The organism is Peptococcus simiae, from assembly GCF_046569735.1.
Taxonomy (GTDB): domain Bacteria; phylum Bacillota; class Peptococcia; order Peptococcales; family Peptococcaceae; genus Peptococcus; species Peptococcus simiae_A.
Map to the genome: position 1 here is coordinate 1 of NZ_JBKICG010000002.1, position 57,671 is coordinate 57,671.

Below are 57,671 nucleotides of genomic sequence, written 5' to 3' on the forward strand. Positions count from 1 at the left end.
AAGTCCCTTGTCCAAAACCCTGATACTCGCTGAAAAGCCCTCTGTCGGCCGGGACCTGGCCCGCCACCTGGGCGCTAAAAACCGCCGGGAAGGCTACATCGAAGGCGACAAGTACATCATCACCTGGGCCCTGGGCCACCTGGTCGGCCTGGCTGACCCGGAAAAGTACGATGAAAAATACAGCAAATGGCGGCTCAACACCCTGCCCATGATGCCCGAAAAAATGAAAACGGTCATCCTCCCCGGGGCCCGCAAACAGTTTTCCGCCGTCAAAAAGCAGCTCCTGCGCAAGGATGTCGATAAGATCATCATCGCCACCGATGCCGGCCGGGAAGGGGAACTGGTCGCCCGCTGGATCATTGACAAGGCCGGGGCTAAAAAGCCCATGTACCGGCTCTGGATTTCCGCCCAAACGGACAAGGCCATCCGGGACGGCATGGCCCAGCTCCAGCCGGCGGCCAAGTACGACAACCTCGCCGCCTCTGCCCTGGCCCGGGCCGAAGCCGACTGGCTGGTGGGCTTAAACATCACCCGGGCCCTGACCACCCGCTTTAACGCCCAACTCTCCGCCGGCCGGGTCCAAACCCCCACCCTGGCCATGATTGTGGCCCGGGAGGAGGCCATTGCCCGCTTTAAGGCTACCCCCTACTACGTCATTACCGCCAACGGCGCCGGCGTCCGCTGGGAGTGGCAGGGCAAGGACGGCAATCGGATTTACAGTGAAGAAGCCGCCCAGGCCCTCATCAATAAACTTCGGGACCAGACCGGCCGGATCACCGGCATAAAGGAGAAAAAGCGGAAGGTCAACCCGCCCCTCCTCTATGACCTGACCACCCTCCAACGGGACGCCAATGCCCGCCAGGGCATGAGCCCCAAGGACACCCTCCACCAGCTCCAACGGCTCTACGAGGTCCACAAGCTGGTCACCTATCCCCGGACCGACAGCCGTCACCTAACCGAGGACCTGGCCGCCAGCATGCCCGACCGCCTGGCCGCCTTACGGAGCGGCCCCTACGGGGCTGTCGTCAAGGAAATTATCAGCCAAAAGGCCCAGCTCCCGGCCGGCTTTTACAACAATGCCAAGGTCAGCGACCACCACGCCCTCCTGCCTACAGAAGTCCGGCCCGGGTCGGCAGACCTCAACCAGCACGAGCACTTTATCTACAAGCTCATCGTCGAACGCTTTTTAGGGGCCTTCCTGGGCCCGGCTGAAGTCCAGGACACCAGCTTTGAAGCAGAGGTCGCCGGCGAACGCTTTACCGCCAAGGGCGAAGTGACCCTCAACTCCGGCTGGCGGGCGGTGGCCCAGGCCGAAGCGGCCACCGTGGAAAGCGACGAAGACGAATCCCCGGTCCAAGCCCTTCCCCGGCTGGACAAGGGCCAGGCCCTAAAGGGCCTGGCCTTCAGCAAGAACGAACGTCGGACCCGGCCCCCCCACCGCTTTAGCGAGGGGACCCTCCTGGCCGCCATGGAAAACCCCCAAGCCTTTGTCGACGATGCCCATGCCAATAAAATCCTCAAGGAAAGCGGCGGTATCGGGACCCCGGCCACCCGGGCAGACATCATTGAAAAGCTCTTCAAGAACTTCTACATCACGAAAGAGGGCAAGAGCATCCTCCCCACCGCCAAGGGCCGCCAGCTCATTGACCTGGTCCCGGCCGACCTCCGGTCCCCCCTCCTGACCGCCCAGTGGGAAGAACGCCTGGCCGCCATCGCCAAGGGCCAGGAAGACCCGGCCGCCTTTGACACCGATATGCGCCACTTCGCCAGCGACTTAGTCCAGGCCGTCAAAAAGAGTGAGGCCATCTTCAAGCACGATAATGAAACTTCCACCCCCTGTCCGGACTGTGGCAAGCTCCTCTTAGCTGTAGAGGGCAAACGGGGTAAGCTCCGGGTCTGCCCGGACCCGGCCTGCGGCTACCGGGAAACCGTCAGCCAAAAAACCGGGGCCCGGTGTCCCCAGTGCCGCAAGCCCCTGGTTATCATCCAAAAAGATGGCCACAAGCTCTACGCCTGTAACAGCTGCGGTTTCCGGGACCGCTTTGACCGCTTTAACGACAAGCACAAGGGCGGACAAAAGTCCACCCGCCGGGACGTGGCCGCCTACCAGAAAAAACAGGCCAAGGAAAAAGACATCGGCGCCAATGCCTTCGCCGACGCTTGGGCCGCAGCCCTAAAAAATAAAGATAATTAAAGTGGCAATGAACCGGCACGTGTTGATAAAACAACTTTTGCCGGCTTATTTGACTTTCTTATAGACATTTATGCTCGAGAATGATATTATATGCTCAACAAGTGGCTGTTTGAACGCCAAAGGAGGATATCTTATGCTCCGTTTTTTCCGCTTAACCCCCCTGTGGACCCTACTGGCCCTTGCTTACACCTATATCTACATCAGCCACCTATATACGAACCCTCTTTTTTGGCCCCTCCTTCCTATATTCGATTTTTTCTTAAAGTTTTGTGCCTTACCGGTCCTTTGCATGGCCCCTATCATTGCCCAGCTTATCGTGCTTGACCTAAAAATAGCCGCCCCTAGACTGGTACCTGCCTGCCGGCTTTTCTTAGTCGGCCTGGTCCTCCTCTATGCTATTTTCTTCTTAAAAGACCTCTATACCACTGTCATCTTATCTTCCTTTATCGACATGCCAGTGCGTCTATCCCCCATTCATGTCCTCTATTTTCTGGCCGGGCCCATCAGCTATATTGCCCTTTATCCACCCAGCCGTAACCAGCACTACCATAAATAAAGCAAGCCCGGTGGCTGTTGAACTTTTCAACAGCCACCGGGCTTGCTTTTACTTAAAGAGGCTTTGAACAACCGATATTTTCATGGGCTGGCCATTTAAGGCCGCCTGAACTAGGATATCATCCTTATAGACCAGTTTCATGGAAAAGGCCGGCCCCTCTTCATCCAGGGCCAGGGGCAGGAAGAGCCGGTCGCCGGGCCAGAGGGCCAGGTCCGGTACCTCCTCTTCGGGCACCCAACGGAGGGTCCCCTCATCACAGGGGGTCAAGTCCCGGCTGTCAACCATGCCCAGGTAGACGTGCATATACTCGGGCGGGGCCTCATCATAGCAGAAGGTGACGATGCCCCGGTAGGCCAGGGTCTCCGGCACCAGGCCGGTTTCTTCCCGGATTTCCCGCCGGGCACACTCATCGGGGCTTTCGCCGGGAAGGAACTTCCCCCCTACCCCAATCCACTTGCCCCGGTTGACATCATGGTCTTTTTTATTCCGGTAGAGCATGAGGATATCTCCTTCATGCCTGAGGTAACACAAGGTCGTCAGTCCCATAATAATCCTTTCTAAAACCGAACCGCCTGCCGCCGCACCCGGGCCATCAGGGCCAGGCCTAGGGCCAGGAGGATGATAAAGGTCAGGGTCAAGGCCAGGCCCAGGAGGGGCCCCTTAAAGAAGGCCAGGGCCCCCAGACCAATGACCACCGCCGACACCAGGCCCATGCCCAGGAAGATACCGAGGACCATCAGGGCCCGGGGGACCCGGTTCAGGAGGTCTGTGGCGCTCTGCCAGGTCAGGTGGAGGTTGCGCAGGTCAAAAATGATCCAATTGGCCGATATGATGGCATGGAGGAGCCAGTAGACCAGGAGGGCCGGCAATATACCCACCCATAGCCGGAGGGCCAGGCTACCCAGGAGGATGACTAGGGAGGCCAAGAGGCCGGAAACAACCGTGGCGAAGAGCCACTTTTCCCGGATATAGGCCCCCATATCCAGAGGCAGGGCGCAGATATAGCTAAAGTCTTCCCGGTCCATGGAAACGATGTTCCCGGCCAAGGGCACCCCTGTGGCATTGGTGACCAGGGCCATGCCAAGGCCAAAGAGGAGGCCGGCTAAAATCCCCATAAGGGGGTCCTCATAAAAGGGGGCCGGCAGCTGGTTACCCAGGAAGACCTGGGGCAGGATCAGACAGGCCGGTAGGAGGATTGGCGACAGGAGGGTTTGGCTGACGAGGGTCACGTCATCCAGCCGGCGCCAGTTGTATTGCCAGAGGATCTTCCGCAGGCTCCCGTCGGCTGTCTGCCGGACCTTGTCTGACCGGACAGCCTGTTTTTTCCCATGCCGGGCAGTTTCAACGGTGAAGACCGTATCGTAGTAGTGGACCGCCAGCCCCCGGTAGACCAGGACCGCCAGGCCGGCAAAGACAAGCAAGATGCCAATGAGGACCGGCCAGTGCCAGCGGGACAGGATGAGGCCGGACAGGGGGCCGGGGGAGGATACCAGACCGTTTGCCCCGATGTCGATGACCCCCTGGACCGTCCAAATGGCAAAGACCAGGACCACCACCGCCAGCAGCTGGCCCAGGATATTGACCACCGTCAGGACCTGGCTATTCATCCGGCTGAAGGCCGCGGTCTTGGCCAAGAGCTGGAGGATGAGGATATTCAGGTAGGTGTAGACGAAGAAGACCACCAGAGACCACAGGATTGTCCCCAGGATAAGGGTCGGCCAGCCAAAGTCATTCCGCCAAAAGAAGAGGGCAAAAAAGCTGACCACCGGGGCCATAAAGGCACAGCCGGCCAGGCCGACCACAGCCAACCGGGCCAGGAAAAGCTCCTGGGGGTAGACCGGCAGGGGCATATAGGCGGTGGTATCGGCACTTTCATAGAAGATGTTGTAAAAGGCCGTAAAGCTCTGCATGATCGGGACCAGGGTCATCATAAGAACCAGGAAGTCCAGGTACATGGGCAGGGCGGCAAAGTCGACCGCTGCAAAGAGCAGGGAATAAATCAGGAAAACCGTAATCCCCGGCCAAAGGTAGTTCTTGCGTAAGATCAGGTCGGACAGGGCCTCAGGCCGCTCTTTGAGCTTGGCGGCATGTTTTTGTCGGAGCTTATCGGTCACCGCGGTATTGGTAAAGATCAGATTAAAGCGGAGGAGTTCTTTGAAGAGGGCCGGTCGGAAGGTCATGGGGCATCGGTCCCTTCTTCTGCCGAGGCCACCAGGCGGAGGTAGATATCCTCCAGGCTGTCACCGGGGTGGGCCGCCCGCAGGTCATCCATGGTGCCGACAAAAATCAGCCGGCCATGGCGTAAGATCCCAATCCGGTCGCAGAGCTCTTCAGCCACCGACAGGACGTGGGTGGAAAAAAGGACGGTATGGCCTTCGGCTGTATGCCGGCGCATCATTTCCTTTAAGTTGTAGGCGCTCTGGGGGTCCAGACCCGTTAAGGGCTCGTCCAGGACCCAGAGGGCCGGTTCCGGCAGGAGGGCCCCGATGACAAAGACCTTCTGCCGCATCCCATGGGAAAAGCCTTCAATGGTCTGGTAGCGGGCTTCACCCAGCTCAAAGAGCCGGCAAAGGTCCTCAATCCGCCGGTCCCTGAGGTCATCCGGGACGCCGAAAACCTTGGCGATAAAGGCCCAGTAGACCATGGCGGTCGACTTTAAAAACATATCCGGCGAATCGGGCACATAGCCGATCATCTGCTTGACTTCGTTGCGGTGGCTGGCCAGGTCCAGGCCGCCAACGGTAATCTTGCCCTCGTCCGGGGCAATAATGCTGGTCAGGCACTTAATGGTCGTCGACTTCCCGGCCCCATTGTGGCCGATCAGGCCGAAGATTTCCCCATCGTGGATATCCAGGGACAGCCGGTCCAGGGCCACGGTGGACCCGTAGCGCTTGGTTACTTGATCGAATTGAACCATAAGGTAAGCCTCCCTCCTTAAATCACCTAGCTGAGTTTTACGGCCGTCCCACAGGCCGCCACGGCCAGCATGCTCCCGGTGCCCAGGGTGGTCAGAGAAAAGTCCAGGCCGATGACGGCATCGGCCCCCAGGGCTTCAGCCCGTTTTTCGATTTCTGCTAAAACATCCTCATAGGCACCCTTGAGTTCCTTCTCGTAGCTGGCCGACCGGCCACCGAAAATATCCCGGATACCGGCGGTAATATCCTTACCGATGTGCATCCCGACGACGGCTTCACCGATGACGGGGCCGAGGACTTCTGTCACATCCCGGCCAAGACCGGCCGGTAGGGGGGTAGTTAAGATAAGCATGGTACTTCCTCCTTCAAATGGCGTTGATCAGGTACTTTTCTACCTCTATTGTATCACTTACCCAATACAACCACAACACTAAACGCCCTGCCGCTAAAAAGCGACAGGGCGTTGACTTGGATGGCTATCAGAGCGTCAGGCCACCTTAACGGCTTTTGATTTATCGTCTTCGGTCTTTTTATCGACCTTTTTGTCGGTCTTTTCAACTGTTTCATCTTCAGGGATAAGGCCCCTTTCCAGGCTGGTGACCCGGAGGGCCTGGCCATCGCCGGCTACCTTCAAGGTGACTTCATCACCGGGATGGATAAAGGCCAGTTGTTCAGAAATGGTGGCCTGGGCCATGTAGACGGTGTCATCCCCTTCCAGGAGCATGTAGAAGACACTGTTGCCTTCAATGACCACGCTCTGGATATCTGCCAGCTTGCCGGCCACCGGCTTGCTCTTGCCGGCACTGCCGGGATCAAGCTGGACATTCTGCTGGCTGGCATAGGTCTTGTAGGCCTCCGCCACATTACTGGAGGTGACCACGTGCTGGTAGTTCTCCGCATCGATAAAGGCGTACATCTTGATGAGCCCGGCCTCGTCCTTGAGGGAGAGGAAGTAGGTCGGCCGGTCCCCCATGTTGATCAGGAGGGGGAAGGTGGCCTTGTACTGTTTCTCCTGGACGGCCCCTTCAGCCGACCCCATGGCAGAAAATTCTTCTGCCGAGGCCACACTGTAAAAGACACATTCCTTGGTCCGCATATTGACCAGGACAAAGCCGATGTTGGAATCATCGGCACTGACCGAGGTAATCCCGGTGTATAAAAAGACGTCATCCTTCAGGGCCAGGTAGTTGTAGCCGTCGGTGGCCCGGAGGACCCCCTTTTGACCGATAATCGAGTTGATAAAGCCCCGTTGGTACTTCCCATTCCAGTTGATTTGGTTCAGGATCAGGGGGGCCTCGTAGACACAGTCAATCCAGGTAGGGGCATCTTCCACCTTGTAGAGCTTGGAGCTCCCGTCCTGGGCATTGGTCACGATGACTTCCTTCACGTCCGGCCCGCCAAAGAGGCCCACGCTCATCCGGTAGACCGGGGTGATCCAGTAGGGGACCCCCTTCTCATCCACTTCAAAGTTGGAATTATAGAAGAGCTTCAAGGGGTATTGGAGACGGAGGTGGCGGGTGATGTGCCGGTTAAAGTGCTCACTCTTGCTATAGCGCAGGGGCTTTTCACTTTTGACCAGGTCGGTTTTCCCGTCAATCATATTGACCCGCATATAGTAGGGGATCCCTTCCCCGGTATTCATCAGCCACTTGACCAGGCTGGCATAGCGCAGGGGGGAGACCCGGACCGGGTCATCCTGGTAGTTGATCTGGGTGTACTGGTCACTGACCGTAAACTGGCTGACCAATTCCACCACCTCCCCCATCTTCCGGTTGCCCAGGCGGATAGCCGTATCCCGGTCAACGGTCGGCAGCCGGTCCGGCGGTAACTGCTGGACCTTTTCCGTAAATTCTTCATTTTCCTTGTCCAGGATATGGGCATACTTGCCGGCGTGGAGGATCTGGGTCGAGCTGACAAAGCCCAGGACCACCACCAGGGCCACCCCCATACCAATCACCAGGAGGACCTGGAAAAGTCGCTTAGAGGGCACCCGGGACTTGATGGTCCGTTCAAAGCCCATATAGTGGACGGTTTTTTCCACCACCCTGGTGCCCCCGACAAAGAGCAGGGCCCCAATGGCAGCCAAGGCAAAGAGGTAAATCCAAAACTGGGTGGACTGGAGGTGGAGGGGCGGCAGCCAAACATACCAGCTTACCCCAACCAGGGCAATAAAAAGCAGAATTTTAATCGGCAAAGAAAAGTTTTTCATAAATCATCCTCATTTCATTTGTCGGTCGTCCCTTGGACAGAGGCCACCAGCCGGTCCCGACCACCCAGGTAACCGGTGAGGGCTACGACCAGGGCAGCAAAGGTCAGGAAGGCCAGGGGCCAACGCCAATCGCCAAAACTATCATAGGCCCGGCCAATGGCCACCGGCCCAACCCCGGCCATTAGGTAGCCGGCCGACTGGGCCAGGCCCGATAAGCGGGCGGCCGTCGACACATCCGGCGTCCGGACATTAAAGAGCAGCATAGCGATGGAAATCGTGGTCCCGCTGCCAAAGCCCATGGAAATCATCACGGCAACCAGGAGGGGCATGGGAGCCTGGGAAAAAAGGAACATGACCCCAAAGCCAAAGGCATAGAAAAGGCCGGAGAACATGCCCAAAATACGCTGGTCAGGCAAGCGTTCGGCAATCATCGGTGTCACAAAAGAGGTGGGAATGCTAAAAAATTGGAATAGGAAGACCAGGAGACCCACCTGTTCAGAGCTGAGCCCCCGGTCCAGGAGCAGGGTCGGCATCCAGGTGATGTAGGAATAAAAAATCATCGACTGGAAGCCCATAAAGGCCATAATGGCCCAAACAATGGGCTCTTTCACCAGGCTGCCTCCCCCCTTGCCCTGCTTGCTTGCCGCCAGGTCGGTTGAAGGCCGTCTGGCAGCCATGGGCTTTTTGGCCAAGAGCAACCAAATAACCAGGGCCACCAGGCCAAAGGAGACCCAGACCAGCATAGCCGGCCGCCAGGACCAACCCGGCCGGTTGGCCAAAGGCAGGGTTAGGCCCGCTGCAATACTATTGGCAAAGTTCATCAGGGACAGATAGGCACTAGTCCACAGGCCTACCGCCCGGGGAAAGGCATAGCGGACCAGGGGCGGCATGAGGACATTGGCCGCTGTAATCCCCAGGGCTAAAATCCCAGTGCCCAAAAAGAGCATCTGCCAGGCGCCACTGACCCGGACCAGCTGGCCGGTCACGATAAAGGCCAGGCCCACTAAGAGGACCCGGTTCATGCCAAAGCGGTCGCTAATGCCCCCGATAAAGGGCGAGGCCACCGCAAAGACCAGGACCACCAGAGTAGTTAAAAAACCGGCCTGGGCCCCAGTCAGGTCTAGGTCTGCCCGGACAATCCCGGTCAGGGCTCCGGAGGCCGTAATCGGCATCCGCATGGACAGGGCAGTGATTAAAATCCCCAGGCCCAATAATACTTTTCTTTTCTTACTCAAATGATCCCTCTTCACTTACTAAGTTTCCTGACCAGCCAAGTGGTCATCACTTTATTATACCATAAGATCGCTCAAATAAAAAAAGCCCCACAGGGGGCTTGGCAGCTGCCGGCTTATAGGTCATCTACCAGGGCAGAAGACTTGGCATAGGCCGTAGACCGGGCTTCAAAGAAGTCCGTTTTAATGAGATTGGCATTGGAATACTGGCTGACCCAGCTCATGGAAGGCGGCTCGACGTCATAGCCCTCATAGAGCCGGGGCAGGCCCAGGTTGTCGGCCCGCTGGTTGCCCAGGAAACGGATGTAGTCGGTGACCATTTCCCCGGTCAGGCCTTCCACTTCGTCCCCGATGACGTATTGCCCCCAGGCGATTTCCTGCTCACAGCCTTCCTTGAGCATATCATGGTAGAGGGCCTCCTTCTCTTCGGTGAAGAGCTGGGGCTCTTCTTCCCGCAGGGCCTTGATGATATTACGGAAGAGCCAGAGGTGGGTGTTCTCATCCCGGTTGATGTAGCGGATTTCCTGGACAGACCCGGGCATCCGGTTGTTCCGGCCCAGGTTGTAGAAGAACATAAAGCCGCTGTAGAAATAAATCCCTTCCAGGATATAGTTGCCCATAACGGCCCGCATGAAGTTGAGGTCATTGGGGTTTTCCTGGAAGTCATTGTAGATATCCCCGATAAACTTATTCCGCCGCAGGAGGTGTTCGTCATCCTTCCACTGGTAGAGGATGTCGTTTCTTTCCTGGGGCTCACAGATGGTATCCAGCATATAGGAATAGCTCTGGCTGTGGAGGGCCTCCTGGAAGATCTGGATAGACAGGCAGAGGTTGACCTCATTGGCGGTGATGTAGGCGGTGATATTGGGCAGGTTGGAGGTCTGGACCGAGTCCAGGAAAATCAGGAAGGACAGGATCTTGTCATAGGCCCGCCGTTCTGCCGCCGGCAGGTGGGGGTAGTCCTTGACGTCCTGGGCCAGGTTGATTTCCTCCGGCACCCAGAAGTTATTCATGGCCTGGCGGTACCAGCCGCTGACCCAGTCATACCGCATATTGTTGAAGTCGTTGATATTGGTGGTGCTGCCCCCGATGATCCGTCGGTTGGCCACATTGGTATCCCCGGCCGGGTTAAAGATGGGGCGTTTTTCGATTCTCATAAGAGCCTCCTTAAATCATACACACTCGCTTACGAGGAACAGGCCTCGCACTCTTCCACTTCCAGACTCTTGGACCGGATGTAGTAAATGGTTTTAACCCCGCATTCCCAAGCCAGAATATAGAGGTTCAGGACCTTGCGGAAGGTGTAGTCATTGGTGATGTAGAGGTTCATGCTCTGGGCCTGGTCGATGTGCCGCTGGCGGATACCCGAGGCCTTGACACTGTAGGTCTGGTCCAGCAGGTGGGCACTCTTGTAAAACCAGAAGGTCGCATCCGAAAGTTCCGGGGCCACCCGGGGCATGAGCCCGTCTTTTTTCTCTTCCAGGAAGAACCGGTTCATAATCGGGTCGACCCCCGGAGAGGTGGCGGCAATAATCGAGGTGCTGGAGGTAGGCGCAATGGCCATGAGGTAACCATTCCGCATACCGGTTTGGGCGACCTTGGCCGCCAGGGCCTGCCAGCGGTCGCTGGTGTAGCCCCTCTGGCTAAAATAGTCACCAGTCTGCCAGTCGCTGCCTTCAAAGTAGCTGTAGGCCCCTTTTTCTTCGGCAATTTTGGCACTGGCGGCCACAGCTGCGTAGTTGATCCGCTCAAAGACATCATCCACGAAGGACAGGTGGGCGTCACTTTCCCAGGCAATCTGGTGCTTGGCCAGCATATGGTGGTAGCCGCTGACCCCCAGGCCCACCGGCCGGTACTTCCGGTTATTGAGCTTGGCATAGGGCAGGGGGAAGAAGTTCAGGTCAATAATATTGTCTAAGGCCCGGACGGCGCTTTCGGTGACGGTCTGCAGAGCGGCGTCATCGTCGACATTGATATGACCTAGGGACAGGCTGGCCAGGTTACAGACGACAAATTCCCCGGGCCGGGTCACGGTCACCACCACGTCTTCCCCGTCGATGGTCTCAATCCGCTGGTCCTGGAGGGAGATGGCGCTCATATTCTGGGCGATTTCCGTACAAAGGTTGGAACAGTAAATCATTCCCTTATGCTTGTTGGGGTTGGCGGCGTTGACCGTATCCCGGTTAAAGGCAAAGGGAGTCCCGGTTTCGACACTGCTCTTGATAATCAGGCGGATGATTTCCTTAATGGGCAGGACCCGCTTGGAAATCCGGTGGTCTGCCACACAGTCCAGGTATTTTTCCCGCCACTCGTCCCCATAGCAGTCTTCCAGGGCATAGCCCTTGACCGATTGGATTTCATGGGGGCACATGAGGTACCAGTCCCCTTCGATGTTGTCCCGGGCCTGCTGCCAGAAGTAGTCCGGGTAGCAGACCGCCGGAAAGACATCATGGGCCTTGAGCCGGTCGTCCCCGTTATTGGTCCGGAGGCCGAGGAACTCAGGCAGGTCCTTATGCCAAACGTCCAGGTAAACGGCCACCGCCCCCTGGCGGACCCCCAGCTGGTCCACAGCCACAGCGGTGTCATTGGCTAAGCGGATCCAGCGGATAACCCCGCCGGCAGCCCCTTCAAAGCCCCGGATGGAAGACCCCCGGGCCCGAACCTTACCGAAGTAGAGGCCCATGCCGCCGCCAAACTTGGACACCTTGGCGAAGTTGTCAATGGACCGGTAGATCCCGTCCAGGGAGTCCGGCACCGTATCAATAAAGCAGCTGGACAGCTGGTGGTGGGGCTTGCGGGCATTGGCCATGGTCGGCGTGGCCATGGTCACCTGGAGCTGGGACAGCATATCGTAGAACCGACGGACCCAGTCCAGGCGGACGGCCGGCGCTTCATTCATGGCCAAGTGGAGGGCAATCCCTAAGAACATTTCCTGGACGCTTTCCACCGGGTCCCCGCTATGGGTCCGGATGACATACCGTTTAATGAGCAGGTCCAACCCGGAGTAGTTGATGTACTTGTTCCGGCTATTATCGATAAAGCTGTAGGCCTTTTCAATTTCCTCCCGGCTGTACTGCTGGAGGATGTAGCTGCCATAAAGGCCCTGGTCTGTCAGGTACTCCAGCTTTTCATAAAAGGAGTCCACCCCGAAACCCTTCATCCGCTGGACCAACTGGCGGTCAAAGTCAATGAAGTAAATCCGGGCAGCAATAAACTCCCAGCGGGGGGCCTCACTGGTGGCCAGTTCCACAGCGGCCTTGGTGAGGAAGTGGAGCCGGTCTGCCAGGGTCATCCCCTCTTTATAAAAGGACCGGAACTTCATATCCAGGTAGTCCAGGCCATAGGGCGGGTCCGGAAAGTCCCGTTGGATTTCCTTTAAGGCCTGTTCAAAGCCTTCGATTTCAACAAAATCTCCTGCAATCCTGTTCCGGACCCGGCGCTTCTGCTTCCGGTCCTCCCGGTAGAGGATAAAGCTCTTAACTTCCTTATAATAATTGCGTTCAATTAAAGTCTTTTCGACTAAATCTTGAATATCTTCCACATGTAAGGACTGGCCGGCCCCTTTTTCCTTGAGGAGTTCTTCCTCAATGGCCTGGGTCATGGCGTCCCGGTCTTCATTAGTCAGGGGACTATCCACACTGGCAAAGGCCAGTTCAATCACCCGGGAAATCTTCTCCCGGCGATAAGGCTCTACATGGCCCGTTCGTTTCGTTATATTCAAAGTAACCCTCCCACAATATGTATCATACAAATAAGCCGCCAACCAGACTGCCTTAGCGACTCATATTAACTATATACCCCAGCCGCTCATTTTGCACCTTGTTTTTACCACCTTCATCCGATCCAACATAAAAAAGCCTTCGCTAAACCGCCATATTAAGCGATTTAGCGAAGGGAAAAATCTATTTTTATTTTTTATATGTGCCTATCCTTATAGCTACCTGTCACTTCCCGATCTAAGCTTGATTGGCCATAATATCAGCATAGGCCCAATGGCTAGAAGGAAGGTCCGTGAAAGAGGATACCCTCTTTGCCCCATCCTTAACAGAAATGTTCAAGGCATGGTTGAGGATAACAACAGCTTGCGCTCTCGTCAACGGTGCCTCCGGTGAGAAAGTATGGCCAGAAGTGCCCTTAGCCCAACCGGCCTTAACAGCAGCACCGATGGACGAAGCTGCCCAGTGGTCTGTGGGCACATCCGTGTATCCGCTAAGGCCAGCCGGACTTAACTTCTGCCATCTGGCTAACAGAGAAATAAATTCTGCACGTGTAATTGTCTTGTCAGCTCGGAAGGTCCCGTCCGGATAGCCCCCTAAAAGACCGGCCTTTTGCAAGCTACCCACCGCTGTAGCATACCAGGCATCCGGCGCAACATCAGAAAAGGTGACTTTATCACCGGCAGGGAGAAGTCTGGCCAATAAGGCGGCGACTTCAGCCCGGTTCATGGCCACATCTGGTCGGAAGCTGCCATCTGGATACCCGGCCAGTTTCAGTGTTTTTTTAGCCGGTTGACTCGGCTTATCCGGATCTTTTTTCGGCTTTTCAGGTGCCGGTTTTACCGGTAGCGTAGGTTTAACTGGTGCAGGGTTCCAACTACTGCCACCACCGCTATGGCCACTACCGGTTGACTTGCGAACCAAGCCGTCTTTGGCCTTATTTAGAGCAGCCAGGGCCTCTTGAACCTCCTGAGCGGTCGCTCTCGGATTTTCCAAAACAGCTTCTGCTGCTTTTAAGGCCTCGATAAAGGTTACCTTTGTCTTATTCGTATACTTATCCGTCTGTACCTTTCTCGCTTCTGTAACAGCCTTAGTTAAGGCACCCTTGTTCACTTTCTCCGGTGCCGATTTTTTTACTAAAGCTGCCTTAGCCTCGTTTAACCGGTCTAAAACTTGATTCACCTTGGTCTGATCAGCATCCGTCTGATTATAGACTGCCTTGGCTTGTTTATAGGCCTCGGTGTAGGCAGCAAAACTTTTCTCCGTATAAGAAGTTTCTTCCGTCTTTTCATAAGCCTCTAAAGCTGCTTTTAAGGCGACTTTATTAACCACCGGCTTGGTCGGTTTTTTTACTAAAGCGGCCTGGGCGGCATTTAAAGCTTCTGCAGCCTGATCAACTGCCACTTGATCAGCCTCCTCCTCTTCATACGCTGCTTTAGCTTTAAGATAAGCCTCTGTATAAGCAGCAAGGCTCTCTTCAGTGTAACCCTCTTTTTCCAAGTCTTCATAAGCCGTTAAGGCTACCTTAAGGGCCGCTTTATCAGCCTTCGGGGCTTCTGGTTTTTTCTGTAGAGCATCTTTGGCTGCATTCAGGTCTTCTAGGGCCAGGTTGACAGATGCTTGGTCTGCATCTGCTTGGTCGTAAACGGCCTTGGCCTGGCTATAGGCTGCGGTATAGCCTGCAAAACTTTCAGATGTGTAATCTTGGGCCTTGGTGGCTTCATAGGTGTCCAGGGCCTTTTTCAAGTCTGCCTTATTGACTTGGACTTTTTCCACCAGGGCTTCCTTGGCAGCCTTTAATCCTTCGAGGACGCTATCCACTGCCGGTTGGTCGGCGTCTTTTTGTAGGTAAACGGCTTTTGCTTGGTCATAGGCTTCCTTATAAGCTGCAAGGCTTGCCTCTGTGTAGCCGCTCTTATCTAAAGCTTCATACTGGTCCATGGCTTCTTTCAAGGCCTCTTTATGGACTGCCGGCTTCTTCTGAAGCTTATCTTTGGCGGCATTCAACTTAGCCAAGGCCTGGTTGACAGCCGCCTGGTCAGCGTCTTTTTGGTCGTAAACAGCCTTAGCCTGATTATAGGCTTCAGTATAGGCTGCAAAGCTTTCGTCAGTGTAGTCTTGGGCCTTGGTTGCTTTGTAAGCCTCCAGGGCTTGCCTGAGGTCTGCCTTATCAACTTTGGCCAGTTCGGACTTCAAGGCTAAAATGGCCTTATCAAGTGCCTTGAGGTGGTCTTCTCTTTTATCGCCGGTCCGTTTGCCCTCCTGCTCATGAGAAGCCATGTATTGACGGGCATTATCGATAGCCGTTTCCAAGGTCTTTTTCGCATCACTGGCTGGAGCCTTTTCAAGGACTTTTTCACCCTCAGCTATCTTATTTTGAAGACCAGTCATATCGTACCTTAATAAATCAGCTACTTTAGATATTTTTTCCAGCAGGGTCCTTAAAGCATCCGGGTCCGATGTATCTTTCAGACTCATATTGACCTGGCCAATAACTTCCTCGATTTTATCTAGAGACGCTTTAGAATAGGCCCCACTCCGTCGGTCGGATTCAAGATTGGCTGTTTCAGAAATGATACGCTGCTTAATCTCTTGTACCAAGGCAATGGCCTGACCCTTCTTCATTAAACCCGTATAAGCTCTCTCCACCGCACTGCCAGTCGCCTTCGGATCTTTTTCTACCTCAAGTGCCGTCTTTAAAGCTATTTTCAAATTTTCCAAAATGGTTGGACTAACACTCTTTTTATCCAAATAATTCAAGGTCATCAGAGTGGAGTCAATCAACTTCGTTAAACCACCCTTATCTACAACAAATTCATTTTCATCAAAGCCTTTTACCAACCGGCTCGGGTCTAAGTTCAGCATCAAGCGGGCTTCCGGTGAATGCATAAAACCAGTGCCATTATCTAAGGCCGGGCTGTAATAGGTGATGCGAATAGGTAGCGTAATAGCATGATCTTTTTCCGAGAAATCTGTGATATCCAAGCGGACCCGGCTTAAACCGGTCACCGTCTTATTTTTTTCCGGGAAGGTAAAATCCTGTGATTTCAAAGTTTCAGCAAGGGCCCAACCACCAGCCCCATCTGACAGTTCGAGTTTGGTTAAAAGGCCCGTAATAGTTGGCTGCCCACCAGGGGCATCTGCCTGGCGATTACCTCCCATATTCGGTATATGGGTCATAGGCACAAATTGCAGCTCAAGCCAGGTCTTTCCACCCTCTTTATAGCGTTTGGCCTTATTCCAAAGGATTTCTTCTGCCATAGAGGGAAGGTCCTTCTTCGCTTGAAGCATGGTGACCAAGACGGTATCGACATCCGTTTGGCGCGGAGGCACGATTTCATCAGCACTATCCTCAAAGGCCTTTAGGGCCCCGGACAAGGCCTGGGTGGCAGCGGTCAATTTTTCTTCACCTGTCTCTGTTTCCAGAACTTTTTCCGCCGCCTTTAGGGCTTCCTGTAAGGTATCAAAGGCCGCCTGGGTTTTCTTGCCTTTTTCTTTCCCTTTTACCTGGTCAACTAGGTCAGCTAAAGCTCTTTTTGCTGCAGTCTCTCCTTCATCAAGGCTGGTCTCAAATTCATCAATAGCAGCCGTTAGTTTTTCCATAGCTGCATCAACATCTTTATCACTTTTAGCTGCTTTCAAGCTGGTTTGTGCCTCTTTAATCGCAGCCTGTAACCGATCAAAAACTTCTTTGCTCTTGTTACCTTGCATCTTTTCTTGAGCCAGCTTAATCAATTGATCCAGCTTAGAGGTATCTACAGCTGCACTTTTTCCTACAAGGGCTTGCAGGGCAGCATCCACTTGGGCCAACCAGCTATTGTATTGGTCCGTATCTAGGGCTACACCGTCACCATCAACCCCCTTAAGGCTGTTCAAAAAGCCCAAGGCACCCTTGGTATGCTTATCGCGTTCTGCCGTCTCAGGGGCCCAATCTTGGGCATAAAGAATTTCCTTTAAACGGGCCAGGCCCTCATCTTCATATTTGCCGGAAGCTATTTTTTCTTCAGCCTCTTTGATCTTATCTTCAAGGGGTTTGGGGTCTAACCGCAGCAGGCTCTGTAAGTCATTCACTTGACTGAACAGCGCCGAAGCCTCAACCTCAGATACCGGTGCCTTTAGCTTCGCCTTGATTTCTTCCAATTGTTTCTGGGCCTTGCCCAGGGAAGCCTTATCCATCCGAGGGTTGGCATCATAATCGGCCAATTCCTGGTCTGCTTGAATAACACAATCTAAGAGCTGGGTCCAGGGTTGGATATCCAGGCAGGCATTTTCCAAGAGATCCCCACACTTGCTAACAGCATCAAGGTCTGTTTTATCTACTGTTTCCGCTTTTTTCAAAAGCTCAGGGATGGTGTTAGGTAGGTCCACCTCCCCTTTATTGCTTAAAATTACTTTAATTCGATTAAAATCAGCTTTCAGCTGGTTAAACCGATAGTCTAATCGCTCCAAGGCCTCCTTCAATTCTTCCTTTGAGCTCTTAGAATGAGTGTCCTGTAAAACAAATTTCAAACTATCATATTTCTTTTTCTCAGTATACTGACCGTTAACCCCCTTTTCTCTCAGGATGACGGTTGTACCAATACTTTTAATTTCATTGCCCTTGTCCATATCATGCTTAAAGACAAAGGCGTCGGCCAGTCCATCCTGAGTTGTATTAATCTTTTCTGCCGGACCAACGACACTACCCATATTATATTCAATACTTTGAATATAGGAGGTCATATCTATCCCTTCATAGGCCGGAAAATGCTTAATGGTAACCGTTTTAGCCTTGGGATCATAAACCGCCTTTTTATCTAACAATTTATCTGCATAGACCACCGGACTTTGATAAGCATCTTCATTGACCACCTTATAGGTCACTTGGTAGGGCTTAGTTGGTTTATCGGCCGGGGAACCGCCAATCAGCTTTTTCTTGTCTAAATCGAACTTAAAAGCAACATTCTCTGCCGTCATGGGATATCCTAGAGATAGATAGGTCACTTGGCACCAAATAGAATTACTCAAGACCCTATTGGCCGGAATTTCTGCTTTTAAAATCAGACTTTTACCATCCACTTCTTTCTTTTCGACAACTTTTGCCGGCGTGTAATTATCCCCAAAGTATTTCACTTCTGTCAGCCCATTTTTTCCATTCACTTTAAAGGAAAGGGTGAACTTGTTTTCAGAAGGGCTATATAGGGCCTTACCTTCCAAGAAGGAAGAGATGTCGGTATGTTCAGTGGCTACAGGGACTTCATAAGTTTCAGCCTGAGGCGTAGCCCCCGGTTCAGGTTCATCTGGAATGACCGGTGGCATTTGACCCGGTTTGGCTTCAAGAGCTTTAAGGGCCTTTTCTAAGTCACTATACCAATCGCTCGTTTGATTCAGAGGCGGATGGATGCTTTTATTTTTCTCCACCCAAGCCTCAGATTTAGCTATAGCTAACTTTAGGGTGGCAAAAGAGGTCTCTGTATAATATTTCTCCTCATATTTCTTAGCCTTAACAATTAGTTTTTCCAAGCGCTCAGTATTAAATTTTAAGAGGACATTGCTATAAGCGTTATCCAGCATACTTTCTTCATAGACCAGACCGGCCAGATCCAGGTTTGCAAGACGTTTTTCCAAATCGTCCAAATATTTTTCATAGGCTTTGACCGATTCTTTGGTGTATTTTTTCAGAAGACTTGTATCCGCTAGGTTTTCTCTCGCTGAAGCAGCTTTTTCCTGAACTTTTTCTAAAAGGGTATAAATATTCTCCACTTCATAGATTGGTTGGGCAGCCTGGATTACTTCTGTCATTGAAGGATTGGCTTGATTGCGAATTTTTTGCAATTTTATGATGGCCGCTTGAACAGCCTCTGCCCGCTCCTTATCCGGACTTTGATCCAGTTCCAGGTAAGCATTCAAAAGGGTTTGTCCCCGCAAAATCCAATACTTAGCCCGGGCTTGGGTATACCGACTAAACCGATCTGTATTATCCGCTGTTTTGGTCAGGGCCTCATAATTAATGCTGATTCCAAAGGGACCGACATTTTTTGTCAACCCGGTCGCTGTCGTATAGGTCATAGATTCTACAACCAATTCATGGCCTTTCAGCTCTGCCGGAATCAAGACCCCTAGCAAGTTATACCGAGGCGTTTCTTCCGCCGGATCAGAAGCATCAATGCTTGGGCGGATTTCTTTGCCGGCCACCTTATTGATAACCATAGACTTAATACTTGACACCTTTTTATCATTGGCTACAAAAAGGAGGTCTAGATCATTGCCCCACTTAACCAGTTGCATTTCCTTAAAAAGTTCCGTGATATCCGGCATGTCTTCGCCGGTGGCTTGATACTGAGCCTGGTTTCCATCGTTAGCGGTTTGCACAACCTTAACAGCCTTCCACGGGCCGCTATAGTCACCATCTTCAGTCAATTTTTGTTGGGCATCTAGGCCGTAAATTTGCTCAATTTCCTGAATCTTATTGATCTGAAGAGCCAGTTCATTGCCTTCTAAGCCAGGGGCCTTAATCTTTGCCACTGCAGCAGTTTGATAGAGTTGATACCAGGGCGTTGTATCTATAACGTCCTTGGGGACGAGGATACTGTCCCGTAAATATTTTTTGCCATTAATCTCTTCCAATTCATCCGGATTGATCCCCGGATTACCCAAATAAGCCGAACGATCATGAAGATAGTTCGTCCCCAATAAATGTCCAAGCACTTGCTTATTTTTCAAAATATCATCAGCCTGTTGGATCAGCTGTTTCCGCACTTGAGCGTCACTATCGCCCCCTTGGGCCAGAGCCGGCTGGATACTGCCTAAAACCATCCCAGCAGCTAAAAGTAAAGCCGTCAATCGTTGAAAATGTTTTTTCATGAAAAATTCTACCTTTCTAATGCAAGATGAATTAAAAGGGGTAACGGAACCGGCCTGAGGCATCTCGCCTCAGGCTATCAGCATCCGTCTTATGTTAAGCATATTCAACAAGGTTATCTTAAAGTCATTTTTAAGTAGGAATCACTCCCTTCTGAAACTAAGCGTCCTACCAAGCCCTGTCTATTGGATGGCAATGAGGGCAATGTCCCCGGTCTTGCTGTAGTCGACCTGGTTGCCGAAGGCTTCCCCGATAAAGCGGAGGGGGACCAGGGTCCGGCTGTTTTGGATGGTGGCCGGGACGTCCAGGGTCTTCTTGGCCCCGTCAACGGTAACCTCGGTCCGGTCAATGGTCAGTTGGATGGTATGGCCGTCTTTTGTGGCAGTGACTGTCCGCGTCCCATTGTCCCATTGGACATCAGCGCCCAGGGCTTCGAAGATGGCCCGGAGGGGGACCAGGGTCCGGCCGTTTTGGATGACCGGCTGGCTGTCAAAGTTGAGTTTTTGCCCCTTGACAAAGACCTGAATGGGGTCCTGGCCGATGGGTTGGACCTGGCCGGCCCTAGGGGCAGCTGTCTCTTGGACAGCCTTGGCCTGGGCCCAGTCAAAGTGGAGGATGGCGTCCTGTTCACCGGCGCCGGGGCTGCCACCGGCCAATTGGTCCATGGCATCTACCCAGACAGCGACCTTGACCTCCCCTTCTTTAGCGGTGTCCCGGGAGAAGGACATAGCGGTGTTGTATTCACCGGTATGGGCGGCGCGAACGGCTTCCACCTTATCGCTGCCCTTGTAAACGAAGAGCTTGGTCAAATGCCCGGTCAGGCCCTGGAGGTTAATGGGCCGGAGAAAGATGGTATAATCCGTGGTCCCATTGTCCTTAACAGTGGCTTCAGCCGTCGGGTCCAGGGCCGGGGCGGCCATGGAGGTCTTGCCGGACCCGTCTGCCTTGTGCAGCTGGACCGGCACCTGGTAGGCGGTGTCGGCAAAGGCAGCTGCCGGGGCGGCCAGGAGGGCCAGACTGAGGGTAAGGGCAGTGATTTGTTTGCTAAGCTTCATTTCTCATTTTCCTTTCTCTTAAGCGTGGGCAGATATGATCTCGGCATAGGCCCAATGGCCGGGCTGGACATCGGTAAAGACCGGTTGGGCCAGCCGGGCCTCTTGGGTGGAAGCTTTTAAAAGGGGTAGCTTCAAAGCCCTGCTCATAACTAATATATCTGCCATCAGATACACTTTCAACTTGGTCGCATTGACCACCCAGGCTTTACATCTGATTACACACGAATGGCCTTTTGAATTTCATCATAAGCCCAATGGCCGGACGTGACATCAGTAAAGTGTCGGCTGGACCCGCTGCCGGTATAGGCAAAGGCCCGGTTGACCATGGCCACCATTTCAGCCCGAGTCACTGCCTGGTCAGGCTTGAAGCTGCCATCTGGGTAACCGGCGACAATACCGGCCTGGCGGGCGGCCCCAATGACTGGGCTGGCCCAGTGGCTCGATAAAACATCCTCATACTGGCCAGCGTAGGGCTCAAGCCCTTTCATCCGGACAATAAGGGCTGTCATTTCTGCCCGGGTCATGGCCTTGTCCGGTCCGATGGTCCCGTCTTCGTAGCCGGATAAGAGGCCGGCACCGATGAAGGTCCGCATGCTGGCGGTGTACCAGCTGTCAGCCGGTACATCCTTGGGTAACTTGTCTGCCTTCTGATTGGCTAGGACAAATTGGGCCAACATCGCAGCTGCTTCTGCCCGGCTGACCAGCTGGTCGGGTCGGAAGGTTCCATTGGGATAGCCGCTGATATAGCCGGCCTTCGGCTGGGTCAGGGTGAACTTGTGCTGATTCTTTTGGGGCAATTCTTCTTTCTTATCTTTGGCTTTCTTAATATCTGCCAAGGCCTTAATCAAGGCTTTTTTAGCCTTTTCTCCTTCTTTTTCAGACTTAGCGGCCTTGACTTCTTGAACAGCTGCCTTTAAGGCCGATAAGTCTTTGTCAGTATACTTTTTATCCTTAAGCAATCCCTCGGCCTCTTCCACCAAGGCTTTAAGGTGCTTATCCTTTAAGTCTTGCTTTTCTGTATCCGGATTAACCGCCGCACTACCGGATCCCCCAGCCGGCACCTGAGCCTTGCCGGACCAGTTAAGGACCAGAATGGCATCTTGAGGCACACCGGCCATCATGTCCACGCTAAAGGTGAGCTTCAATTCTTTTTCTTTCAGTGACGGGCGGGTAAAGCGGAAGCCATATTGGTAGGTGCTATCCCGACCGGCAACACTTTCTAGCGGTTGACCATCAAGACTGATGCTGATAATGTGGCCTTCCTGACCTTGAATGGGCAGTGTTTTAAAGTAGAGGGTATAAGTTGCCTCGTCACCTTTTTCAACTACATCTACCTGGGGATAGAAGGCTTGGTTGGCCATGGAAGCCTGGTCTTTACTGGCATGGCGGATAAAGGCTTTTACCGTTAATTCCTTTTCTTCCGGTGTATTGGTAGCCTTTGTCGTCAGTCCTTTGATAGCTTTATTTAAGGTCTCCGCGGCTGCTTTCATAGCTGCAGTGTCTTTATCCAGGGCAGCCTTGGCTGCGCTCAGGGCTTTTTCAAGGGTGGCCTTGCTGGCGTCTGTATAGGTCTTGCCGTCTTTCAACTTGGCTTCTGCTTGGGCGATGGCCTTGTCCAGGTCAGCCTTGGCAGTGGCTTTTTCCGGATCAACGGCCGGTTCATCGCCGGGCCAGTCAAGGACAATCCGCATATTGGCTTCGCCGTCACCACCAATAGCCTTCATCATGTCCACAACGACTGTTAAGCCAATGCTGGTCGGTTTTTCCTTGCTGACAAACCGAATGGTTTGTGGGTATTCTTTTTCACCATCGGTGTATGTGCTGACGACGGTAACTGCTTTCCGCAAGTCTTTGGCGTTTTTAGCCTTCATATCGGCCAGGCTATCATAGGTATAGGCTTCTTCCAGGTGCCCTTTCGCTTCCCCAACGGACATGGGCTTAAAGGTCACGTCTACTTGCCAGCCTTCAGCAACCCGGGTCACAAGAGCTTCAGGATTCACGGCGCCGGAAGCCATAGAGGGTTTATCTTCCTCTGCTTTGAAGACCTTGATAGGTACTTTTTGCGCTGCTTGGCTTTCTTTGAGTTGTCCAAGGGCTTCTGTCAAAGCCTCTGTTGCTGCTTTCATAGCTGCGGTGTCTTTATCCAGGGCGGCCTTGGCTACGCTCAGGGCTTTTTCAAGGGCTGCCTTGCTGGCGTCTGTGTAGGTCTTACCGTCTTTCAACTTGGCTTCTGCTTGGGCGATGGCCTTGTCCAGGTCAGCCTTGGCAGTGGCTTTTTCCGGATCAACGGCCGGTTCATCGCCGGGCCAGTTGAGGACTACCCGCATATTGGATTCACCGTCCCCACCCATGGCCTTCATTATATCCACAACGACAGCTAAGCCGATGGTGGTCGGTTTGTCCTTGGTCACCACCCGGATGGTCTTGGGATAGTTTTTGTCACCGTCCATATAAGTATCGACGACGGTAACGGCCTTGCGTAAGTCTTTGGCGTTTTTAGCTTTCATATCAGCCAGGTTGTCATAGACGTAAGCTCCTTCTAAGTGGCCGCTTAAGCCCATTACTGTCATAGACTTAAAGGTGATATCCACCTGCCAGCCCTCCTCGACTTGGGTCACTTGGGCTGCCGGTTCAACTGCCCCGGAGGCCATAGAAGGCACATCCTTATCTGCCTTGAAAACTTGAATAGGCACTTGTTGGGTCGGCTGGCTCTGGTCAGAGACCAGTTTGTCAGCCTGGGCCGGTAGGCTGGGTATCACACTGAAGAGTATACAAAGGGTTAGTAGGCTTGCTATTAAACGTTTCACTGTAAGTCTCCTTTCTGATCGAGCCACCCTTGGATGGCTTCACGAAATACCTGTACACCTGCCTGGTACTCTTCTTCAGTCGGCATCCGGGATTGCTCCCCGGCTTCGACCATTTGTCGCTTGATGCTTTCTCCATTCTCACCTAAAACATGGGCCGGCATCTGCCGGACCCGGTCGAGCAGCTTGGCTTCAACGACACCGGGCAGGACAGCCATCCCTAGGGCTGTCCCATGGCCGGCCAGGAGACTGGCCAGGTTTTCCTTGACCCGGTCGCCATGGGGGCTTTCCGGTAGGGCCCCCATGGTCACAAAAATGCCCAGGGGCAGGTCTGCCGGCAGGTCCTCTATCCAAGCCTTGGCCGCCTTATCCGGCCAGGCCCGGTCAATCCAGCCGCCGGCTAGGATGCAATCATAGCCGGAGGCATCTGCCCCCTTCTTGATATCTGCCAGGGTCCAGTCACCGAGGTCCGCCAGGCCGGCAGCCAGACGGTCGGCCAGCTTGGCCGTATTCCCGGTCAGGGATGAGTAAGCAATGAGTCCTTTCATGGGTTTGTCTCTCCTTTAAATTGATTGATGTCCGATATGGGGGGATAAGACCAGGGTCCGTCCATAGTGGTTGACCACCTCTAGGGGGGTGTCGTAGAGCCGGGTAACGGCTTCAGAGGTAATCACATCCTCGGCCTGGCCCTGGAAAAGGACCCGGCCCTTTTTCATGCCGATCAGCTCATCTGAAATATCGACGGCCTGGTTGATGTCGTGTAAAATCATGACCACTGTCAACCCCAGGCGGGCATTTAAGTCCTTAATCAGGTGGAGGAGGTCAGCCTGGTAGCGGACGTCTAAGTAGGTGGTCGGTTCGTCTAAAAATAAGTATTCACTTTCCTGGGCCAGGGCCATGGCAATCCAGACCCGCTGGCGTTGCCCACCGGAAAGGGCAAAGACCTGTCGGTCGGCCACTTCCTGGAGGTTGGTCCGGCTGAGAGCCTCCTCTACCGCCCGCTCGTCGTCCTCGCCATAGCGGGCCATGAGCTTGAGGTAGGGGCTCCGTCCATAGCTGACCAGGTCCCGGACGGTAATATCGCCGGTGATCCGGTTTTGCTGGTGGACGATGGCCACCTTCCGGGCAAAGTCTTTCTGCTTGTAATGGAAGATATTCACATCATCCAGGTCAATAATCCCCTTTTGAGGCCGCAGGTGCCGGGTGCAACAATTAAAGAGGGTCGACTTCCCGGACCCGTTGGCCCCCAGCAGGGTGGTGATTTTCCCCGGCGCAAAGGAGAGACTCACGTCTTTTAGGATCAGGTGGTTGCCGTAGGCAAAGGATAGGTGCCTAATATTCATCGGTCTGCCCTCCAATCTTCAGTAAGGCGATAAAGAAGGGCCCACCGACCACCGCCATAATGACAGCCGCCGGCACCTCATAGGGGTAAAAAATAGCCCGGCCGATGGTGTCACTGGCCAGCATAAAGAGGGCCCCCAGGAGGATGGCGTAAGGAATCAGGACCTTGTGGTCGCTTCCCACCAAAAGGCGGGCAATATGGGGGACCAGGAGCCCTAAAAAGCCCACAATTCCTACCGTTGAACTAGTGATTGCAGCCAAAATAATGGCGATCAGGGCCACCCAAAAGCGGTTTCGGTCTACGGCGATCCCCAGGCCCCGGGCAGTCTTATCGTCCAAGGCCAGGAGGTTACAGACCCGGGCCGAAAAGAGGGCCACCACCAGGGTAATGCCGACGTAAATAACCAGGAGCCGGACATCATCCCAGGTCTTCTGGGCAATGTGGCCACTGACAATCGACTGGATCCCGGTCATATTGACCCCACCGCCAAAGGCGGCTGTCACCGCCTGGCCAATGCCGGTGAAGGTCATATTCAGGGCCACCCCGACGAGGATGAGCCGGGTCGGGTGGACGCCGCCATCCCAGGCCAGGGAATAAATGGCCAGGTAGGCGAAGAGGCCCCCAAGAATCGATAAGAGGGGGACACCGAAAAATAGAGAGGGAAAGATGGCTGTCACCAGACTCCCGACCAGGGCCGAGGCTGATGAAATCCCGATAATGCCAGGGTCGGTCAGGGGGTTCTTCATGACCGCCTGGAGCAGGGTCCCGGAGACCGCCAGGGCGGCCCCGGCAAAGAGGGCGATGATAATTCGCGGCAGGCGGACATCCATAACGGTCCGGACTGCTTCATCGCCGCCACTGGCCAGGCCATGGACCAGCTCAGCCAGGCTGACATTCAAGCTGCCCACGGTGGTAGAGACCAGGGTCAGAACCACCAGGAGGATGGCGGTCCCGGTAAAGGCCCCGATCCGCAAGCCCAGCCGCCGGCGCTTGCCGACCTGGTCAGGCGTTAAGGCTGTTTTTTCACGCATACAGGTATCCCTCCAAATCACTTAAGGCCTCCGGATAATTAAATTTAGCACTCATGCCAAACCGGTTATGGTTCAGGTCATAGACCCGTCCCTCTTTAACGGCCCGGAAGTGTTTCCAGTTAGGATTGGTTTGGAATTCTTCATGAAACATGGCCATGACTTCGTCAGGCAGGGCGTGGGCGGTACAAAAGATTAGGTCCGGGTCCTTTTTCAACATGTCTTCCACGTTGACATTTAAGAAGGGCTGGCTGGCATCGGGGTAGACATTCTCCCCGCCGGCCAACTTGACCAGGCTGCCCACATAGGACTGGTCTGTGGCCACCACATAGGACCCGGGCAGGCCCATGAGGATGAGGACCTTTTTGCCGGACCCCTCCGGGTGGCGCTGGCGGTAGTCCGCCATAAAGCGGTCATAGTCTGCCACCAGGGCGGCCGCTTCCTGCTGACGGTTAAAGAGCCGGCCCAGGTCACTGATGCTCTGGTACATCCCGGGCACTGTATTTAAGTTGATAAAGCCATAAGTTAAGTTTAATTTCTCATAAATGGGCTTCAGGTCACCAATGAGGCTGGCCGGGGAAATCACCCAATCCGGGTGAAGGGCCGAAAGGACTTCCTGGTCCGGCTGCATGGGGGCCCCGACAGAGGTCACACCCCGGTACCGGTCCGGTAGGGGGTCAACCTGGCTGTCGGGAACGCCGACGACTTGAAGGTCCAATTTTTCCATAATATAGGCCGTAGCCATAGAGGTCACCACGATCCGTTCAGGGGTTTCCTTGCCGGTCGCTGATCCGGCTTCCTGGCCCAGGGCCACCGGCGGGTGGCTGCGGCTATAGGCGCAGAAAACGCCGGCGGTCATGACCACCACCATGAGCAGGCTGACCAGTGCCTTAGCCCAAACGGTCTTCTGCCTCATAGAGCATGGCCTCCTTTCCGTCATTGTAGCGACGAAGGAAACGGACGCCGACCACCAGGGCCAGGGCCCCTAAAAGGCCACCGGCAGTGACCAGGACCAGGGTGACGACGAGGGCCATGAAGAGGGTCCGGGTCAAGAGGCCCCAGGGGCCGGTCGCGGTCCCCCCTTCTTGGAGTTCGGGGCTATCCGCTGTCAACAGGCCCACATCATCGGCCAGGGCCTCCCCTTCTTCGGGCGATTTGGTCGCGATCTTCCCGGTCTTGCCGGCAGTGCTACCAGCCTTGGCCGGGGTGCCGGCAGCGGTCTTTTTGGCCTTGGCCTGGCCGGTCGCCGCCTGGCTCTTGCCGGCTGAGCCAGTCCCGCTGCTGGTCCCGGCGGCCTGGCCGGCGCCATCGGTCTGCCGGTTGGTCAGGTTCCCGTCCATCAGGCCGTAAAAGATAACCGACCGGCCCATATCCTGGATAAAGGCCTCAATTCGGAGAACCGCATCCGGCCCGGGCACGGCAATCATATAGTCAACAGTCGTCCCGGTCCGACCCACTTCCAGGGCCTCTACCCCGGTAAAGCCGCCGGCGCCCCGGTTTTGGACGGAAAAGGATACATCGCCCAAGTGGTCGGCCATGTTCAGCCGGAGGGTCAGCCAGCGGTTGCCGTCATTGTCCACTTCATAAAAGCCGCCGGGGGATAAGACGGAGGTCACCATGCCCTGGCCAATGGCTTCGTTATTGCCACTGTCTTCAATGACCCCGGTCAGGGGGTGGGCATAGCTGGCCTGGATCCCCACATCGGCACTTTCGGCTGCCCAGGCCAGGGCCGGCAGCAGCATGAGGAGAAAAATCCCGCACAAGTATCCTTTAATGGTTATCTTCACGCCTGCGCAACCCCCTTTCAAAGCTTCGTAAGTACATCAATCGATCCAGTTCATTTTTCAAAAGCGGATAGGTCCGCTTGACCAGCAATAGGGCACCGGCAACCAGGAGAAAAAAGATAAAGAGTAGGGTAAAGATCACCGGGCCATTTTCCTGACTGGCTGCCTGGTCCTCGCTATCGGCCGCCGGGTCGCCCTCAGCGGCCTGGTCATCACCAGCGCCGGCGGCCAGGGCAGCCGGGCGATTCACCGCCCCGGTAGCCTTAGCGGTCGGTCCGGCGCTGGCCTTGGCGGCCTGGACCAGGCCGGTGGTTTTTGCCGGGCCGGCTCCGGCGGCCTGGCGGCTACTGGCCGCCTGCCGGCCGCTGCCAGCTGCTACAGGGCCGGCGGGCTTGGCCTTATTTGAACCGGGCCCTTTCGTCGTTTTGCCTGCTGCCGGCGTCCTTGTCGACCCGGCCCCCGGCACCATGACCAACTGGGCCGGCAAGTCGCAATGGACCAGCCACTGGTCACCGGCATCTTCCAGGACCAAGGCCTGCCGGTCTTCCCCCTGGAGCCGGTAGACCGTCGCCTGGGGGTAGACCTTGGGCAGGTAGAGGGCCGCCCCCTTCATAGGGTAGGCCGTTCGGACCTGATCAAGCCGGGGCACATCGCCCGGGGCGACCCGGTCTAAGGGATAAAAGAGGTCGACCTGCCAGCCCCGGGCTTCGGCCACCCCGAGGGCGGCCTGCTGGGCCTCTAGGTCATTTAGGGCCAGGAGGCGGACGGTCAGGTCCGGCAGGGGGCTTTGCCCGGCCGGCACATCCAGGGAAAGGCCTGATGCTGACAGGGTCGTTGGCCCCGCGCTCGGCGCCCCCTCGGCCTTGGCCAAGGCCTCCAGCGCACCCGGGTCCACAGCCCGGGCCCCTGACCAGTCCACTTGTAGCCGGGCCGGCAGGGGGCCGCCACCCATAAAGACCACTTGGGGGTTCACCAAAACCGGCAAGGGGCCCGGCTGGGGGCTATAGGTCAGACGGAAATAGCGGGGCCGCAGGCCCTTGACCCCGGGTATCTCCAGGGTATAATCCAAGGGCTCAGCCGGCCGGTAAGCCCCCCCTTCCAGGTAGTGACAGGCGCTCAGGGAGGTGGTCAGGCCGGTGACGCTAATCACCTGGGTCTCCAGGTAAAGGCTGGCTGTGCCCTGCCGGACCTCCACCAGGGCCTCAGGGGTCAAACCCTGGGCTCCCATCGAGGGCTTATCCTTTTCTGCATGTAAGAGGGTCACCGGCACCCGGTAGCATCCGTCTGCCGGTAGGTCAGCCGCCTGCAAGGGACCTGCCAATAAGCAAACGACCAGCCAAGCCCATAAGATGTATTTGATAAACCGATCCACGACGATGGCATCCCCCTTTCTTTTCGACTCATATTTTATTTAGCTAAAGCTAACAAATCAATATTTTATTTGGTTGTTTATATGTTATCTTTGGTTAACGATAGCTAACTTGTGCCTCAAAAATACCCGCCACGCCAGTACAGCGTGGCGGTAATTGCCTAAGCCAAATTAAATAGGTTAATGGTAAAAACAAACTTGGCATAGTGCCGATGGTCAATATTAATATCCGGAATGACACACAATTCCAGGGCCGCTTGCAGAATGCCCCCGCCAGTATAGTACCAGGTTTTAATCAGGTTGAAAGGGATACTGACTTTTTCACCAATGGGAATGACCCTTTCCTTTCCCTCATCCCTATAAACAAGAAGCTTCGGCTTGCAAGAATACTGGTTACCTTCATAGGCCTCTTCAATAGGCTTGACCCGGAAAGTTATCAGGTCTTCGCTGTCATCAGGGGAAATCGTCACCTCGACATCCCGGTAAATGCCCCGCAAGGCCATGGACAGGGGCACAAAGACATCGTCGGGGTGGTTTTCTTCCTGGAAGACCACAAAGTAAATCCGGCTCACCCCCGGGCCCAGGATCTTGGCCATTTCATCAGAGGACAGGCTGGTCCCCTGCCGGTTGTCGACCTGGACAAAGTAGCGGGCCATGGACAGGAGCCGGGCCCGCATACTACTGGATTCCTCCATCAGCATGGAATTAGCCAGTTCCCGGGCAGACTTTTTTTCAATTCCCAGGCCAGCTTGGAGGACAATAGCCATGTCATCCCGTTCCAGCTTATTTTCTTCTGCTATATGCCGGCCCAGGTCAGACAGGTAAATAATATTCTGCTCCTTATAGACCAGGCCAATCTTAACCATCCGGTCGATGATTTTCTTACTGTTGACCTTACTGCAGTTAAAATAAGCAGATATGGTCGGCAAGGATTCATCCCGATCCGACTCCAACAAGTAGAGCAGGTATTGTTTTTGATTGTTGGTCAACGAAATATCAAACATATAACCACGACTTTCTAAATAAGTTTAATAACTGTCAACCTCAATGAGTCTGTCAGCAATCCGCAAGGTGGAAGGGCGGTGACTGACGATGATAACCCCCCGCTTAGCCCCTTCCTCCCGGATGGCCTTTAAAATGATCCCCTCATTCAGGCTATCCAGGTTGGCTGTCGGTTCGTCAAATAGGGCCACTTCCCCCTTATGAAGAAAGGCCCGCGCTAAGCCGATGCGCTGGCGCTCACCGGCAGACAAGCGGTTGCCTAACCGGCCTGCTCCGGTAGCATATCCATCCGGAAAGCCCATGATGACATCGTGAATGCCCGCCTTCCGGCAGGCCGCTTGGACCATCTCATCACTGGCTGTCAGGTCGGCTAAACGGACATTTTCCATTAGGCTGTCATTAAATAAGTGGGTGTCCTGGGTCATGTAGCTTTCCAACCGCCGCAGGGCGTCAGAATCAACCGCTCGAAGGTCTTCACCATTTAATACCACCTGCCCCTGGCTGGGGTCGTAAAACCGCATCAGGAGCTTAAGGGCTGTCGATTTACCGCAACCGGACGGGCCGGTGAGCCCCACGATTTCATTAGCCGCCAGGCTCAGCTGCCAGTCTTGTAAAACAGGTTGACCGTCATATGAAAATGATACATTGTCCATAGCTAACCTGTCAAACGCATAAATACGAGCCCCACTAACATCTTCCGTTTCCGGTTGGGCATCTAATACCGCCAGAACCCTTTCCCCGGAGGCAAAGGTCAGGAGGAGGTTATTGGCCAAGTTGGCCAGGGCCAAGGTCGGACCAAAACCGGACATAAAGGCAATCGCCGGGATAACCACCTGGCCCCAGTCTACAAGACCGGCCCGGTAAAGATAGCCGGCCAAGGACCAAAAGGCCGCGTAGCTCAATAAAATCAAACCCAGGGACAGGCTCCGGTTAAAGGATTCCGTCTTCTGCAGCTGCCAGACCGAACCGGCCAGGCGGTCACTGGCCCGGTCCAAGAGAGCCCGTCGGTTGGCCTGCTGGCCGAACTGAACACATTCCCGGATGCCCCGAAAGCTGTCCAGGAGGATATTATTTAACCGGCTCAAGTCCCCCCGCTGCCTGCGGCCGGGCACCCGGCCCAATTTGGCGGTAATAATGGGGATGGCAATGGCCAGGAGGAGGTAGATAGCTAAGGCCAGGAGGGCATAGGCCCAGTGGAAACTGGCAAAAAAGAGGGTCATGGCCGTACAGACGATGACCGCAATGGCCACCGGTGAAATGGTGTGGGCATAAAAGACTTCCAAGAGTTCGATATCATTGGTGATGACGGAAATCAGGGTCCCGCTGTCATGCTTGTCCAACCCGGCCGGTGCCTGCCGGCGCAGGGCCTTAAAGACCCGGTCCCGGATGACCGCCAGGATACGAAAGGCCATATCATGGTTGGCCAACTGTTCAATATAGTGGAGGAGCGCCCGTAGGAGGCCCAAGGCGATAAAGCCGGCTGCCAGCGCCACCAGGGAGGGGCCCTGGCCTTGAACCACCGCCACCAGGGCCCAGGCCCCCAGGGTCGGAATGGCAATTGCCGCCAGGTGGCCCAAGCTCCCGGCTGTGATGGCCACCCCCATGGTTTTCACTAGGGGCCGGGTCATGCCTAAAAGCCGCCGGGCCATGGTGGGCCAGGATAATTGCTGCCTTGCCATTACATCACTCCTTGTCTTTGCAACTGGCCGTAATAGGCCCATGCTTCAGCCGGACTGTCGGCTTCATCAGCCAACTGAGGCGTTACCGGGGGGATTGGCGCTCCGACCCGTTCCCGGGTCTGGGCCCGGCCACTGCCGTAGGTCTCCAGCTGTCTTTGTTCTGTATACATCTTGGCAAAGGCCCCCTCTTGGGCTAAGAGGGCTTCCGCCGTCCCCTGTTCTTCAATCCGGCCCTTGGTCATAAAGACCACCTGGTCCGCTTCCAGGGTCAATTGCAGCCGGTGGGTGATCATGACCACCGTTGCCTGTCGGCAGAGGTCCTTGATGACCTCCATAATCACCGCTTCGCTGGCTGCATCTACATTACTCGTTGCCTCGTCAAATATATAGAGGTCCGCTTCCTTTAATAAGAGCCGGGCAATGGCCAGCCGTTGGCGTTGGCCGCCGGAGAAATTAGCCCCGCCCTCGCAAATGACGGTATCCAGGCCTTCGGCCGCCCGGAGCCGGTCGGCCAGGCGGACCTTTTCAAGGACCTGCCACATCTTGGCCTCAGTGACCGTCGGGTCAGCCATCTGTAAATTGGCCCGGACGCTTTCATTAAAGAGCCAGGGTTGAGCATCAATCCGGCCAATCCGCTTGGCCAGGACCGCTGCCCGGTTTTCACCGGCGCCAAATCCATAGCGGATGGTCCCCCGGTTGGGCTCGTATTCGCCACAAAGGAGGCCGGCCAGGGTCGACTTGCCACAACCGGAGGGCCCAACCAGGGCCACCAGTTCGTGGGGGCGTACCTTTAAGTGAATATCCTTCAGGACCGGGACATCGGCCGTATAGCCATAGTCCACACCATCGACCTCCAGGGCCAGGCCGGCCGGAGCCGGTTCCAAGGCGGCTTCTGCAGCAGCCGGCCGGTCCAGGACCTTAAAGAGCCGGTCCACTGCCGCCAGGCCGTTCATGGCCACATGGAAGAAGGCCCCCAGCTGCCGCAGGGGTAGGAAAAAGTCCGCCCCCAGGAGGATAAAGGCCAGGCAGCCGGCCACCGACAGGGCCCCCTGGGAAAGGGCAAAAATAGCCATAAAGGTCCCCAGGGCCGCGCCCCCATAAGCAACCAGGTCCATGACCCCGATATTGGACAATTGCATCCGCAAAACCCGCATGGTAGCCAGGCGGAAGGCCTCAGCCTCCTTATTCATGGCTTCATTCCGGGACTCGTCTGCCCCGTAGAGTTTCAGGGTAACCAGGCCCTGGACATTATCCAGGAAGCGGTCAGCCAGACCGATAAAGGACCCCCAGTAGTTGGTCATCACCCGCTGGGCTAATTTTTGTACCAGGAAGATGGCCAGGGGAATGATAGGGATAAAGGCCACGAAAACCAGGGCCACCTGGGCATTGAGTTGGACCAGGGCCACAAATAAAATCACCGGTGCCAGGAGGGAGTAGATGAGCTGGGGCAAGAAGCGGCCGTAGTAGTTATCCAGCTGCTCTACCCCCTCTACCCCAATCTGGACCAATTCGCCCGGGGAAATATAGCCACTGTAGGCCACCCCATAGCCGTAGGCCTTGTCAAAAAGGGCCAGACGGAGCCGCTGCTTGACGGCCATCGAAGACCGGTAGCTGGCCCAGGTTTGGACATACTGACTCAAGGCCCGGACCAGGAAGGCCCCGGCCACTGCCAGGACCACCGGCCCAAGCCGGACCTGGCCGGCCAGGAGGGCCTGGACAAAGTCCGCTAAAACAAAGATCATCCCAATATTCACCAAGAGGGCCAGGACCTGCATCCCAACCGCCAGGGCGATATACCGCCGGGTTCCGGCCACTGCCTTAATCAACCGCTTCGTATTCATGCATTTTCCTCTTTCAGTGTTTTTATATGGATGGTAAAAATATAGTACTTAACCGCCACCAAGATGATAAGCCCTATCCGCACCAGCGTATAAGGGGTCAGGATAATAGCAGCTGTCAACAAGGTCGTCGCTACCAGTAAAACCTTTACTTTTTGCCGCCGGGTCATCCCGCCCTTTTCCAGGTAGGCGGCACAATAGTTTTGGTAAAACTTGGTCTGGATAAAGTAACGATGGAAGCGGTCAGAACTCTTAGTGAAACAAGCCGCCGCTAAGAGATAGAAGGGGACCGTCGGTAAAATAGGCAGAATAATACCTATGGTCCCACAAATGAGTGCCAAGCTACCCAGTAAAAAATAGAGGTACCGCATAACTTCTCCTTTCCGGTCTGGTTTTATTAGGTATAGCTAACTAATTCGATCACGTTTAGTATAGCAATAAAAAAATACCCTAGCCATAGCTTTATGCCATTAACCAGGGTTACTCATCCGTCCTTTAACCTAACCCAAATAAGGCCAAATAGAATAAAATGGGCAAAAAAAAGATGCCCAAAGGCACCTTCTTATTCTTCTTGATCCTCTTGCTTTTTGCCAAAGACTTGCCCCAGCCCTTCCTTAGCCTTGCCTCTTACCCGGTCAGCCTTATTCTTCGTATCAACCATAAAATCTGTCGCCCGGTCTTTTCGCTGGCTAATCCGACGGTCTCGAGCCTCTTTTTTGTCAGCCTTCTCTCGATCCCTTTCCTGGCTGAGTCGCTGACTGGCCACAAGGACCTCTTCCGGAATATACCGGACTACGATAATACTCCCCTTGGCTACCCGTTTGCCCGGCTTAGGGTTAACTGCCAACACTTGATCGGGTGAATGGCCGGCATAGGCCGGGTCCGCCTCCGATACCTTCAGGGGGACCGGGAGGATTTCCAGGCCCACATGGCTGACCAGGGTTTCCGCCTGGTCAATGGTCAGGGGAAACCCCTTCCGGACCAGGTCCGGCACCTTAACGGTTTGCGCCAACCTGGTCTTGACCTGGTGCTGGGCCTCATTGGCCACTTGCTTAACCTCCGGCAGGTGGCCCACAGCCAGTTTAAGCCCTTGCTTGCCCAGTTCTCTCACTACTTTAGAAATCATCCGGTCGCCTCCTCGGATTGAACCCCTGTAACCATCATTGACTTTATTCTACCATATCCTAGCCGCTTTTTTCAGCCTTCCCCGGTTAGGCTGAAAAAATAACGCCGGGAAAATCCCGACGTTATTGTAAACTTATCCGTATGGCGTCTTCTTACCCTTCTTTGGCGATGAAGCCCTTACCATGGATGGGGTAGTTCCAGTCATAGCCGGGACGGCGTTCATTGAGCCGTTCGCAAACCAGCCGGCAGTTCCCACATTCTAAGCAGCCCACATGGTCAAAGGTCATGACATCGTTTTCCGCGTCCCATTTATACCGTTCGGCCGGGCAACTGTAGGTGCAGGCCTTGTGGCTGCAGGTCCGGCAGGCTTCCTTGTCAATGACGATATGGGCATTGGCGTCATCACTGTCAAACCGGGTGGCCGCCAGGCGGTCATCCATACTCATCCGTTTCATCATAAGGAACGAACCCCCTTCAGTAAGTCTTTGGCAATCCCGGTCAGGTTGAGGCCTTTCAGGTTCCGGCGGAGCAGGGTCATGACCGGTTCTGCCGGTGCCCCGTCTACATTATAGAGGGAATGCATGACATCAATGGCCATTTTTGGATAGGTGGTGAAGAGCTTATTGGACCCGGCCATGTAGCCATGGCCCTTGCGGAGGGTCTTGAAGTCTTCCAGGACAGTCTTTTGCAGCCGGCTTTCATAGCTCTTTAAAAAGTCCTTGGTAAAGATGCCTTCTTCCAGGGCGCTGATGGCTGTTTCTGCAGCGGCAATCCCGCTCATAATGGCATAGTCCATGCCGCGGACGGTAAAGCCCCGGTTCATACAGAGGCCAGCGGCGTCTCCGGCCACCAGGATGCCGTCGCCACAGAATTCGGAGAAGCTGTCAAAGCCCCCTTCAGGAATCAGGTGGGCGGTGTATTCCACCACTTCACCGCCATCCAGGTACTTGCCGATGACCGGGTGTTCTTTCAAGTCTTCAATGGCCGTCGGCAGGTGTTCGCCATGGTCCTTCCAGGTCTTAGAATCCTGGACCAGGCCGATGGAAATACTGTCCTTATTGGTATATAGGAAGAGACCCCCGAAAATGCCCTTGTTGGCACTCCCCATGCCGAGCATGGCGGCCCCTTCATCCCCTTCCAGGCCAAACCGGTCCCGGATGACCTTTTCATCCAGGCGGATGACATACTTGGCCGCGACAGCGATGTTTTCCAGCTTAATGGGGGCAATGACCCCGGACCGTTCGGCCACCAGGGGGTTGACCCCTTCGGCGTCAATGATGAGGTCGGCTTCCAGTTCTTCTTCACCGACCACGACCCCGCAGACCTTCCCGTCCCGCCGGATCAAATCCGTCACGGTCGAGTCGCCAATGACCATGGCCCCGAGCTCTTCACACTGGTCAGCCAGCCAGCGGTCAAAATGGTTACGCAATACACTGTAAGACTGGCCATGCTGGGCATGGACGGAGGTATCAATGGTCATGGCTTCATCATCGGTCATGAGCATGAGCATTTCCCGGGTGATTTCCCGTTCCAGAGGGGCCTTACCCTTCCACTCGTCCCCCATGAGGGCATCCAGGGCATAGGTGTAAAGCCGGCCACCGGATACGTTTTTCGACCCGCAATGGGGCCCCTTTTCAATTACCAGCACTTCTTTTTCCGCTTTGGCTAGTCGATAAGCTGCTGACAAACCGGCTAGACCACCGCCAATAACGATAACATCGAATTTTTCTTCAGACATCTTTTCCACCTCGTTTATTCGTTTTGGAAGAATGGTCTCATAAGCAGGACGGGTTCCCGCTCCAATGTAAAGGCATTTGCCGAAAGGACCGGCACCATCCAAATGAATAGGTTTTTCTTATACTAAGTATAGCCTATTCTTTGGCAAACGACGGACACTTTCGCTATTTATTTGATAAGTATTTCTTATGGTTAATATTATATCCCTTTTCTCCCGGCTTGTCCAGCCTTTCCTTACTGTGCTATAATACAGACAATTCAGCCGAAATAAAGGCCTATTTTTTCAAAATCCTACACCCATCTTGCCCAACCACAAGGAGGAATCATGTCCAAAAAAGTGATCATTGTCGGTGGCGTTGCCGGGGGCGCGTCTTGTGCTGCCCGCCTCCGCCGCCTGGATGAAGAGGCCGAGATTGTCATCCTGGAACGGGGCGATGCCGTTTCCTTTGCCAATTGCGGCCTCCCCTACCACCTCAGTGGGGCCATTGCCAAGCGTGAGGCCCTAATCCTGCAAAGCCCCGAATCGCTCCACAGCCGCTTTAACCTAGATGTCCGCCTCCATGCCACGGTAACGGCCATTGACCGGGCAGCCAAGACCCTGACCGTCCAGGACACCGCCGGCAACCGGACCTATACCGAGGCCTACGATGTCCTGGTCCTCTCGCCCGGGGCCGAACCGGTCACCCCGCCCATAGAGGGCCTGGCCGGCGCCAGCCATGTCCACCGGCTCCGGCACCTGGCCGACATGGACGGGATCCTGGCAGAAATCCCTCAAGCCCGGCACGCCACCGTCATTGGCGGCGGCTTTATCGGCCTGGAAGTGGCCGAAAACCTCCGCAACCGGGGCCTGGACGTGGCCCTCCTTGAGGGGTCGCCCCAGGTTCTGGGGCCCCTGGACCCGGAAGTGGCGGCCCCCCTCCACACGGAGCTCTTAAGCCAGGGCATTGACCTCCGCCTGGAGACCCAGGTCACCGGCTTTGCCGATGAGGGCCGGACTGTCCACTTAAATGACGGGTCCAGCCTACAAACCGATTTCACCGTCCTGGCCATCGGGGTCCGGCCGGAATCGGACCTGGCCAAGGCCGCCGGCCTGGACCTGAGCGACCGGGGGGCCATCCTGGTCAATGACCAGCTGCAGACCTCTGACCCGGCCATCTATGCTGTCGGCGATGCCATCCAGGTCAAGGACTTTGTCCTGGGCTATGACACCCTGGTCCCCCTGGCCGGCCCGGCCAACCGCCAGGGCAAGCTGGTCGCCGACCACATCTGCGGCCGGGAGGTGACCTACCAGGGCACCCTGGGGTCCTCGGTCTTAAAATGTTTCCGGCTTACCGCCGCCTCCTGTGGCAATAATGAAAAGACCCTCAAGAAGATGGACCTCCCCTACCAGGCCCTCCACCTCTACCCTTCCGACCACGCCGGCTACTACCCCGGCGCCAATTTCCTCCTCCTCAAGGTCCTCTACCGGCCTTCAGACGGGGCCCTCTACGGGGCCCAGTGCCTGGGCCACTCGGAGGTCCACAAGACCATCGATATCATTGCCACCGCCATTTACGGGGGCCTCTCGGTCTATGACCTGGCCGACTTGGAACTCTGCTATGCCCCGCCCTACTCCACCGCCAAGGCACCGGTCAATTTTGCCGGCTATGTGGCCCAAAATGTCCGCGATGGCCTGGCCATCCAACCGGCCACCTGCCTGGATGACCTGGCCGCTGACGGGGCCTATATCCTGGATGTCCGGACCCCGGCCGAATACAAGGCCGGCCACATCAAGGAAGCCACCCTCATCCCCCTGGATGACCTCCGAGGCCGGCTCGATGACCTGCCCAAGGACCGGCCCATCTACATCCATTGTGCCATCGGCCTCCGGGGCTACTATGCCGCCCGGCTCCTGACCCAGAAGGGCTTTGACGTAGTCAACCTAGGCGGTGGCTTCCGCCTTTACAGCGGCCTAAAAAACCAGCTCAAGGCCCGGCCCCTGCCGGCTGCACCGGCCCCCGGGCCGGCCGACCAGGCGGCCCCGGCCAGCCTGGACCTGACCGGCCTCCGCTGCCCCGAACCCATCCTGGAGGCGGCCCGTCACCTGGCTGCCGCCCCGGCCGGCCAGCCCCTCCGCCTGGTCCTCCCGGACAGCCAGGTTGAAGAAGTCCGCCGCTACTGCACCGCCCAAGGCGCCTCTATCGAAGAAAGCCGGGCCAATGGCACCACCACCCTGACCGTTACCCCCGCCGGCCGGACTGGCCAAGCCCCCCGGGGCCTGGCCTTCGTCCTCTACACCGCCGACCCCAAGAAAATCACCACTGCCCTGACCCTGGCCACCAGCGCCCGGGCCCAGGGCGTCCCGGTGGATACCGTCTTTGCCTACTGGGCCATCCGGTCCCTGGCCAAGTCCCCTGATGCCGGCCCCTTTGCCGGAACTGACGACCTGACCACCGGTCTGACCAGGGCCGCTGACTTCCTGGCCCGCTTCCATATGGACCCGACCGACCGCCTGGCCGGCTGCCTCCGCCGCAGCCTCAATAAGCCCAGCCAGCCCGACCTGCAAGCCGCCCTCGACCGGGCCCGGACCGCTGGCGTCAACATCCTGGCCTGCCGGACCAGCATGGAGGCCTTCCGTCTGACCGACGGAGACCTCATCGACCCGGCCCAGCCGGTCGACTTAACCGACTACCTCAACCGGTCTGACCGCCAGGCCACCCTTTATATCTAACTGCACCCTCTCCGAAAGAAGGAATAATGATGAAATGGGCAACCTTTACCCGGCCTGATGGCCAAACCGGTTTCGGCCCCCTCACCGCTGACCGGGTCTGTGACCTCACCGGCCCCGCTGCCGCCCAGGGCATCCGGGACCTCCTAGACCTGGTCCGCCACTTCCCGGACCTGCCGATTGAAGACTGGCAGGCCGCCGGTGAGACCTTTGACCTGACCGCCGTCAGCCTCCAAGCCCCCTTTCCCCGGGCCCTCCGCAATGTCATCTGCCTGGGCAAGAACTACAAGGAACACGTCAACGAAATCAAGAGCCTCATCGACATGCCCATGGACAAGCCCGACTACCCCATCTACTTCTCCAAGATGGTCTCCCGCTTTACCGGCCCCCAGGACCCGGTCCATATTTCCGGTGGGACCACCGCTGAAGCCGACTACGAGGTAGAATTGGCTCTCATCATCGGCAAGGAGGGCAAGGACATTGCCCCGGAAACTGCCTGGGACCACATCTTCGGCTACACCGTCGGCAATGACTACTCTGCCCGGGACCTGCAAACAGCCCACCGCCAGTGGTTCCACGGCAAGAGCCTGGATGGCTTTTGTGCCCTGGGCCCGGTCATCGTCAGCCGGGACGACCTGCCCACCCCGCCGGCCCTGGCCATTGAAAGCTTTGTCAATGGCGACCGCCGCCAGCATGGCCGGACCGATGAACTAATCTTCGACATCCCCAGCATCCTGGCCGACTTTTCCCGGGGGACCACCCTCCTGCCCGGTGACATCATCCTCACCGGAACCCCGGCCGGCGTCGGCGCCGGCTTTGACCCGCCCAAGTTCCTCCAGCCCGGCGATGAAGTCATCTCTCGGATTGAAGGAATCGGCGAACTCCGCAACACCATGCTTTAAACAAATACACAAGGATTTGAGGTGATACATTTCTGCGTCTTCCGATAGCTTGAAAATCGCTTAACCAAGGGGTTTATTGCTTTAAACACTTACCCTGCAGTGGCTACGTTACACCATAAACTCCCCCAAAACTACACCATTTCAAACCCAATAAAAAAAGCCCGACCATGCCGGCCGGGCTCTTCTTGTTAGCGCTTATGATATTCTTTCAACATTTCTTCAACCTTTGCAATCATTTTATCATATACTCGCTGACCTATAATTCCGGCTTCTAAGCGTGTAGGTGCGTCAAACAATCTAGTGCCATCTAAAAAACCATTCTGCATGATTTTTTTATAGTCGTCCAGGGCCCACTCAGGAACTTTTACTTTTGCCGGCTTAGCGGCTGGCATGCTCTCGATCTCTCGCATAAGGGCGACGATCTTATCGCCGTATGCTGGGCTTGGCGCCCAGTTGCCGCCTAGGGCTTGCCAGGTTTTAGCCTTGCCGCTTAGCCAGGCGAAGTGCCGCGGGTCCGGCGTGGGATTTTGTGGCTGGCCGGCGTATAGCAGTAGGTGGTGGACCTGGGCGGTGATGCCCTCCTGCCAGTCGGTAAACCGCATATGGGCACCGGGGTCGTAGTTCCCGCCGCCCTCAGTGCGCTTAAGGCCGCAGGGGTTTTTGTAGGTCTCGTCGATGGCGCCGCCAAATTTGCCAAAGCCGGTCTCAATGGCAGACTGGGCGTATACGCCCGCAGGGTTAACTCCCGCCTTGGTAGCCACGTCCCAGTAGGTCTGTGCCTGGTCGATGAACCACGCAGCTGCCCCTTTGACCTTGGCCCAGGCCCGGCCCTGGTCGACGGTGGCCGATGCGGGGGCGATGATGGTATCGCTAGACGGCTGCTGGGGCTGGGGTGCCGGTGCGGGCTTGGCGGCTAGGCCAAAGTACCCACAAATGCCTTTACACAGCGCATCGGCCCAGGTGTCCTCTTTACCGGCGACGTTGTAGACATCGTCAGAATTGATAAAGGACATCTCGACCAGGCAGGCCACTGCGTCGGTCTCCCGGACGATGGCGAAATTGGCCCACTTGCGACCCCGGTCTACCGAGCCCAGGTGCTTTACCGCACTATGGACCGCATCGCCAAAGGCATTAGCCACGCTGTTGCCGTCCCAGGTGTAGGTCTCGACGCCCCAGGCGGGCTGCATGGCGGAGTTGAGGTGTAGGGATATGACCGCATCGCACCCCGCCTCATTAAAAACCTGGGCCCGGCGGGTTAGGTCGGCCCCCTGGTCTAGGTAGTACTTCCAGTCGCCGTCTCGGCTCATGACCACCTCTACCCCGGCGGCAGCGAGCCGGTCCCGGAGCTTTAGGGCCACGTCTAGTGCGATGTCTTTTTCCCGGTATCCCATGCCACAAGCGCCTGCGTCGGCGCCGCCATGGCCGGGGTCAATGCCTATTTTTACCATTATTCCACCTCCGGGGCGATGTGGTCAGCGTCCTTACGGGGCTTTAGGTAGGACTGGGCCGCCTGGCTGTCCTTGACCCCTGCGGTCGTCGGGTCGACGATGACCCCTAGGGCCACTAAAAGGTTAATGACGATGCCTAGCCCCTGGACGATGGCCTCCTGGCTGATTGCCGGGACGATGTCAAAAACCCCGCACACCTGATAGATAAAGCCGACCACTAAGGCCACCAGGGCCACGAGGGTCGGCTTATTTTTTAGTCTTAGCTTCCAGTTAATCATGCTTTGTGCTCCTTTCTGACGGGTAGGGACATGCTGTCCTTGTAGAGTTTTTCTCCGGTGCCATTGCCACCGAGGCTCTTGTAGGCGGCGTAGAGGTTCTCAAGGTCCTCTATGTCGGCCACGGTGGTATAGCCACGCTTAATGGCGTCCTCTGCATTGGCATAAAGCCTAAAGTGTAGGAGAGCCAAGAGGGCCTTGTCCTGCCGGCGGTTATGCGTCAGCTGCCGCCATAGGAGGCCGCCGACGCCGCCGGCGGAAAAAAGCGATGTCAAGGCCGTGATGACGGACCAGTCTAGTATTTGCTGTATGATATGGGCGATACTACGCACCTTCTTTCCATAAAAAATACCGCCCAGGTAGGCGGTATGGTATACTATTGTCGTTGTCATCCTCCAATCTGACAACAGATGGGAGGTGTTTATATGGTCGCTGCATTCTCTTTTCTGCTTTCCATCACGGCAGGTATAATTTGCCATTATATCTGCAAGTGGCTAGATGGCAAGCATGATGACAACTAGCCCAACAAAATACCCCTCGATGGCGGTCGAGGGGTATTTTTGTGTTTATATGCGGCATTCTCTTTTCTTGCCTACTTGTAGTATACCACCTGCTTATGCCTCTTGCAAGCTTGCCGTTACTCTGCCGGCTTTTCTTCTGCCGGCAAAGCCTTGCCGTACCCATCCAGGCCTAGGGCCTTAAGGTCTGCCAGTACGGCATCACGCAGGTGCCGAGGCACGGTATCGATGGTCCGACGACCGTAGATGATGAGGGCTACATAGATAGCTACCATGGTCTCACCTCCTTTCCCTAGCTTAAAAATGAGTATAAAAATAGCACTGACGAGCAGTGCTTTACTCAGCTTTGTCATTTTCTTCTTCCAGCAGCTTTTTGACTTCCTCCCGCAGGTGGGCTGGCACCTGGTCTAGGGTCCGTCTGCCGGCTTTGACTAGAGTTGCATAGATATAGATCATTTTGGATTACCTCCTGTCATCGTGGCTTCGTAGAGGCCTGCAATGCCCTCCATGATGTCTAGGTTGCCTTTTTCTTGCCGCTCGTATGTAGCGGCGACGCCATCCATGATGGCTAGCAGGTCTTTTTCCATCGGTAGCGGTTCTGGCTGAGGTGGGGCGGGTGTGTAAAATTGCTCTGTGCTCCGATCGTAGTGTGTCCCGGGCAGCTCAGGGCTGTCTAGCTCGATAAAAAGATAGCCCTGGTCTTCTAAAACTAATTTAGCTTTATCCCATGCACCGGAATAGGCCGTATCGGGATTAAGTAAATCAACCTTGTCATTTGGATTTATTTGAGCATAGTGCATTCAATCCCTCATTTCTTCATGCGTAGTGGATGATAATAACTCCGTCAGTTCCATCTTCTCCTTTTTGACCATCATATGCGTAAGGGTAATTATTCGCAAAGGCCGCATTTCCACCGGCCCCACCTTGCATGGTGTGCCCCCAAATTAACAAGGGTGTAGATGCACCTTTAACGCCGTTAATGTCCGTTTTGCTACCATCTGATAATACATATTTTTTAGGCGTGCTATCCTTCCCCGTTTCCGGCTCGATAATGATTTTATCTGCAAAGGTTAGGAAATTACCGGAAACGTTTCCCGAGGATCCACCCAGAGCTTTAGCTTCCCATTTGTCAATTGGCTTATCATACGCTATAGAGCCTTCTCCGCCCTTTCCGCCGCCACCTCCATAAGCAATATAGTCCCCGAATGAACTATACCCTCCTGCTGTTCCGTCCCCTCCAGGTTGGCCTTGACAGTAATAGCAGCCATTGTCGTAAATGTCTTCTCCTGTTCCTTTTGGGCCAGCACTTCCGCCAGTACCTTTCCCGCCAACCTGTATATCGTACGATTGGCCGGGTGTGCTCCGCAGCGTTATGCGTGCATACCCCCCTCTACCACCAGCTGCTCCTGGCACACTGTGCCAGGAGGCTTTACTACTAATGCCTTTGTAGTTAGCGCCACCACCTGATCCGCCTCCACCACCACTAGCACCGCCTATCTCAACAATGATTTTTTCTACACCTTTAGGGCATTGCCATTTGTGGATCCCGGGTGATGTAAACACCACTTTTTGTGCCGGTGGTAAAAAAGTCTTCGTTCGAGCATTTATCTCATCCTGGGTACTTTTCCTGGCCAGATCACTCAGCGGTCTATCTATCCGCCCATCCATCCGGTTCAGCACCTCATCTGTCGTCTGGCGGAGGATGTTTTGCTCGTCCTTCCAAAGGTTAAAGTCCGTCCGACTTACCCGGCTGGATACATTCACATCCAACTTATCCACCTTCCTCGCCCGGTCGGCGGTCCAGTCGGCGGCGCTGGCTCGGCTGGATACATTCACATCCAGCCGGTCAGTCAGCTTGCCGGTTATGGTGGATATCCCATCTGCCAACTTTGACTTGATTGTTTGGCACTCATCCACAATGCTTGCCTGGGCGCTATTAACATAGCCGGGTAGATTGCCTACTCCGTCTTCTATCCGACTGAGTGTGTTGCTGTCATCTTTTTGGCCTCTTTGGATGGCATTAATCTTCCCTTCCAGGACCTCCTTGGCCTTCTTGATGGCCGATAAGCTTATAACGTCCATTATGCTGTCACTCCTTTCCAAACATCGCCGGTCTCGGTCCAGATTGTCATCTGGCTGACCTTTGCCTTGCCCGGTAGCGTAAGCTCTACCTCGACCGTCCAGCCCTCTCGGTTCTCTGTGCTGGTCCGCCGGGCGATTTGAGAGTTATCCTTGGTCAAGATCTCCAGCCACTTGTCATAGCTGCCGTTGTCTTGCGGCACGACCTCATACGTCACCCCCGGCTGGCCTGCAAGCCAGTCAAAGGTTGCAATAGCTTCAGTAGCGCTTTGCTTGACCCGGCCTTCTACTTCTTCAATGTCTTTTTCCAAGGTTTCAAAATTATCATTAAAGTCCTGTATGTTATAAAAATCGTCGGGAAAGGGCAGCTTAAGCCCAAGTCTATCCGAAGTTCTCACCTTTTTATCATCCTTTCGCTAGGCTTAATTCACGCACCTTGAAGCTGGTCCGGAGCTGGTCGTGGGTGTATGCCGCCATCTCACCATGGGTCAGCTTGCCCAGGGTGGCGTGCTGGTTGTAGCGGATGTCTACTTGGTAGACCATATTAGCCGGTAGCATATCATGGAGCATACCTCGGACGGCATCTGCCTGGTTTTTACTCTTCAACTCAATCAGAGCCGATACAGAGTACTTGCCATGGCTAATATCCAGACTAAAGCCATCCCTACCGCACAGGGCAGACAGAGCCGCATATAAGGACCGTTTAGTATAAAGGGCGGCCATACTAACCATTCGAGCCCTTACAGCTAGTCGTCGGTCTCCCAGGGTGGCGTCTTCCGGCGGGGCGATTCCCCACTGCCGCTCTAAGATGGCCAGGGCCTCGCCGTCTGCTGTATCGATAAAAATACCGGCATATAGACGGTTAACATCGTGCAGGGCTTGGATGAGGGTCTTTTCCTCGACATCAGCCAGCACAGCCAGCTCCTCATAATCTCGGAGGACCGGCGGCAGGTAGCGGAGTAGGCCTATATCTCGTATAAAGTACCAGTTCATGCCGTCACCTCACCTAGGACCGGGATGGCGCCGTCGGGCACGGTGTGATTATCATCTACGCCGTTAAATCTAGTGTACTGGGCGTCTACTATGCCCGGTATTTTTAAGAGCCGCATCTCGACCTGTGATGTATACAGCCTTAGTGTCGCACTGCTGGTCCAGCCCCGGCGCACCTCGTCAAAGTAGGCCCGGAGAGTCTCGATAACTCGACTTTTTAGACTTGCCCAGGAGGACCCTGGGGCATAGGACAAGGTGAGCTTGACATTCACCTTGTCGGCCTTGGCGGCCATGATGGTCACCTGGTGGTCGATGGGGGCCAGCCCCTTGCCCTCGCCGGTGTAGCCCGGCGGGTCAATGGCCTCCTGGACCCTTTGCACCAGCTCCGTCGATGGCACGTCAAAGCTGTCATTAACGATGATCACGCCGACGGTCCCCGGCCCTTTGTGGTGGGGGAGGACCTTGCAGGCCCCCACACCGTTGACGGTGGAGAGCATCCGCTCGTAGTCTGCGATATTGCCCCCATAGGCCTGGCGTTGGATTTCGATAAAAAACCGCTCTCTGAAGAGCTCTGTCTCTTCCTCGTTCCGGCCCGGCTCAATGAGGCCGGTTACCTCGGCCCGGCTTAGGTCCTTGATTTCCTTTATTGGGGTTAGCGACATACCTACCGGGTACAGGTCCAGGGCGCCGACCTCCTCGGCGACTAAAATCCAGGTAAAAACGCCGCCTTTTGTATCCACCATCTCAGCCGCATAAAAATTGTACCTGTCCAGGTTAAATCGGTCCCCGGCCTGGATGGGGGCATCAAACGCGGCCTTGAGCCGCATGGGCTGGGCGTCTTTAGGGAAGACACCCAAAAGGCGGGCATGGCGGATGAGGTTTTCCCGGTTGGCCGTCTCCGGGAACATCTGGTCATAGGCCCAGGCCATGTCTAGGTAGAGCTTCATGGTTTCCATGGCGGCCGGGGCCAAGGCGTTAAAAAGCAAGGACGACTCCCGGGTGTCGTACTGGTCCGGGACACGGTTTAGCTTATCCGCCAGTAAATTCTCGTAGGTTTTATCCTCCCACACCGCTTATCACTTCCCTTCCGTCTAAGGATCCGTATTTTGTGTGTACTGTAAAGCCTATGGCCAGGTCGTGGCCCTGACAGGCCTGCTCGTCTAGGTAAAAGCCGTCTACCGCAGTAATCCGGTCGTCCATGAGGAGGGCCTCCGGTATCCGTCGGCACAGGGCGGCATAGATGAGCCGTCTAGGCTGGCCGATGAGGTCGGCTATCTCCAGGCCGTGACTATCGCTATAAATGACATGCTTGTATCGCTCGGTCCGTAGGGTTGTATAGACCGCCTGCTCGACGGCCTGCACCTCGGCGGCGTACCCCCGGATGCGGAGGGCCTCAGCGTCCATCCACCAGGTAAGGGAGGGCTTGAGGACCTCGGTATAGCCGCCGGCGGCCTCCCGCCAGGTATCCGGCATTTCTGGGATCATGCCATCACTCCTTCATGTATAAGTAGTAAAAGACCTGGCCACCCTCGTCCTGCAAGAAAACATGGGTAGACCCTACATCTTCTGGTAAAAATGTTACTCCGTAAGGCAGGACCAAGTTCTTCAGTTCTTTGGATAATTTGACTTTGATATTCTTCTGGAAGGCGACCGGACTGATGGAGGTCAGCTTGGCATAGGTCACCCGGGCAGGCTTGCGGGATTCGTACACCGTCCCGGCAATCTGCTTAATGGCGTCTAGTAGGGATCTTGTATCCACTGCTATTCCTCCTAACTCAGCGGCGTATTCAGCATCCAGCCCCAGCGGACTTGAGAGCCACCGCTTGCCGGGCCATAGGTTGCTATGAATTTTTTGACAGTATATTTGACAATCCCGCTACCCTCACTGCTATAAACCGTGTCTCCCCCGGCGTATATGGCTATGTGGCCGTAGGTCCTCCCCAGGCCATACGGGCTAACCACACAACCGATGACCATACCCGGCCGGAGGTCCTTGAGGTTGCTACTATGGCACCAGTTTCGGGTCATGTCATTCCCGTTGCCATCCGGGTACTGGCCTGTCACCTGGTTAAAGACCCGGCTTACCCAGGTGGCGCACAAACTGGCCCCCGGCCAGGGGGTGCTATTGATGGCCGCCATAAGTTTGGCCGGTGCACTGCCTCCGCCGACGGTCATCCCATAGTTTTTCCACTGGTTAAAATAGCGCTGGGCCACCGGTGTAGACTTAGCGATATCGCTATCGCGCCTCAACCCTCGCTCAAAGACATCATAAAACCAGGCAACTGCCCAGGCTGGGTCTCTTGCCTGCTTGAATTGCTCCAGCGACCCATGTTTGTTGAGCCAGTAGGCTAGGCCGCCACTTTTGAGCTCATAGTCCACAAAGCCGCACTGGGCCTCGATACTACGGTAATCCAGGCCCTTAGCGCTGGCCCATTGGATGAGGTTCTGCCAGCGGTTGCGGACGTCCCACTGACACAACCCGCGGCCGTGTCCAGTGTTGCCAGTCTCAGCAATCGTTGGGTTAAAGCCGCTCTCCCGCCACATATTGCCCATGATGCCGGCGGTAGCTGCGGCGCTATAGCCCATCTTTCGGAAAGCGTTCCATATCCGTTCTGCATTGGTATTCCCCGGCAGGGCGTGGAAGGTCCCATCACCAGGGGTCCCATCTGCCGCTTGTTTTTGCTCGTTCTTAAAGACGCCGGACACATCAATGGCCGGTAAAAAGTCTTCATTCTGGATTTCCATGTCCATCAAGTGGCTGTTGCCCCGGATGGTGTGGGTCACACTCTCCACCCAAAAGGCCGCACTGGCCTGCATATCACCCAGGGGTAGGTTGACATAAATAACCGACCCACCCCGAATGGCTATGTCGCCCAGGACGCCCTTGAGGGCCAGCTTCCGGACCGGTCGGTCGACCTTTTTCAGCACGTCGTCTGCCTTCATCTTGATGAGCTCCTTGGGCTCATTAGATACTGCATGGAACTGCAAGACGCCCCAGTCCTTGATGTGCTCCGGGTTTTCCGCCACCAAGGTCTCCGCCTGGCCGGCAGCGTCATCCTTGACGGTAATCTTGACCCGGTTATAGGTGCCCTCGTCGATGGTATTTGTATACTCCCAGGCCTGCATGGCCTTAGCGTCAAAGACCTTACCCCTGTAGACCATATCCTTGATGTTTTTGAGCGTCAACTTGCCCACATTGTCATAGAGAACAAAAGCCTCCCCGCCCTCGATGAGGGTGTTTTGGTAGGCCTTATCAAAGATATCATATAGCTCCACATCCTCCTCTGTCCGGGACATTTTGACACCGGTTTCGGCCACCTCCCCGACTTGCAGGTTGTGGTCTCCGGCGACCATCTTGACCAAGTCTCCGTAAGACTTGCTATCATACTGGATGGTGTCCTTGTACTTTAAGTAGCGGATTTGGTCGTAGGCCACACAGTCAATGGTCTTTAGGTCGCCTCGGGACTTGGTAAAGATCCAGCCTACAAACACAGGGTCCTCGTCACAAAAAAGGATGGCCATGTTCCCATTCTGGTAGGATAGGTCTCCGTTTTTGGCAGTGGTAAATTCCAGCTTGCCTGGCTCCCCTTCCCGCTTCCAGGTGACTTTTATTGGCTCTTTTAGGACCGGCCGGAAGGTCTTCCCCAGTCGGGGGTTGGTTATTTCCACCCGCCATTTGTGGGGCGTGTATCCAGTATTCTCACTCAAATCGCAACACCGTCCCTGCCGGCACTCGGTTGTAGTCTTGGATTTTTGACTTGTTCAGATCGTATATATCTTTCCACTTGCCACTGTCCCCCAGGTACTTTTTGGCCAGCTCGCACAGGGTGTCCCCATATTTGACCGTATAGGTCTTAGGCCGGTCAGGCCCACCTGGCCGGGTCTTATCTGTGGTCGCCACCGGTTTGCCGTCCTTGGTCGCCAGCTTAACTGATGTAGATACTAAATCATTAAACTGCAGGAGGCTGATGTCCACCTCGATGTCGTCCACCAGGCCGTCCGCATCCTCATTGATGACATAATCGCTGATGACCATCTTCATGTAGGTGTCGGAGTTGGTGCTCTTATCGTGGTTGCGGATGACGGCAAAGTCAAAGGGCTTACAGGCGACCTTTAGCTTTTCGAACAGGTTGAGGTAATAGACCGGCTTTTTAAAACCGCCCCGGTACTGAGCCCAGGGGTAGGGGTGGGCCGGGAGCCAGAGGGTAAAGGTCATCTTAGTCAGCTTAGGCATTTCCGGGATAATAAAGCCCTGGCCGGTGACCAGCTGGAAGGTCTCGTCATTACTTTCAATAGACGTCTTAATCTCTGCCGGTGCTATGGGCATGAGTTCCTTTCCAAAGTAGACCTCATACTGGCTGGCGGCCAGGTCATAGTAGGCGTACCGGTCAGTCCTATTGGCCTGGGCCAGGACCTGGAGATACTTGGCCTCCAGGTCGGCCGCCTTGGCCGCTTTCTGGGCGGCATAGGCCTTAGATTCGGCTATCCGCTTGTCAATCTCTTTTTGCGTCAGAATGTCGTATTCTTTGTCGGTCGGCTGCTTGACGATGTTGGCCTTGGCTTTTTCCGCTTCAGCCCGTGCGTCTTCCGCCATCTCCTTGAGCTGCTGGGCATCCATCTTCAGCCGGAGGGCCTCGACCTTTCGCTCGGCCTTGGTGGCGGCGTAGGGGTCGTAGGTCGTGCCGCCCTGGAATAGGTCAAACTTGGCGTAGTTTCGGGCATACTCTTCTTTTTTCCGGGCCTTAAGCCGGTCCCGCTCTTTTCGGTTTTCGGCGATTTGATTATCGATGTAGGCTTGGATGGCCAGGTCCTTTTTATGGTAGTCGGGTGGCCGCTCGGTCATGTACTTATAGTCCACCCGGGGTTGGTAGTCTTTATTCAGGACTGAGCCCCCCTTTCGTAATGTCTAGCTGGGTCAGGAGGCCAACGCCGAGATCACGGGTATAGCCATCGATGTCAAAGGTAGCATCGGGCCGGTCGATGGTCGTCTCCACCTTAATTTTGTTCTCGATGTTGTACTGGGCGGCCCGACGCCCCTCTTCCCATTTCCGCATGTAGGATAGGTCCTCGTTGGCGATTTTTAGGCTTTCTTTAATCTTATCGGTGTTGCCGGCAATCTTATCCAGCTTGCCTGCCCGGACCCGGTCCCCGGCGGTTTTACCGCCTGCACCGTCATCAGTGGCGGGGGCGGCTTGGTCGTAGGCCGCCTGGCCGATACCCTTGGACAGGTTCTTTTGGACCTGGCTGAGCCGGTCCAGAGCGCCGCCGACCTTGTCGCCGATTGAATTAAAGCCTTCATCGTGGCCTTTTTTATAGGCATCGCCGATACTTTCATAGGCCACCGTCTTAGGCTCGGCATAATCGGCTGTGTAGTGCACCTCGCCCAGCATGTCAAAGTGGACCCCAGCCTTTTTGGCTAGTTTTGAACTGTTAAATTTGGCGAAAAGCTTATTGGCTTCTGTAGCTATAAAGTTCAGTGCGCTGGCAGCACTCTCTTTAACCTTTTCCCAGGCATTGCGGAAGCAGGTCCGGAGGCGCTCCGCCGCGTTATAGACCTTCCGGTCCAGGTTGCGGAGCATGGCCATAATGGCATAGCCCACGCCGACGGCGGCTCGGCCAGCGTCTTGCCAGCTAATGCCCATACCTTGCAGGCCCAAAGTAATCCAGGTAATCCCGGCGGCTATGAGCATTAAGGGCCCCAGCACCGGCATCATGGACGCAAACATAGAGACCCCGGCCATGACAGCTACTGCGGCCATCTTGACTAGAGCAGCTACCATCAAAACGCCAATAACTGATACCAAGGGCAGAATGATAAATTTCAAGCCGTCCCAGTGGTTGACCATAAACTTGAACACCGCTGCGGATATATTGACCACGACCAGAAGGGCACGCCCAAAGGCGTATATGGCCTGGACCAGCCCCTCAAAGGCCTTGTGGAATTCCTCGCTGTTGACCAGGGCGGTAAACTGCCCGGCGGCAGGCTTCAGGGCCATGGTGACAGCGGTTTTGAGCCGGTTGGCGATGCCGCCGGTCAGGGTCCAGGGGATCTGGTTAAAGGCTTCTGCCGTCTCTGCTGCGGCGCCAAGGACCGAGTCCTTGATAACCTGGGATGTAATCTGCCCCTCTGCCGCCATCTGCTTCAGCTGGCCTGTCGATACGCCCAGGTGCTTGGCTATGGCGTTGATGACGCCCGGGGCCTGCTCCATGATGGAGTTAAATTCCTGCCCCTGCAGCTTACCCTTGGCCAGGGCCTGGGTCATCTGGAGCATGGCGGCATCTATCCCCTGGGCCGAGGTGCCGGCGATGACGAACATTTTATTCAGTTCTCCGGCGAAGTCCACGATCTCATTGGTATTTTTAAAGGCTCCGGAGGCCGATGTGCCTATCCGGCTGACCATATCGGCCATGGACTTAAAATTGGCCCCGGACTCATAGGACTTTTGTAAAATCCGCTCTTGGATGGCGTCATTGGTCTGGAGGCCGTCATTGATGATGCTTATCCGGCCGTCTATCCGGGCCATGTCGTCGGCGTAGTTGGCAAAGGCCTTGAGCCCGCTGGCGGCACCGGCCACGCTGACGACCGCCGCTAGGACGCCCTTCATCTTGCTTTCCAGCAGCCCTGCGTGCTTGGCACCATTATTGAGGCTGGTGTTAAACTGCTTCTGCTTAGCATTAGCTGCCCCAACTTCCCGCTCAATGCTGGCAAAGTCCCGGTCTATGCCCTGTAGCTGCCGCTTAGCTGCGGCCAGCTGGGACATGTCCGGGGTCCTGCCCATTTCATCATTCATGCTGGCCATGCCGTCCACGACCATGTGCAGGGCCTGGGTGGTGGCCTTGAGTACGCTGGTCATCCGGTCGTCTAAAATCATGGCGCCTCTTACTGATCCCATCGCTAACCTCCTTTCTGCTTACTGGGCGGCCTCAGCCGCTTTCCGCTCATTTTCTGCCCACTCCAGCGCTATGGCGTCTACCAGGGCCCGTTCCCGGGCAGGGAGCTCGGCGTACTCATGGGGAAACCGGCCCATCTTAACCGCACAAAAATAGGCAACGCTAAAAAATAAGTCGTTGCCCTTTAGTCGTTTTTTGCTTCTTCTGCAGCCTCTTCGTACTGGTTGACGACAAAGCCATTCACCTCGGTGACCTTTTCCAAGTAGCCATTGTATTCACCGGGCAGGCAGAGCATTTTGCCTAAAAGCTCTACCGGGTCGGCGGATTTTACGCCAAACTTGTCCTGCAGCTGGCCATTGCGGAGGTCCGGGAAGACAGTGCACTCGACCATGACGGTGTCATTGTATAGCTTGGTAAACCGGGCCTGGTTCAGCCGGCCCTTTTTGGTCGCTTCCTTTTGGCACTGGACCTTGATGCGTTCCGACTCGGCATTAGACAAGGGGCGGATTTCCCATTCCAGGGGTTCCCCGGTTACGGGGCTCTTGAAGCGCTCGGAGGCGATGTACTTTACATTTTCCGGTAACTCCGGCACACACTCTAAAAACTCAGACAGGGTTGTTTCCATATGGATAGGCTCCTTTCAATTAGGCTTCACGAACGCCTGTATTGTTAAATTCAGTATCCAGCTCCCAGCTCTCAAAGGTAGCGGAGAAGTCTTCGGTCAGGAATTCAGATTCGGCGTCAAACTTGGCGATAACGGTACTGTCCATGTTGACCCCGTGGAGGATGACCCGCTGCTCCCCGACCGTAGACGTTGGATCACTATTTACAATGACCATGTCAAAGTAAAGGTCCTTCCGCATCCGCTGGTACTCCTGGGCAAAGCGGCGGAACAAGCTATTGTTGTAGTGGACCTTCCCGGTAATTTTATTGGTCGGGGCCCCCTTGCGGTTGCCGCCACCGGGATTCCCTAAAATCGGGGCCTTGGACTTCTTAAAGTCCTGCTTGGCCTCTAGGTTGATAAAGTTGCCCATGTTAAAGCGTCGGCCATCCGGGAAGACGGCAAAACACCGGGCCTCTGTACCGCCAACAAGGTTCTCAACATTGATGACGTCGTTATTTAAAAAAGACGGAATCGCCATTAATTAGCACTCCCTTCCCGTGCGATGTAGATGTCTTGGTAGAGGTAGAGGACGGCCATGTTGGGGATAATCCGCTCCCGGACATGGTAGCTCCGGGGGTCTTGACCCAAATCAACGATGGTGTCCTCAGGCAGGTAGTTTTTAACCGCGCCGACAGCGATCATGCCATTGGTCATGTTATTGACAATATCGTTTTTAAACATAGTCCGGCTGTCGGCATCTGTGCCGGCCTTGCCCAGGTAAAAGCGGGTAAAGATTTTTTGCACGTCGTTGGCCCGCTGGTTCAGGACCCGCATGCACTGGTTATAGCGGAAGTCCTCGCCGTGCTCCGGACTGAAGGTGTGTAGGCTGTTGATGTCCATAAAGACGGTCGGCGTATCGTCCACGTTGATGAACACCAGCCGGCCTTGGGCCTTTAATTCTTTCTGCCTGCTGGCCCCTAGGCCTTCTGTGTCGATGGCGTACTCGCCTAGGTAGGCATGGGCCGTCAGGTCCTTATTGACAGCGCACCCAGCCTCAATTCCGGCCAGGTACCAGGCCAGGGCGTGTTTAGGCGCCCCCGGGTCCGTGACGGTGTTATACAGGTTAATGATATATTCGTCATCGGCCTTTTCCAGATTATGGGCCACCAGCTGGTGGTAAAGGCCCGCTTCCCGGACCGCCTGCTTGGTCCACTCCACGTACAGCTTTTTGGTGGTCTTATCGTCAGAGGCACACAGGAGGACGTCAAACCGGTAACCCTCAAAGGCCGTCAGGGCCTTCTGGTGGTCGGTGCCGGTCGCCGTGCCGCTGGTGCCGCCAGTGAGGGGTAGGGCCTCCGCCTTGGCCAGGTCGCCGCTTTTAAAGGTAACCCAGGCATTTGCCTTAAGGTCTGCTGCCGCCTTGACTGTTTGTCGGTCGACCTCCTGGCCCCGTAGGTAGGTCACCACGTCGAATTTGTCGCCTGTGGCCTCAATGGCCACCGCTAGGAGGTTGCCTACTGTGCCCGGGTAGACAGCCTCGGCTAATTTATTGCTGGCTTTTACCCCTTTACCCAGGCGATATACCAGGACCTTATTAGCTCCGACGAATAACTCCCGCCAGGGCCTTAGCTCACTATCCGTAAAGGCATAGCCCAAGAGTTGGTCCGATTGACGGAGGAAGGTCTCCCGGTCAATCGTAACGACCTTACCCTCGGCGCCCCAGTCCAGCTCTGCGGCGACGGCCACCACGCCCCGGTCCGAGAACACGTTAGGTGTGGAGGGCTCGCTTTCAAATTTAAAATATGCGCCGGGAATTTCTTTGTTTTGGACGGTATATAAACCGCCGCCCCATCCGCTCATATAATTGCTCCTTTCACATATCTGTCTGCTCTTTCTTCATGTATTGGCTCTGCAGGAGCCGCTCGACATACTCAATGTCTTTGTCTTGGTCAAACACGACTGAGTAGCTGACGACCATCTGTGGCACGTTCTCCTCGGTGGTCGTCTGCCGGATATCCCAGCCCCGGTGGAGGTGTCCGTCGGCATCCTGGACGTAGCGTAGGGCCTTGAACAGCTTAGCGTGGACCCCTGCCATCTCCCGGGCCGTCATATCGTCGTCTACATAGTCGACGGCTATGGTCAGCCGGTGCATCCCTTTCTTGTCTAAAAAGGGTGTTGTCGTGATAGGCAGCAAGGACACAAATAGGGCCGGTAGCTTGAGGCCCTCCTCGACGGCCTTACCGTGTATGGGTAGCCCGAAGGCCTCCTCCAGGCTCTCCTGTACCGCTATGATGAGCTTTTCCAGCATCACATCCACCCCTCTTCAATAAACCGTTGGAGCCGCCGGTCCAGGTAGGTCGGGATGGTGGCCTCGACCTCTTTCAGCGACGACTCCAGCATAAACTGCCCGGGCACCCAGCCGATGGTCCGACCGCCCCGGACAATCCTATGCCCCTTTTCTACAAAAATGGCATAAGGCGTGTTGTTAAAAATCACGCTCTTGTAGACTGTACCGGTGTGCCTAGCCGGCTTTTGCTGCCAGTTCCCCTTTAGCGTGCCGCCTTCTATTGGCACGCCCCTAACCCGCCTGTCTTTGCCGACCTGGGTCCGGTCAATGGCCCGCCTCAAGACCTGGCTCCCCAGGCGGTCCACGCAGGATAGCATAAAGGCCTCTGTGGCCTTGGGGTCGCTTATCCGGTCCATATTTTCCAGCCAGCCGGTAAACTCGCTAAAATCGACCCGCCCCGCCATCAGACCACCGCCTCCGGGAGCTCTAGGCCCACCAGTTGGTGGGAGGGCTTAATGGCGATCGGCGAGCAGGCCTTGAACAAAATGCTTTTACCTGCCGCCAGCTGGATGCGCATCCGGCAGCCGGGCGGGATATCTGCCTCCGGTGGCAGGATGACCTGGACGCTTTGGCTCTGCCGGGACACGGTGTCTGATGCCTCGATGCCGGCCCCCTGCCAGTCCAAGTGGCAGGGGTAAGTGTCTGTATCGACCCATACCTCGGCGGTTTCGTGGGTCTTCGGGTCCCGCTGCATCCGGGCAACGATGATGGTGGCCCGGTCCTCGTATAGCTGCTCGACCTGTGCCCGGTGGGCGGCCCAATTAATCATAGGACCGCCTCGGCCACCGGGGGAACCGGCGCAGGCTGTGGACCAGCTTCCGGTAGATGTCGTCAGCCTTGGCCTCGTAGGCCCGGAGCTGGCTCTCCAGCTGCCGACTTTTCTTATCTGGGACTGCGTAGTCCACCTTGGTCGACAGGGCCGTCACGGACTGGACGGTACCGGTTGTACGCTCGGCCTCTTCGGCTAGCGCCCGGGCCCGGGAAAAGGATGCGTCCTGGACCAGCACCTTTAGGGCCAGCCAGCGGGCCAGCCGGAGCTCTGCGTGGGACGGGATATCGGTCCGGTTGCAATCGTACAGGAGGTCAACAATGCCCTCCCAGGCGATGGCCTCGATTTCGTCATCGCTAGGTTCGCAAAAAGTGAGGACCTGGAGCTTGCTTTCCAGCTGCTGGCGGATATAGGGCCGGAGCTTAATGGCTAAATCGCGGGCGTAAGCGTCGATGACGTCGGCCGTCATAGCGCCACCCCATTTGCCTGGGCGATGGACACCAGCATGTCTTTTCTGGCGCTGCCGGGATAGCCCACCCCGGCGGCCTCCAGGCGGGCTTTAATCTCTGCTACGGTCAGCCCCGAATCACTGAGCCCAGATTTGGGCTTTGCTTCGGGACTTTTTGCCGCTTGTACTTCTGCTTTAGCTTTAGCTGCATGGGCGGTCTCCTTTGTAGCCACGATCCGGTAGCCTAGGTCCTGCAGTTCTTCCACTTTAGCGGTGTTGGCGGCGTCAATGGTCTTGACGGCCGCCTCCCGCTCCATGACGTATAGGGTCATGTATTGTCACTCCTTATGCCTTGGTGCATGCAAACAGGGCTTTCAGCATGCTCTTTTTGACCCACAAATCGTGGTATTTCCGGTAGTCGATTTTCCAGGCGTGGGCGTTTTGGTAGGTTTCCGGCGTAAACAGGCGGACGGTATCAGTCTTAGATACGGCAATCGGCACGTTTTTCGGGAAGAGCAGCCAGTTGATGTCCTTAGCGTCGCTGGCCGGCTTGAAGCCAAACTTCTCTTGAGCACTGCCTGCACCGGCACCGGTTAAGTACTCGTACTTGTCTTTCATGCGGCCACCGGGGACGATCATAAATTGGATCCCGTCGATGGACCGGATGCCGAGGTTCAAATCTTGGGCGCCGGTGCCAACAATGTTGACCAGCCGTTGGAACTTGTCGCTGTCCTCGATTAAGGCCATGGCCTCACCGGTGATGGCGCAAACAAGCGGTACCTGCTGACCGACATAGTCACGGACGGCTCTGGCATGCTCCCGGACCTTTGCGAAGGCGTTGTCGGCGGTCAGGGCCAGGGCCTCATTGTTGGTGGCCTCTTTGGCCTTTTGGGCGATGGTGGACAGGCGGTAGGCGTCAATCTCGGGGATGACGTGGTTGGTCTGGAAGTCCCGCATAACGTTGGCCGCAGTGGCGATAAAGTTGGTTTCGTTGACATCCATAGCGTCTAGTTGGAAGCTGGCGCCACGGTCTTGGGTCATGGTGTAGGGGGTAAATTCCAGGGTGACGGAACCGACGTTATTAAAGCCCTTGTCCCGGTCGTAGTCGGCCAGGCCGGTGGTGGAGATGGTCGGCAGCTTGATGGTTCGGCCGCCATTGTACTGGACCTGGCCGGCATTGGCTTCCATAAAGCCGGTAACAGCCCCGGCCACGATGTGCTGGTCCAGGTTGGTCTGCATTAGAGTCGTAAATTCTAGGGTATTAATT

Annotated in this window: 53 protein-coding genes (1 of these 53 running past the window's edge); 4 read left to right on the forward strand and 49 right to left on the reverse strand. The window is 55.5% G+C overall.

Annotated elements, in window-relative coordinates:
• The first annotated feature begins 7 nt into the window (after positions 1-7).
• Positions 8-2,194: a DNA topoisomerase III gene (locus ACLGL1_RS01020; RefSeq protein WP_411007071.1), complete on the forward strand. Its 2,187-nt coding sequence runs from the start codon at positions 8-10 to the stop codon at positions 2,192-2,194.
• A 133-nt stretch (positions 2,195-2,327) separates the two neighbouring features.
• Positions 2,328-2,750 (forward strand): hypothetical protein, encoded by a 423-nt coding sequence (locus tag ACLGL1_RS01025; RefSeq protein ID WP_411006944.1) that lies wholly within the window; start codon positions 2,328-2,330, stop codon positions 2,748-2,750.
• Between the two features lie 48 nt (positions 2,751-2,798).
• On the opposite strand, the gene ACLGL1_RS01030 is transcribed toward ACLGL1_RS01025, so the two are convergent.
• From ACLGL1_RS01030 to ACLGL1_RS01150, 25 genes are all read right to left on the reverse strand, one after another.
• Positions 2,799-3,296: an NUDIX hydrolase gene (locus ACLGL1_RS01030; protein WP_411006945.1), complete on the reverse strand. Its 498-nt coding sequence runs from the start codon at positions 3,294-3,296 to the stop codon at positions 2,799-2,801.
• 11 nt (positions 3,297-3,307) lie between these two features.
• On the reverse strand, positions 3,308-4,930 hold the full coding sequence (locus ACLGL1_RS01035; protein WP_411006946.1) for a hypothetical protein: 1,623 nt from the start codon (positions 4,928-4,930) through the stop codon (positions 3,308-3,310).
• Positions 4,927-5,667, reverse strand: a complete 741-nt coding sequence (locus ACLGL1_RS01040) for an ABC transporter ATP-binding protein (RefSeq protein ID WP_411006947.1) — start codon at positions 5,665-5,667, stop codon at positions 4,927-4,929. The genes ACLGL1_RS01035 and ACLGL1_RS01040 overlap by 4 nt, the downstream gene beginning before the upstream one ends.
• Before the next feature lie 26 nt (positions 5,668-5,693).
• Positions 5,694-6,017, reverse strand: a complete 324-nt coding sequence (locus ACLGL1_RS01045) for a YbjQ family protein (RefSeq protein WP_408976459.1) — start codon at positions 6,015-6,017, stop codon at positions 5,694-5,696.
• Positions 6,018-6,152: 135 nt separating this feature from the next.
• Positions 6,153-7,874 (reverse strand): hypothetical protein, encoded by a 1,722-nt coding sequence (locus tag ACLGL1_RS01050; protein ID WP_411006948.1) that lies wholly within the window; start codon positions 7,872-7,874, stop codon positions 6,153-6,155.
• A gap of 14 nt (positions 7,875-7,888) precedes the next feature.
• On the reverse strand, positions 7,889-9,109 hold the full coding sequence (locus ACLGL1_RS01055; RefSeq protein WP_411006949.1) for a CynX/NimT family MFS transporter: 1,221 nt from the start codon (positions 9,107-9,109) through the stop codon (positions 7,889-7,891).
• A 113-nt stretch (positions 9,110-9,222) separates the two neighbouring features.
• Positions 9,223-10,263, reverse strand: coding sequence for a ribonucleotide-diphosphate reductase subunit beta (locus tag ACLGL1_RS01060; protein WP_411006950.1), 1,041 nt, complete (start codon positions 10,261-10,263; stop codon positions 9,223-9,225).
• Between the two features lie 29 nt (positions 10,264-10,292).
• Positions 10,293-12,827, reverse strand: coding sequence for a ribonucleoside-diphosphate reductase subunit alpha (locus ACLGL1_RS01065; protein ID WP_411006951.1), 2,535 nt, complete (start codon positions 12,825-12,827; stop codon positions 10,293-10,295).
• A 235-nt stretch (positions 12,828-13,062) separates the two neighbouring features.
• Positions 13,063-19,665 (reverse strand): S-layer homology domain-containing protein, encoded by a 6,603-nt coding sequence (locus tag ACLGL1_RS01070; protein ID WP_411006952.1) that lies wholly within the window; start codon positions 19,663-19,665, stop codon positions 13,063-13,065.
• 180 nt (positions 19,666-19,845) lie between these two features.
• Positions 19,846-20,718, reverse strand: coding sequence for a copper amine oxidase N-terminal domain-containing protein (locus ACLGL1_RS01075; RefSeq protein ID WP_411006953.1), 873 nt, complete (start codon positions 20,716-20,718; stop codon positions 19,846-19,848).
• A gap of 18 nt (positions 20,719-20,736) precedes the next feature.
• Positions 20,737-20,883: a hypothetical protein gene (locus ACLGL1_RS01080; RefSeq protein ID WP_411006954.1), complete on the reverse strand. Its 147-nt coding sequence runs from the start codon at positions 20,881-20,883 to the stop codon at positions 20,737-20,739.
• 50 nt (positions 20,884-20,933) lie between these two features.
• The gene (locus ACLGL1_RS01085) at positions 20,934-23,525 is read right to left on the reverse strand and encodes an S-layer homology domain-containing protein (protein ID WP_411006955.1); all 2,592 of its coding nucleotides are present in this window, start codon (positions 23,523-23,525) and stop codon (positions 20,934-20,936) included.
• The gene (locus ACLGL1_RS01090) at positions 23,522-24,070 is read right to left on the reverse strand and encodes a flavodoxin family protein (protein WP_411006956.1); all 549 of its coding nucleotides are present in this window, start codon (positions 24,068-24,070) and stop codon (positions 23,522-23,524) included. The genes ACLGL1_RS01085 and ACLGL1_RS01090 overlap by 4 nt, the downstream gene beginning before the upstream one ends.
• 15 nt (positions 24,071-24,085) lie before the next feature.
• Positions 24,086-24,865 (reverse strand): ABC transporter ATP-binding protein, encoded by a 780-nt coding sequence (locus ACLGL1_RS01095; protein WP_411006957.1) that lies wholly within the window; start codon positions 24,863-24,865, stop codon positions 24,086-24,088.
• Positions 24,855-25,895, reverse strand: coding sequence for a FecCD family ABC transporter permease (locus ACLGL1_RS01100; RefSeq protein ID WP_411006958.1), 1,041 nt, complete (start codon positions 25,893-25,895; stop codon positions 24,855-24,857). Before ACLGL1_RS01100 ends, ACLGL1_RS01095 begins: the two co-directional genes overlap by 11 nt.
• Positions 25,888-26,808, reverse strand: coding sequence for a heme ABC transporter substrate-binding protein IsdE (isdE, locus tag ACLGL1_RS01105; protein ID WP_411006959.1), 921 nt, complete (start codon positions 26,806-26,808; stop codon positions 25,888-25,890). Before isdE ends, ACLGL1_RS01100 begins: the two co-directional genes overlap by 8 nt.
• Positions 26,783-27,679: a heme-binding Shp domain-containing protein gene (locus ACLGL1_RS01110; protein ID WP_411006960.1), complete on the reverse strand. Its 897-nt coding sequence runs from the start codon at positions 27,677-27,679 to the stop codon at positions 26,783-26,785. Before ACLGL1_RS01110 ends, isdE begins: the two co-directional genes overlap by 26 nt.
• A complete protein-coding gene (locus ACLGL1_RS01115) occupies positions 27,663-29,048 on the reverse strand; it encodes a hypothetical protein (RefSeq protein WP_411006961.1) in 1,386 nt (461 codons plus the stop codon). The genes ACLGL1_RS01110 and ACLGL1_RS01115 overlap by 17 nt, the downstream gene beginning before the upstream one ends.
• 158 nt (positions 29,049-29,206) lie before the next feature.
• A complete protein-coding gene (locus tag ACLGL1_RS01120; protein WP_411006962.1) occupies positions 29,207-30,049 on the reverse strand; it encodes a hypothetical protein in 843 nt (280 codons plus the stop codon).
• A gap of 24 nt (positions 30,050-30,073) precedes the next feature.
• Complete coding sequence (locus ACLGL1_RS01125) at positions 30,074-31,726, reverse strand: amino acid ABC transporter ATP-binding/permease protein (RefSeq protein WP_411006963.1); 1,653 nt, start codon at positions 31,724-31,726, stop codon at positions 30,074-30,076.
• Positions 31,726-33,567 carry an ABC transporter ATP-binding protein/permease gene (locus tag ACLGL1_RS01130; RefSeq protein WP_411006964.1) on the reverse strand — a complete coding sequence of 614 codons (1,842 nt, stop codon included), beginning with the start codon at positions 33,565-33,567 and terminating at the stop codon, positions 31,726-31,728. Before ACLGL1_RS01130 ends, ACLGL1_RS01125 begins: the two co-directional genes overlap by 1 nt.
• Positions 33,564-33,935, reverse strand: a complete 372-nt coding sequence (locus ACLGL1_RS01135; protein ID WP_411006965.1) for a YbaN family protein — start codon at positions 33,933-33,935, stop codon at positions 33,564-33,566. The genes ACLGL1_RS01130 and ACLGL1_RS01135 overlap by 4 nt, the downstream gene beginning before the upstream one ends.
• Positions 33,936-34,126: 191 nt before the next feature.
• A complete protein-coding gene (locus ACLGL1_RS01140) occupies positions 34,127-34,690 on the reverse strand; it encodes a PASTA domain-containing protein (RefSeq protein ID WP_411006966.1) in 564 nt (187 codons plus the stop codon).
• Positions 34,691-34,841: 151 nt separating this feature from the next.
• Positions 34,842-35,147, reverse strand: coding sequence for a ferredoxin family protein (locus tag ACLGL1_RS01145; protein ID WP_411006967.1), 306 nt, complete (start codon positions 35,145-35,147; stop codon positions 34,842-34,844).
• The gene (locus ACLGL1_RS01150; protein ID WP_411006968.1) at positions 35,144-36,427 is read right to left on the reverse strand and encodes an FAD-dependent oxidoreductase; all 1,284 of its coding nucleotides are present in this window, start codon (positions 36,425-36,427) and stop codon (positions 35,144-35,146) included. The genes ACLGL1_RS01145 and ACLGL1_RS01150 overlap by 4 nt, the downstream gene beginning before the upstream one ends.
• A 324-nt stretch (positions 36,428-36,751) precedes the next feature.
• On the opposite strand from ACLGL1_RS01150, the gene ACLGL1_RS01155 reads away from it, so the two are divergent.
• On the forward strand, positions 36,752-39,136 hold the full coding sequence (locus ACLGL1_RS01155) for an FAD-dependent oxidoreductase (protein ID WP_411006969.1): 2,385 nt from the start codon (positions 36,752-36,754) through the stop codon (positions 39,134-39,136).
• Positions 39,137-39,162: 26 nt separating this feature from the next.
• Positions 39,163-40,035 carry a fumarylacetoacetate hydrolase family protein gene (locus tag ACLGL1_RS01160; protein ID WP_411006970.1) on the forward strand — a complete coding sequence of 291 codons (873 nt, stop codon included), beginning with the start codon at positions 39,163-39,165 and terminating at the stop codon, positions 40,033-40,035.
• Positions 40,036-40,223: 188 nt separating this feature from the next.
• On the opposite strand, the gene ACLGL1_RS01165 is transcribed toward ACLGL1_RS01160, so the two are convergent.
• The 24 genes from ACLGL1_RS01165 to ACLGL1_RS01280 all read right to left on the reverse strand — a co-directional run.
• On the reverse strand, positions 40,224-41,483 hold the full coding sequence (locus tag ACLGL1_RS01165) for an N-acetylmuramoyl-L-alanine amidase (RefSeq protein ID WP_411006971.1): 1,260 nt from the start codon (positions 41,481-41,483) through the stop codon (positions 40,224-40,226).
• The gene (locus tag ACLGL1_RS01170) at positions 41,483-41,761 is read right to left on the reverse strand and encodes a phage holin (protein ID WP_411006972.1); all 279 of its coding nucleotides are present in this window, start codon (positions 41,759-41,761) and stop codon (positions 41,483-41,485) included. Before ACLGL1_RS01170 ends, ACLGL1_RS01165 begins: the two co-directional genes overlap by 1 nt.
• A complete protein-coding gene (locus ACLGL1_RS01175; RefSeq protein ID WP_411006973.1) occupies positions 41,758-42,150 on the reverse strand; it encodes a hypothetical protein in 393 nt (130 codons plus the stop codon). Before ACLGL1_RS01175 ends, ACLGL1_RS01170 begins: the two co-directional genes overlap by 4 nt.
• Before the next feature lie 245 nt (positions 42,151-42,395).
• Entirely contained in the window at positions 42,396-42,551 is a 156-nt protein-coding gene (locus ACLGL1_RS01180; RefSeq protein ID WP_411006974.1) for a CD1375 family protein, read from the reverse strand.
• Between the two features lie 61 nt (positions 42,552-42,612).
• Positions 42,613-42,732, reverse strand: a complete 120-nt coding sequence (locus tag ACLGL1_RS01185; RefSeq protein ID WP_408976972.1) for a CD1375 family protein — start codon at positions 42,730-42,732, stop codon at positions 42,613-42,615.
• A complete protein-coding gene (locus ACLGL1_RS01190) occupies positions 42,729-43,076 on the reverse strand; it encodes a hypothetical protein (RefSeq protein WP_411006975.1) in 348 nt (115 codons plus the stop codon). The genes ACLGL1_RS01185 and ACLGL1_RS01190 overlap by 4 nt, the downstream gene beginning before the upstream one ends.
• Before the next feature lie 16 nt (positions 43,077-43,092).
• On the reverse strand, positions 43,093-44,358 hold the full coding sequence (locus tag ACLGL1_RS01195) for a hypothetical protein (RefSeq protein ID WP_411006976.1): 1,266 nt from the start codon (positions 44,356-44,358) through the stop codon (positions 43,093-43,095).
• Positions 44,358-44,753 carry a hypothetical protein gene (locus tag ACLGL1_RS01200; RefSeq protein ID WP_411006977.1) on the reverse strand — a complete coding sequence of 132 codons (396 nt, stop codon included), beginning with the start codon at positions 44,751-44,753 and terminating at the stop codon, positions 44,358-44,360. The genes ACLGL1_RS01195 and ACLGL1_RS01200 overlap by 1 nt, the downstream gene beginning before the upstream one ends.
• 7 nt (positions 44,754-44,760) lie before the next feature.
• Positions 44,761-45,348: a putative phage tail protein gene (locus tag ACLGL1_RS01205; protein ID WP_411006978.1), complete on the reverse strand. Its 588-nt coding sequence runs from the start codon at positions 45,346-45,348 to the stop codon at positions 44,761-44,763.
• The gene (locus ACLGL1_RS01210) at positions 45,345-46,415 is read right to left on the reverse strand and encodes a baseplate J/gp47 family protein (RefSeq protein ID WP_411006979.1); all 1,071 of its coding nucleotides are present in this window, start codon (positions 46,413-46,415) and stop codon (positions 45,345-45,347) included. The genes ACLGL1_RS01205 and ACLGL1_RS01210 overlap by 4 nt, the downstream gene beginning before the upstream one ends.
• Positions 46,402-46,830: a DUF2634 domain-containing protein gene (locus ACLGL1_RS01215; RefSeq protein ID WP_411006980.1), complete on the reverse strand. Its 429-nt coding sequence runs from the start codon at positions 46,828-46,830 to the stop codon at positions 46,402-46,404. Before ACLGL1_RS01215 ends, ACLGL1_RS01210 begins: the two co-directional genes overlap by 14 nt.
• Positions 46,831-46,834: 4 nt before the next feature.
• Positions 46,835-47,104, reverse strand: coding sequence for a hypothetical protein (locus tag ACLGL1_RS01220; protein WP_408976965.1), 270 nt, complete (start codon positions 47,102-47,104; stop codon positions 46,835-46,837).
• Positions 47,105-47,115: 11 nt separating this feature from the next.
• On the reverse strand, positions 47,116-49,053 hold the full coding sequence (locus ACLGL1_RS01225; RefSeq protein ID WP_411006981.1) for a phage tail tip lysozyme: 1,938 nt from the start codon (positions 49,051-49,053) through the stop codon (positions 47,116-47,118).
• Positions 49,046-50,188: a LysM peptidoglycan-binding domain-containing protein gene (locus ACLGL1_RS01230; RefSeq protein ID WP_411006982.1), complete on the reverse strand. Its 1,143-nt coding sequence runs from the start codon at positions 50,186-50,188 to the stop codon at positions 49,046-49,048. Before ACLGL1_RS01230 ends, ACLGL1_RS01225 begins: the two co-directional genes overlap by 8 nt.
• Positions 50,189-50,219: 31 nt before the next feature.
• Positions 50,220-52,238: a tape measure protein gene (locus ACLGL1_RS01235; RefSeq protein WP_411006983.1), complete on the reverse strand. Its 2,019-nt coding sequence runs from the start codon at positions 52,236-52,238 to the stop codon at positions 50,220-50,222.
• A 182-nt stretch (positions 52,239-52,420) separates the two neighbouring features.
• Entirely contained in the window at positions 52,421-52,861 is a 441-nt protein-coding gene (locus ACLGL1_RS01240; protein WP_411006984.1) for a phage tail assembly chaperone, read from the reverse strand.
• Between the two features lie 19 nt (positions 52,862-52,880).
• Entirely contained in the window at positions 52,881-53,378 is a 498-nt protein-coding gene (locus ACLGL1_RS01245) for a phage tail tube protein (protein WP_408976959.1), read from the reverse strand.
• Positions 53,378-54,700, reverse strand: coding sequence for a phage tail sheath subtilisin-like domain-containing protein (locus ACLGL1_RS01250; RefSeq protein WP_408976958.1), 1,323 nt, complete (start codon positions 54,698-54,700; stop codon positions 53,378-53,380). Before ACLGL1_RS01250 ends, ACLGL1_RS01245 begins: the two co-directional genes overlap by 1 nt.
• A 13-nt stretch (positions 54,701-54,713) precedes the next feature.
• Entirely contained in the window at positions 54,714-55,148 is a 435-nt protein-coding gene (locus ACLGL1_RS01255; protein WP_408977113.1) for a DUF6838 family protein, read from the reverse strand.
• Positions 55,148-55,591: an HK97 gp10 family phage protein gene (locus tag ACLGL1_RS01260; RefSeq protein WP_408976957.1), complete on the reverse strand. Its 444-nt coding sequence runs from the start codon at positions 55,589-55,591 to the stop codon at positions 55,148-55,150. The genes ACLGL1_RS01255 and ACLGL1_RS01260 overlap by 1 nt, the downstream gene beginning before the upstream one ends.
• Positions 55,591-55,956, reverse strand: a complete 366-nt coding sequence (locus ACLGL1_RS01265; RefSeq protein ID WP_408976956.1) for a hypothetical protein — start codon at positions 55,954-55,956, stop codon at positions 55,591-55,593. The genes ACLGL1_RS01260 and ACLGL1_RS01265 overlap by 1 nt, the downstream gene beginning before the upstream one ends.
• A complete protein-coding gene (locus tag ACLGL1_RS01270) occupies positions 55,949-56,425 on the reverse strand; it encodes a hypothetical protein (RefSeq protein ID WP_411006985.1) in 477 nt (158 codons plus the stop codon). Before ACLGL1_RS01270 ends, ACLGL1_RS01265 begins: the two co-directional genes overlap by 8 nt.
• Positions 56,422-56,736, reverse strand: coding sequence for a hypothetical protein (locus ACLGL1_RS01275; protein WP_411006986.1), 315 nt, complete (start codon positions 56,734-56,736; stop codon positions 56,422-56,424). The genes ACLGL1_RS01270 and ACLGL1_RS01275 overlap by 4 nt, the downstream gene beginning before the upstream one ends.
• Before the next feature lie 13 nt (positions 56,737-56,749).
• Positions 56,750-57,671: the 3' portion of a hypothetical protein gene (locus ACLGL1_RS01280; RefSeq protein ID WP_408976953.1), read on the reverse strand. 5 nt of this gene lie beyond the right edge of the window; 922 of the gene's 927 nt are visible here — the last part of the coding sequence; its start codon lies off the right edge, out of view; the stop codon is at positions 56,750-56,752.

What these genes read in the sequence shown, in the direction of transcription:
- ACLGL1_RS01025 (WP_411006944.1), top strand. Translation starts at nt 2,328, where the DNA reads ATGCTCCGTTTTTTCCGCTTAACCCCCCTGTGGACCCTACTGGCCCTT.
- ACLGL1_RS01030 (WP_411006945.1), bottom strand. Translation starts at nt 3,296, where the DNA reads ATGGGACTGACGACCTTGTGTTACCTCAGGCATGAAGGAGATATCCTC.
- ACLGL1_RS01035 (WP_411006946.1), bottom strand. Translation starts at nt 4,930, where the DNA reads ATGACCTTCCGACCGGCCCTCTTCAAAGAACTCCTCCGCTTTAATCTG.
- ACLGL1_RS01040 (WP_411006947.1), bottom strand. Translation starts at nt 5,667, where the DNA reads ATGGTTCAATTCGATCAAGTAACCAAGCGCTACGGGTCCACCGTGGCC.
- ACLGL1_RS01045 (WP_408976459.1), bottom strand. Translation starts at nt 6,017, where the DNA reads ATGCTTATCTTAACTACCCCCCTACCGGCCGGTCTTGGCCGGGATGTG.
- ACLGL1_RS01050 (WP_411006948.1), bottom strand. Translation starts at nt 7,874, where the DNA reads ATGAAAAACTTTTCTTTGCCGATTAAAATTCTGCTTTTTATTGCCCTG.
- ACLGL1_RS01060 (WP_411006950.1), bottom strand. Translation starts at nt 10,263, where the DNA reads ATGAGAATCGAAAAACGCCCCATCTTTAACCCGGCCGGGGATACCAAT.
- ACLGL1_RS01070 (WP_411006952.1), bottom strand. Translation starts at nt 19,665, where the DNA reads ATGAAAAAACATTTTCAACGATTGACGGCTTTACTTTTAGCTGCTGGG.
- ACLGL1_RS01075 (WP_411006953.1), bottom strand. Translation starts at nt 20,718, where the DNA reads ATGAAGCTTAGCAAACAAATCACTGCCCTTACCCTCAGTCTGGCCCTC.
- ACLGL1_RS01080 (WP_411006954.1), bottom strand. Translation starts at nt 20,883, where the DNA reads ATGGCAGATATATTAGTTATGAGCAGGGCTTTGAAGCTACCCCTTTTA.
- ACLGL1_RS01090 (WP_411006956.1), bottom strand. Translation starts at nt 24,070, where the DNA reads ATGAAAGGACTCATTGCTTACTCATCCCTGACCGGGAATACGGCCAAG.
- ACLGL1_RS01095 (WP_411006957.1), bottom strand. Translation starts at nt 24,865, where the DNA reads ATGAATATTAGGCACCTATCCTTTGCCTACGGCAACCACCTGATCCTA.
- ACLGL1_RS01100 (WP_411006958.1), bottom strand. Translation starts at nt 25,895, where the DNA reads ATGCGTGAAAAAACAGCCTTAACGCCTGACCAGGTCGGCAAGCGCCGG.
- isdE (WP_411006959.1), bottom strand. Translation starts at nt 26,808, where the DNA reads ATGAGGCAGAAGACCGTTTGGGCTAAGGCACTGGTCAGCCTGCTCATG.
- ACLGL1_RS01120 (WP_411006962.1), bottom strand. Translation starts at nt 30,049, where the DNA reads ATGTTTGATATTTCGTTGACCAACAATCAAAAACAATACCTGCTCTAC.
- ACLGL1_RS01125 (WP_411006963.1), bottom strand. Translation starts at nt 31,726, where the DNA reads ATGGCAAGGCAGCAATTATCCTGGCCCACCATGGCCCGGCGGCTTTTA.
- ACLGL1_RS01130 (WP_411006964.1), bottom strand. Translation starts at nt 33,567, where the DNA reads ATGAATACGAAGCGGTTGATTAAGGCAGTGGCCGGAACCCGGCGGTAT.
- ACLGL1_RS01135 (WP_411006965.1), bottom strand. Translation starts at nt 33,935, where the DNA reads ATGCGGTACCTCTATTTTTTACTGGGTAGCTTGGCACTCATTTGTGGG.
- ACLGL1_RS01140 (WP_411006966.1), bottom strand. Translation starts at nt 34,690, where the DNA reads ATGATTTCTAAAGTAGTGAGAGAACTGGGCAAGCAAGGGCTTAAACTG.
- ACLGL1_RS01145 (WP_411006967.1), bottom strand. Translation starts at nt 35,147, where the DNA reads ATGATGAAACGGATGAGTATGGATGACCGCCTGGCGGCCACCCGGTTT.
- ACLGL1_RS01150 (WP_411006968.1), bottom strand. Translation starts at nt 36,427, where the DNA reads ATGTCTGAAGAAAAATTCGATGTTATCGTTATTGGCGGTGGTCTAGCC.
- ACLGL1_RS01155 (WP_411006969.1), top strand. Translation starts at nt 36,752, where the DNA reads ATGTCCAAAAAAGTGATCATTGTCGGTGGCGTTGCCGGGGGCGCGTCT.
- ACLGL1_RS01160 (WP_411006970.1), top strand. Translation starts at nt 39,163, where the DNA reads ATGATGAAATGGGCAACCTTTACCCGGCCTGATGGCCAAACCGGTTTC.
- ACLGL1_RS01165 (WP_411006971.1), bottom strand. Translation starts at nt 41,483, where the DNA reads ATGGTAAAAATAGGCATTGACCCCGGCCATGGCGGCGCCGACGCAGGC.
- ACLGL1_RS01170 (WP_411006972.1), bottom strand. Translation starts at nt 41,761, where the DNA reads ATGATTAACTGGAAGCTAAGACTAAAAAATAAGCCGACCCTCGTGGCC.
- ACLGL1_RS01175 (WP_411006973.1), bottom strand. Translation starts at nt 42,150, where the DNA reads ATGACAACGACAATAGTATACCATACCGCCTACCTGGGCGGTATTTTT.
- ACLGL1_RS01180 (WP_411006974.1), bottom strand. Translation starts at nt 42,551, where the DNA reads ATGGTAGCTATCTATGTAGCCCTCATCATCTACGGTCGTCGGACCATC.
- ACLGL1_RS01185 (WP_408976972.1), bottom strand. Translation starts at nt 42,732, where the DNA reads ATGATCTATATCTATGCAACTCTAGTCAAAGCCGGCAGACGGACCCTA.
- ACLGL1_RS01190 (WP_411006975.1), bottom strand. Translation starts at nt 43,076, where the DNA reads ATGCACTATGCTCAAATAAATCCAAATGACAAGGTTGATTTACTTAAT.
- ACLGL1_RS01195 (WP_411006976.1), bottom strand. Translation starts at nt 44,358, where the DNA reads ATGGACGTTATAAGCTTATCGGCCATCAAGAAGGCCAAGGAGGTCCTG.
- ACLGL1_RS01205 (WP_411006978.1), bottom strand. Translation starts at nt 45,348, where the DNA reads ATGAACTGGTACTTTATACGAGATATAGGCCTACTCCGCTACCTGCCG.
- ACLGL1_RS01215 (WP_411006980.1), bottom strand. Translation starts at nt 46,830, where the DNA reads ATGATCCCAGAAATGCCGGATACCTGGCGGGAGGCCGCCGGCGGCTAT.
- ACLGL1_RS01230 (WP_411006982.1), bottom strand. Translation starts at nt 50,188, where the DNA reads ATGACCGAGCGGCCACCCGACTACCATAAAAAGGACCTGGCCATCCAA.
- ACLGL1_RS01235 (WP_411006983.1), bottom strand. Translation starts at nt 52,238, where the DNA reads ATGGGATCAGTAAGAGGCGCCATGATTTTAGACGACCGGATGACCAGC.
- ACLGL1_RS01240 (WP_411006984.1), bottom strand. Translation starts at nt 52,861, where the DNA reads ATGGAAACAACCCTGTCTGAGTTTTTAGAGTGTGTGCCGGAGTTACCG.
- ACLGL1_RS01245 (WP_408976959.1), bottom strand. Translation starts at nt 53,378, where the DNA reads ATGGCGATTCCGTCTTTTTTAAATAACGACGTCATCAATGTTGAGAAC.
- ACLGL1_RS01250 (WP_408976958.1), bottom strand. Translation starts at nt 54,700, where the DNA reads ATGAGCGGATGGGGCGGCGGTTTATATACCGTCCAAAACAAAGAAATT.
- ACLGL1_RS01255 (WP_408977113.1), bottom strand. Translation starts at nt 55,148, where the DNA reads ATGCTGGAAAAGCTCATCATAGCGGTACAGGAGAGCCTGGAGGAGGCC.
- ACLGL1_RS01260 (WP_408976957.1), bottom strand. Translation starts at nt 55,591, where the DNA reads ATGGCGGGGCGGGTCGATTTTAGCGAGTTTACCGGCTGGCTGGAAAAT.
- ACLGL1_RS01265 (WP_408976956.1), bottom strand. Translation starts at nt 55,956, where the DNA reads ATGATTAATTGGGCCGCCCACCGGGCACAGGTCGAGCAGCTATACGAG.
- ACLGL1_RS01270 (WP_411006985.1), bottom strand. Translation starts at nt 56,425, where the DNA reads ATGACGGCCGACGTCATCGACGCTTACGCCCGCGATTTAGCCATTAAG.
- ACLGL1_RS01275 (WP_411006986.1), bottom strand. Translation starts at nt 56,736, where the DNA reads ATGACCCTATACGTCATGGAGCGGGAGGCGGCCGTCAAGACCATTGAC.